Genomic DNA, 54,328 nt, shown 5'->3' with positions numbered 1-54,328 from the left:
GTTCCCGGCGGGGTGTGGGGGCGTGGCGCTGTCGCGGTCGGCGTGAGGGTGGAACCAGGCATCGGGCCTCCAGGTGTCGAAGCCGGGGTCTTGTCCGGCGGGAGTCCAAGGGTCGCCGAAAGGGCTCCGCGGTCAGTGGACCGAGCGCGGTTCTGTGGATAAGGGCCGCGTAGAGGTTGGCCTGTGGACAACTGGTTCTGCGGAGGGGTCGGTAGGTGGGAAGTGCCCGGCCTGTTTGATGAACGACGCCTGTGTTGAACGCGTCTCAGGCGACATGAGCGATTGCAGGCGTGCGCACCGAAACGTGGCGGTTTCCGGCGACATGAACGACGATGAGCTCCACAAACCCGGTCAGGTGAGCTCGGCGAGCCGTCGTTGAAGGAGACGTCGTTCGGCATAGTTGTGGGCAAGCGTGAGTGCGCGTTCGTACGCGGTGCGTGCTTCCAGGATGTGGCCGGCGCGCCGGAGAAGTTCGCCGCGCGCGGCGTGCAGGTAGTGGGAATTCTCGAGGGCGATTCGGTCGATGAGTGCCGGTCCTGCTTCGGGGCCATGGGTCTCGGCGATGGCGATGGCGCGGTTCAGTTCGACGACCGGGGAGTCGGTGAGCCGGGCGAGTTCGCCGTACAACGCGGCGATCTGTGGCCAGTCGGTGGGTTGCTCGGTGTGCAGCGACGCGATCGCCGCCTGAATCACGTACGGGCCGCGGCCGTTCAGTGTCAGCGCACGCGCGAGCAGACCGCGCCCCTCGTCGATCTGGGGCCGTCCCAGAGGGAGCGGTCCTGTTCGGCGAGGAGTACGAGGTCGTCACCCGAGAAGCGTGCCCTGCGGCGGGAGCCGTGCAACAACATGACCGCCAGCAGCCCATGCGCCTCCGGTTCGCCGGGCAGCAGCTCGACCAGCGCGCGACCGAGCCAGACGGCCTCACCGGCGAGGTCGCCGCGGCCGGCGTAACCCTCGTTGATGATCAGGTAGATGACCGCGAGTACGGTCGCCAGCCGCTCAGGCAACAGGTGGTCGGCGGGCACACGGAACGGAATGCCGGAAACCTTGATCTTCCGTTTCGCCCGTACCAGCCGCTGCGCCATCGCGTGGACCTGGCGGGTCTGTCTTACCAGCATTCGGCGCGAGTGGCGAAGGTCGCGGAGAACAGGACGAAGCTTCGTGGACAGAACGTGGTGAGCCAGGCATGGCGCACGTGGCGGCGGCTTGGACATGACGGGTGATGTACGTCATGGAAGGACGATGGTGGATGCCAAACCGGCTACCACCGGGATGATGCCGAGCAGGACGAACGCCGGCAGGAAGCACAACCCGAGCGGTGCCACGGCCTTGACGCCGACCTGCCTGGCCGAGGCGACAGATCCGGCCCTGGTGGCCTCCAGGGCGTCGTCGGCCAGGCGGGTCAGGACCTCCGCCACCGGCGCGCCGCTCTGAGCCGCCCGGCCCATCGCCCGGCAGAGCCCGCCCATCGCGGGGTCGCCTGCGAGGGCCGCCCAGGTGGTCTCCGGGTCGGCACCCAGGCGGAGCCTACTGCTCACCCAGCCGAGCCGCCGGCCGAGGGGGCCGCCGACCGTACGGCCGGCGATCTCTGTGGCGGCGCTCACCGGGCGGCCGGCGATCAGGCACGCGGTCATCAGGTCGGCGGCGAACGGCAGGTCGGCGGCCATCCGCTCGCGTTCCTGCCGTACCTGTTGCGGCTCTCTCCTGTGCAGGAACACCGCCACCGCGGTGGCCGTCAACAGCCCGGCGACGACTCCGATCGGTCCGACGCCGAACAGGAGGGTGGTCATCGGCCCCGCGCATGCCGCGGTGACAGCCGTCTTGCGGGTCATCCGTCTCGGACGGTTGCGGGAGGGGCCGAGCCAGGCCGGTGGCTCTTCGGTCTCGCCGGCGGCATGCGCGTGCCAGGCCAGTGGACCTTCGGCGTGGCCCCTTGGACGAGGATCGGCAGGGCGTAGCCGGGCCAGGCGTCCAGCCGGGGTGGTCGGAGACAGCCACAACCACGCCGCCAGGCCGGCGCACAGGGCGGACAACAGAGCGAACATCCGTGGAATCCGTTCGATCGTGCACAGGGCTCAGCCCTGGGCCTTGGTGGCCATGCGGTTGGTCCACCACAGGCCGCACGCGTCGAGGGCGATCCCCGCCACCAGGCACATCAGGCCCGGCAGGGTGCCGAGCAGGAAGGTGAGGGGGCGCATGCCGAGGGCCGCGGCCATGAGGAGGCCCAGGGCCGGGAGGGCGGCGAGCATCCTGGCCGTCATGCGAGGTCCGGCCAGTTGCGCGGCGACGTCCTGGCGGTGGGCCTGTGCCGCACGTAACGTGCTCGCCACCCGGTCGACCAGGGCTGACAAACCGGCGCCCACCGTGACGCCCACCTCCCAGCAGGCGGCCAGCCGGCGCAGGCCCTCGCCTCCTTGCGGCGGCGCCGCTGCGCTCAGTGCCGCGGGGACGTCGCCGCCGTCTCTCGCCGCGGCCACGACCGGGCGCAGAGCCTGCGGGTCTGGAAAGTCGACCGATGCCAGAGCCCTGGTCAGGGCCTCTCCCGGGGTGCGGCCGGCGGAAAGCTCGGCCGACAGGGCCTGGCACAACTCGATCGACGCGCTGTGCCAGGCGTCGGCGCGGCGGGCCGGGCGGGAACGGGCGAGCAGCCGGCCGAGCGTACGCCTCCGCGGCCCCGCCCTGCCCCCGGTCAGTCCGCTCAGGCGGGTCGTGGCGACGTCGGGGCCGGTCCACATCCACACGGCGCAGGCCGTGCACACCACGGTGGCGATCAGCGCGCTGCTCATGGCGCAGTCCTTCCGGTCAGGGCGTCGTGGCCGGGGCCGACATGCGTGCGGCCGTCGGCATCGAACGTCAGGGCGGGAACCGACTCGACGAGGCCGGCCGGGGTCCGGGTGAGCAGGCAGATCTCCGCGATGCGCCGGCGCCCGTCGGGGCGGTCGCGGGTCAAATGGACGACCGCGTCGAGCGCGGCGGCCAGCTGACTGTGCACAGCCTCCCTGCTCAGGCCCGCCGCGCACCCCAACGCCTCGATCCGGGGCGGCACGTCGGCCGCGGTGTTGGCGTGCAGGGTGCCGCAACCGCCTTCGTGCCCCGTGTTCAGGGCCGCCAGGAGATCCACGACCTCCGCTCCTCGTACTTCACCGACCACCAGACGGTCGGGGCGCATCCGCAGCGCCTGACGCACCAGGTCGCGCAGGCCCACGCCGCCCGCGCCCTCCAGGTTGGCCGGGCGGGTCTCCAGGCGGACCACGTGCGGGTGGACCGGACGCAGCTCGGCCGAATCCTCCACCAGCAGCAGGCGCTCCCCAGGGTCGGCCAAGGAGAGCAGGCCGCTGAGCAGGGTGGTTTTTCCTGTGCCGGTGCCACCCGTCACGAGGAAGGCGAGCCTGGCGGTCACCATGGCGGACAACACCGGGATGGCGGGTGGGGTGATGGTGCCGGCTGCGACGAGGTCGGACAGGGTGAACGTGCGCCGGGGCGGCAGGCGTAGGGAGATGCAGGTGCCGCCGGAGGCCACGGGCGGCAGGACCGCGTGGAGGCGTACGCCGCCCGTGAGCCGGGCGTCGACGTGGGGGCACGCGTCGTCGAGGCGCCTGCCGGCGGCGGCCGCGAGGCGCTGGGCCAGCCGTCGTACGGCGCCGTCGTCGGAGAAGGCGACCGAGGTGCGGCGCAGGCCCCCTCCCTCGTCGACCCACACCTCCCGTGGGCCGTTGACCAGGACGTCGGTCACCTCCGGGCGTGCCAGGAGCGGCTCCAGCGGGCCCGCGCCTATCAGGTCGGCGCAGAGGGCTCTGGCCACCGCGAGGATCTCCGCGTCGCCGTAGACGGACTTCTCCGCCCGGAGCGCCACCGCCACCTGGGCGGCGCTGGGCTCGGCCCCCGTGCGGGCCAGGCGTACGCGCACCGCCTCCACCAGCTCGGGCGAGACCGCGGACGTCATGCTGCCGGAACGAGATCGCGGAGCAGCGAGGAGCACAGGGCGCCGAGCACGGTGCGGGGCCCCAGCCTGGGCAGCTCACCCCGGTTGAGCGTGGCGGTGAGGCGCGGCTGGTCGGGCAGGGTGCCGGCGGCGGGGATGCCGAGCGAGCCGGTGGCGATGTCGTCGTCCAGAACTCCCGGGCGAAGGACCGCGCGCAGATCGGAGGTGTGCTTGCGGGCCTCGCCCAGCACCTGGCCCGCCGACAGGATGCCGCGCACGTCGGCCGTCGCCACGACCAGTGTGGTCTTCGCCCTGGTGAGGGCTTCGATCGCGGCGGGGTCGAGGTGGCGGGGAAGGTCGGCGACGATCAGGTCGAAGCCGCGCCTGCCCGCCTCCAGCACCGAGCGCATGGCCTGGGCCGGGATCGCCGCCACCTCGCCCCTCTGGAAGGAGAGGACCGCCAGGTCGCCGAACGACGGCAGCGCGGCCTGCAGCGCGCTGGAGCTGATGCGGCCCTCCCTGGCCACCAGCTCTCCCCAGCGTGCGCCCGGCGCCTCTTCGTGGCCGAGCAGCGCGTCGATGCCGCCGCCCAGCGGGTCGGCGTCGACCAGCAGTGTGCGGAGGTGGTCGCCCGAGGCGCGCAGGGCCAGGCAGGCCGACAACACGCTGGCGCCCGCTCCGCCGCGCCCGCCGAGCACGCAGATCAAAGCACCGGAACGGGGATCGGGCTCCATGGCGTCGGCCAGCCGCTCCACCAGGTGACGCTCGTCGCCCGGCAGGGTCATGACGGACTGGGCGCCCACGGCGACGCATTTGCGCCAGGTGTCGGGGGCGTCCGGATGTCGGGTCACGAGCAGGATCTGGTCTCGGGCCGGGGGTGAGGCCGCGGCCACCGCGTCCGCCTGGTCGGCGCCGACGACGATCAGCGGGGCGAGGTTCCAGTAAGGGCGGGCGTGGGCGGGGACATGGGCCACGTCGAGCTGGGCGCCTGCCGCGGCCGCGATGCGGACGAGGTCGTCGAGCAGAGCGTGGTCTTCGGTGATGACCAGGGGACGGTGCAATCTGGGCCTCCTGCGTGGGTTGGATGCCCACCTTGCTGGAGGCGGCGCGGGCGGCGGCCGGGCGAACGGGATTCTGTGGATGAGGGAGTCACAGGCCCGCAAGCCTGTGGACGGCCGAGGTCGCGGACCCGGGTGTCATGGCCAAAGGGCTGCCGACGGCGGACGTCCCAAGCCCCGGGGCTGTGGATGGCGAGCGCCGCAAGCCCCACGACTGTGGACGGCGGAGGTCGCAGGACCCCCAGGGGGACGTCGCAGCTTCCGGCCTGGGACGACGGCGGGGAGTACGTCGCACGTCTCGGCGGGGGGCGCAACGACACCTTGGCGCGGAGTGGTGGCAAGGCGACGGCGCGGACCCTGATTGAGGGCGTGGCGGTGTGACTGCCCCGACCCTGACGTGAAGGCGTGGCAGAGCGGCGGCGCGGGCCCCGGCCGGGCGTGGCGGAAAAGGGGCGACCCCCGCCGGGGGGGAGAGCGGGGGTCGCCTGATCGGTCCGGCTCCGGGGGGGTAGAGCCGGTCCCGTTTCAGAAGAAAGCTTTCATCACTTCGCCAGCACCTGGCAAGACGCTCGCAAACCCATCGCGTGCACGGTCTCCCCAGTTTCTGGCGATACCACCGTATGCTGCCCGATCGACTCGAGTTTCGTCGAGGAGCAATCCTGCATTTTCGCCAAGTTTCTTCGCTGCGACATAACGATCACATAAAGACAATCACTCTGCGTGATCATCACGACTCGGTAACCGGACCGGCGCGCGGCACCCGGGCCACGCCCATCGCCGGGTAAAGGTCTTGGCCGGAGGGGTTCCCATCAGGGCGCATCCGTCGTAGAAAGGGTGTACGGACCACTTGTCCGGGTGCATCAGCCGGGCACCCACGTGCGAGCAGCCGCGGGAGGCGCGTCGTGACGGGCTTGACCCGCTCCGACGGATACAGGTGCACGCTTGGTAACCCGGTGTGATGCACCGGCGGCGGCGTCTCTTGACGGAGACGCCGTCAGCTATGCCGGTGACCTCCCAACCACCGGCACGCGCAACCCTCAGCCCCTCCGCATGGCCTCGCAGATGGCCGTCGTCTCACGCGCCCCGAGGGTTACCGCGGAGGCACAGTGTTGTACCCACTGGCTCACGCCCTCCGGCGTGCCGCTCAGGTACGCCCGCAGCCCCTCGCCGTACGGCAGCTCCAGCCACCCCACCTCGACGGCCACCAAGGACTTGGGGTCGAGCCCGTACTCGACCAGCGTCAGCCGTTCGGCCGCACGTGCCACGACCCCGTCGGCCGTGCCGAAGGGCCGCAACACGGCCAGCTCCGCGTGGACCACGGCGGCCAGCACGATCGCCGGCGCGTCCGACGGCCGTTGCAGCAGGCCGAGCAGGGCCTCCATGCGGCGGGCCGTCTCCCCCGCGCCGGGCGCCTCGCCGAGGCCCAACGGGTCGGGGACGGTGTCGAACGTACGCGGCCGGCCGAGAGCGGCTTCGGACGCGAGTCCGGCGGCCGCCACGGTGTGCAGCCGCGCCAGCACCTGCCGGGGCGCCTGACGCCAGGTCGGGCCCATGCGCCCCAGCTCGGCGCAGGCGCGCAGCGCCCCTTGGACCGCGGGGTCGCGCACCTCGTCACGGCGCAGGGCGTCGAGGGACACGTCCACGCCTTCGAGAGCGGCCGACGCGCGCGCCCCGCGCAGCGACGACTCCGCGGACACGGCGGGGCTGGCCCGGCGCAGGACGCGGTGGCGGTAGAGCCGGTCGACGGCGTCGCGGGCCTCGTCGACCGCCTCGGAGACGCCGGGGAACCGCGCGATGACGGTCAAGGGGTCACTCACGGAACCCGACCCTACCTGCGGGTAACGCACCCGGCGCGGTGACCCAGCGTGCGCGCTGCCGGACGGCATGGCGACCGTACGGAGAGAAAACACGGCGCCAGGGGGCCCATAAACCCCCAAACCACCCCCACCGCAGCTCAGCAATCTCGTGAGCGCGTATTCTTCGGATTTCAGGATGACAACGTTTCAATAGCGTTTGTCATGCATGTTGATAAGGAGAAGTGTCCTCGGAGCCGGACGGTACAGACCTGTCTAGACCTCTTGTGTACGGAGGTCGCGAGCTGGTGAAGTGGGACACGACCTATCCAATCTGGCCATAGAAGGAGCACGAGGTGGCCCCGGAGACCCCTGGTAACGAAACCCAGGCGCTGTCCAACCTGCTGCAGGAGAACCGCCGGTTCGCCCCTCCGGCTGATCTGGCGGCGGCCGCGAACGTGACCGCCGCCGCATATGACGAGGCCGCCGCCGACCGCCTCGCCTTCTGGGAGGGCACAGCCGAGCGGCTGACCTGGGCCAAGAGGTGGGACAAGACGCTCGAATGGAACGCGCCGTTCGCCAAGTGGTTCGTCGGCGGCGAGCTCAACGTGGCCTACAACTGCGTCGACCGGCACGTCGAAGAGGGACGCGGCGACAGGATCGCCTACTACTGGGAGGGCGAGCCCGAGGGGGACACCCGCACCCTCACCTACAACGACCTGAAGGCCGAGGTCAGCAAGGCGGCCAACGCCCTGCACGAGCTCGGGGTGCGCAAGGGCGACCGGGTGGCCGTCTACATGCCGATGATCCCCGAGCTGCCGATCGCGATGCTGGCCTGCGCCCGCATCGGGGCCGTGCACTCGGTCGTGTTCGGCGGGTTCTCGGCCAGCGCGCTCAAGAGTCGCATCGACGACGCCGACGCCAAGCTGGTCATCACCGCCGACGGCGGCTACCGCCGCGGCAAGCCGAGCGCGCTCAAGCCGATCGTGGACGAGGCCGTCGCCCAGTGCCCGCAGGTCGAGAACGTCCTCGTCGTACGCCGCACCGGTCAGGACGTCGCCGTCACCGACAAGGACCTGTGGTGGCACGACGTGGTCGACCGCCAGAGCGACCGGCACACCGCCGAGCCCCACGGCGCCGAAGACCCGCTGTACATCCTCTACACCAGCGGCACCACGGGTAAGCCCAAGGGCATCCTGCACACCTCGGGCGGCTATCTGGCCCAGACCGCCTGGACACACCATGCGGTCTTCGACCTCAAGCCCGAGACCGACATCTACTGGTGCACGGCCGACATCGGTTGGGTGACCGGCCACAGCTACATCGTGTACGGCCCCCTCGCCAACGGCGCCACCAGCGTCATCTACGAGGGCACGCCCGACACCCCGCACCGCGGCCGGTTCTGGGAGATCGTGCAGAAGTACAAGGTCACGCTCCTCTACACGGCGCCCACGGCGATCAGGACGTTCATGAAGTGGGGCGACGACATCCCCGCCAAGTACGACATGTCCAGCCTGCGCATCCTGGGCTCCGTCGGTGAGCCGATCAACCCCGAGGCGTACGTCTGGTACCGCGAGAACATCGGCCACAGCCGCTGCCCCGTCGTCGACACGTGGTGGCAGACGGAGACCGGCGCCATCATGATCAGCCCGCTGCCCGGTGTGACCTCGGCCAAGCCGGGTGCCGCGATGCGCCCGCTGCCCGGCGTGGTCGCCGACGTGGTCGACGACCAGGGCAACAGCGTCCCCAACGGAGGCGGCGGCTTCCTCGTCGTACGCGAGCCGTGGCCGGCGATGCTGCGGACGATCTGGGGCGACGACCAGCGCTACATCGACACCTACTGGAGCCGTTTCGAGGGAATGTACTTCCCCGGCGACGGCGCCAAGAAGGACGAGGACGGCGACCTGTGGCTGCTCGGCCGCGTGGACGACGTCATGCTGGTCTCCGGCCACAACATCTCCACCACGGAGGTGGAGAGCGCCCTGGTCAGCCATCCGAAGGTGGCCGAGGCGGCCGTGGTGGGCGCGACCGACCCGGTGACCGGCCAGGCCATCGTGTCGTTCGTGATCCTGCGCGGCGCCGCGGAGGAGAACGCCGACATCGCGGCCGACCTGCGCAACCACGTGGCCAAGACGCTCGGCCCGATCGCCAAGCCGCGTCAGATCCTGGTCGTACCCGAGCTGCCCAAGACCCGGTCCGGCAAGATCATGCGCCGTCTCCTGCGCGACGTGGCCGAGAACCGCAGCATCGGCGACGTCACCACGCTGGCCGACAGCACGGTGATGAACCTGATCCAGGAGAAGCTCCCCTCCGCGAAGTCGGAGGACTGACGGAGTAACGGCAGGGGCGCATGTTTCCATCGCGGAAGCATGCGCCCCCTGCGTACGCCCAGGCGGCACAAGCGTTATCTTGGCTGATCGGGTAGTTCTGGGAGTGCAGGCGAGGCTCGCGCCCCAGCGCATCGCTGGACGATGTTGACACGGCCACCAGGCCTCGATAGGAGACGTTCATGCCGCAGACTCCCGAGGAAGAATCCCTGGGCTCGCTGATCGCCACGGCGAGCGATCACATCTCCAAGCTCGTCCGCTCGGAGATCCAGCTGGCCAAGGCGGAGTTCAGGTTCGACGCCAAGCGGGTCGGCACGGCGGGCGGCCTGTTCGCCGCCGCCGCCTTCATGGCTCACCTGTGCCTGATCCTCGCCTCGTTCACGATCGCGTACGTGCTGGCGCAGTGGTTGCCGCAGTGGGCGGCGTTCCTCATCGTGACCGTGTTCTACCTGCTGGTCGCGGGTCTGCTGGTGTTCCTCGGGATCCGTCGGCTCAAGGGGCTGGCCGGGATGCGGCGCACCACCAGGTCCATCAAGGGCCTGAAGGAGATCGCCACCCCGGAGGACCAGACGCTGCCCGCGCTCAAGACTGATCGCGAGCCGGTGACCCGTGATGGCGCCTGACGAGTCGATCGTACAGATCGAGGGGCCCTGGACGCACCGCTCGGTGCACGCGGGCGGCACCCGCTTCCACGTCGTGGAGGCGGGGCAGGGGCCTCTGGTGATGTTGCTGCACGGGTTCCCGCAGTTCTGGTGGACGTGGCGCAACCAACTGGAGGCGCTGCCCGCCGACGGATACCGGGCGGTCGCGGTCGATCTGCGCGGCTACGGCGGCAGCGACAAACCGCCGCGCGGCTACGACCTGCCGACGCTGGCGGCCGACGCGACGGGGCTGATCAGGGCGCTCGGCGAGACCGGGGCGATCGTCGTGGGGCACGACTGGGGCGGGCTGCTGGCCTGGACGATGGCCGTGCTGGAGCCGAAGTGCGTGCGCAGGCTCGTCACCGTGTCGGCCCCGCATCCGCTGCGGCTGCGCAGCGCCCTGGTGACCGACCCGTTCGGCCAGCTCAAGGCGAGCATCCAGGCACTCGGCTTCCAGCTCCCGCTGCTGCCCGAGCACCTGCTCACCCGCCGCGACGGGAGGCGTGTCGGCCGTTTCCTCGACCTTTGGTCGCGTCCCGGCTGGCCGGAGAAGGATACGGCGCGCACCTACCGGGAGGCGTTCCGCATCCCGACCGTGGCGCACTGCGCGCTGGAATATCACCGCTGGTTCGGCCGCTCCCAGCTCCGCCCCGACGGCCGGCGCTACGCCAGGGTCATGCGCACCGAGATCGAGGCGCCCACGTTGCAGGTGCACGGAGCGCTCGACCCGCGGGTGCTCCCGCGCACGGCGCAGGGTTCGAGCCGTCACGTGGCGGCCCCCTACCGGTGGCGGCTGCTCGAAGGAGCGGGGCACTTCCCCCACGAGGAGATTCCCGACGTGTTCAACCAGGAGCTGCTCGGCTGGCTGGCAGACCCGGAGCCCGACCGATGAGAGACCGCGACCCCGAGGGCCGGCCGCGCAGCGCAAGACCGCGCGACGCGTACGGCAGGCCGCTCCCCTACGGTTCGACCGGCATGCCGAGAGTGCCCGACGACTACGCGCCCACCACCGAGCAGGCTCTGGAGGACGGCCGCCGGTTCCTGCGCGACGGCCTGCCGTTCAACGCCCACGAGGTGTTCGAGGGCCGCTGGAAGTGCGCGCCGGAGGACGAACGCGACCTGTGGCAGGGGCTCGCGCAGATCTGCGTCGGGCTCACGCATCTGCAGCGCGGCAACGGGCGGGGCGCGGTGACGCTGCTCGGCCGCGGCGCCGCCAAGGCGCAGTCGTACGGCGGCGCCTATGACGCGGTCGGCAAGGCCGCCTCCAGCCTGAGCCAGGACAGCGACCCCGGCGAGGCCATCGCCCTGATCCTGGCCAGGCTGCCGGGCTGACCGGTCAGTCGCACTCCCGCGTGCTGGCGGGCACGGTGTCGTTGCGGCCCCTGGCGGCGTCGGGAGCGACCTCTTCGGCCGTCAGCACGTAGCCCGTCTCCTCCTCGTTGATCGCGGCGGCGAAGATCACGCCGTAGACGCGACCCTCGGGCGTGAGCAGCGGCCCGCCGGAGTTGCCCGGCAGCACCTGGCCGCGGATCGCGTAGACCTTGCGCGTGACCGTCCTCTCGCGGTAGATGTCGGGGCCCTCGGCGTCGAGCTGGCCGCCGATCCTGGCCGACACGGCGGTGAAGCCCTGGCCCTTGGGGAATCCGGCCACGATCGCGTCGTCGCCGCGCCCGCCGTCGCCGTCGAAGGCGAGCTGCGGCAGGTCGAGCCCGGGGACGTAGAGGATGGCGATGTCACGCCGCGGGTTGTAGCGCACGACCGTGGCCTTGTGCCGCCTGTTGGTCGAGTCGATGATCTGCAGGTCGCGCGTCACGCCGGCGACCACGTGGGCGTTGGTCATGATGCGACCGGGCGCGTAGACGAAGCCGGTGCCCTCGATGTGCTTGTTGCAGCTCTGCGCGTTGCCCTGCACCTTGACGATCGACCTGCGCGCCCTTTCGAGGCCTTCGGCGCCCTTCAGCACGCTCTGGTCGGGCGGCGGCACGTCGATGATCGTGCCTGCGCCGATGGCGTCGAAGACGGGCGGGAACTCCGAACGGTCGATGAACTTCTTGAACGGCGCCTGCCAGTTGCGCGCGGCCTGCGGGATGGCGTCGTCGACCGTGGTCAGCAGCGCGGAGTTCTTCACCTGGTCGACCAGCGGGGTGAACGCGGTGGAGACGATCAGCGACCCGATCAGCCAGGCGATGACCAGCACGGACAACGCGCTGGCGAACGTGCCGCCGACGGCGTCGGCCACCCTGGCGGGCTCCCACGTGACGTGGCTGCGCACGACGGCGCCGAGCGTCGACGAGGCGAACTGGCCGATGGTGGCGGCGAGGAAGACGATCACGATGGCGAGCAGCGCCTGAGGCGTGTCACCGTCGACGACGGCCTTGGAGATGGGGGGCGCGATGAAGACGCCGAGCACGGCCCCGCCCACGAACCCCACGAAGCTCATCGCTCCGATGATGAACCCCTGCCGGTATCCCGAGATGCCGAAGGCGATCACGAGGCCGATCAGTATGAGGTCAAGCAGATCACCGCGCACGCTTCAAAGGTAGCCAGCGAGACGGTCAAATGTGCACGTGTTCCGCCAGGACGGTGTCACCCTGCGGACTATCTTGGGCCCTATGCCGCCGGCCGAGGTAACAGTGCGCGATCTCATCGAGGCAGCCCTGCACGACACCGATCCGGACGGCCCCCTGCGCTGGCACGTGATCTCCATGCTGCGCCAGCGGAGCGACCTGGAGTCGTTCATCGAGGCCCGCCGGTTGTGCGCCGGCGACACGGTCGCCGAGCGGCTGCTGGGCGTGGACATCATGGGCATGCTGCAGCCGTTCGTGGACCGGACGCTGCCGGTGCTGCGCTATCTGGCCGCCAGCGAGGACGACGCGATGGTGCTCTATTCGGTGCTGATCGCCTTCGGCCACCTGGCCGACCCGCGCTCGCTGCCGTCCGTGATCGATTTGGCCGGCCATGGAGACGCCAGAGTGAGGTACGGGGCCGCGTACGCGCTGCAGCACGTGCTCGGCGATCCGCCGGACCACGCCGGCCTGGAGACGCTGCGCACGCTGACCACCGACAGCGACGCCGACGTGGCCGGCTGGGCCTCACTCGGCGTGGCCCTGCGTACGGCGCCCTGAAGGGAAGCTAGTCGCGCGCCGCCACCGGCAGGTCCTCCACCCGCGCGGTGTCCCACGGCCGGTCGAGCCCCGCCTCGCGCAGCACGGAGTCGAGCACCATCGCGGTGAACCCCCACACGAGCATCCCCCGCACCCGGAACGCCGGCCCGACCAGGCCACGCGGGTGGCGCAGCGTGACGCGGTTGCCGGGGTCGACCAGTTCGGCGATCGGCACCCGCTCGACGGACGCGACCTCGTCGGGTGAGGCGGCGTGCACCGCGGACGGCCGGTGCCACCAGGCGATCACGGGCGTGACCCGGTTGTCGCTGAAGCTCAGGTAGAGCTCGGGCATCGTGCCCAGCACGTGGATGCCGGCGGGGTCGACGCCGGTCTCCTCCTCGGCCTCGCGCAGCGCCGCCTCGACCGGCCCGGCGTCCTCGGGGTCGACGCCGCCGCCGGGGAACGCGGGCTGGCCCGGGTGCCTGCGCCCGTTGTCGCTGCGCTGGATGAGCAGCACGTCGGGCCCGAGCGGGCCTTCGCCGAACAACATGAGCACCGCCGCCTGCCGCCCGCCTTTCACGGGTGGCCGCAGGCTGCTGGGCACCCGGGTCCGCTGAGCCCGCGCCGCCAGTGTGTCGAGCCAGTCGGGCACTTGTGTCACACGGTCCTCCAACACGCCGGGGCCTCGATCACTTCCCCAGGGTCAGGAGAAGGGGCCGTTCCTGACCAGTTTCGCCGCCTCGGCGGCGGCCGTCGGGCCGGTGCCGTACGAGGGGCAGAGCGCGGCCAGCGGGCAGACTCCGCACGCGGGGCGCCGGGCGTGGCAGATGCGGCGGCCGTGCCAGATCACCCGGTGCGAGAAGATCGTCCATTCGCGCTTGGGCAGCAGCTCGCCCACGATGCGCTCGATCTTGACCGGGTCGGTCTCGTCGGTCCAGCCGAAGCGGCGCACCAGTCGCTGGAAGTGGGTGTCGACGGTGAGCCCCGGCACGCCGAACGCGTTGCCCAGCACCACGTTGGCCGTCTTGCGGCCCACGCCGGGAAGCTTGACGAGGTCTTCCAGCCGGCCGGGCACCTCGCCGCCGTGGCGCTCGCAGATCGCCTGGGCCATGCCGATGATGCTGTTGGTCTTGGCGCGGAAGAAGCCGGTCGAGCGGATGATCTCTTCCATCTCGGAACGGTCGGCGGCGGCGTAGTCCTCCACAGTCGGATACTTCGCGAACAGGACGGGGGTCACCATGTTGACCCGCTTGTCCGTGCACTGCGCGGACAGGATGGTCGCGACCAGCAGCTCCAGCGGGTTGGTGAAGTCGAGCTCGCAATGGGCGTCGGGATAGGTCTCCGCGAGGATGCGGTTCATCTTGCGCGCCCGCCGCACTCGTGCGAGCTGGGTCTCCGGCTTGCGCCCCGCCGCGTTCGTGGCCATGTCGCAAGAGTAGAAGCTCCGGGGAACGGTTGGACCCGCGACCGCGGCACGCGCCCAGTTGACGGCCTGCTGTCGAACCCCCACTGGCGCGTCGGGTAACTTTCCTCCCGGATTCCGGCAAACCCGATCAGCGCGGGCAAGCCCGGAACACCCCGGCATTCCCATAACCTGTGTGTGCCGCCCGAAGTGGGGTGCGTCACAATGGCAGCAGAGGAGGCAGTGTGAACACCGAAGATGTGCTGGGCAAGGCCCCCCTGTTCGCCGCGCTGGACCGCGAGAGCGCCGCGGCGCTGCGCACCAGCATCACCGAGGTCCAGTTGCCCAAAGGGCAGACGCTCTTCCACGAGAACGAGACGGGCGACCGGCTCTACGTCGTGCTGGACGGCAAGATCAAACTGTCCCGCACGTCCCCGGACGGCCGGGAGAACCTGCTCAGCGTGCTGGGTCCGAGCGAGATGTTCGGTGAGCTGTCGCTGTTCGACCCGAGGCCGCGCACCGCCACGGCGACCGCGCTGACCGAGGTCCGCCTGGCCGGGCTCGGCCACGACGACCTTCGGCCCTGGCTCACCGGCCGGCCCGAGGTCGCCCTGCACCTGCTGCGCGCGCTCGCCCAGCGGCTGCGCCGCACCAACGACGTGCTGGCCGACCTGGTGTTCACCGACGTGCCGGGACGGGTCGCCAAGCAGCTGCTCGATCTGGCCGAGCGGTTCGGCATCAAGACCGACGACGGCGTCAGGGTGCACCACGACCTGACCCAGGAAGAGCTGGCCCAGCTCGTCGGCGCCTCCCGCGAGACGGTCAACAAGGCGCTGGCCGACTTCGCGCAGCGCGGCTGGCTGCGCATCGAGGCCAAGGCCGTGGTCATCCTCGACCTCGACCGGCTCTACAACCGGTCGAGATAGTCCAGCTGGGCCAGCACCGACATCTCCGCCACCGGCCAGAGCGACCGGTCGACGTCCGCGTACACGATCTTGACGATCTGGCGTGCCGTGCGCGCGCCCTGCTCGCGCGCAGCCCTGATCTGGTCGAGGCGCTCGCGCCGGTGCGCGATATAGCCGTCGAGCGCGCCGATCGGATCGGGCAGCACCGGCCCGTGGCCGGGCAGCAGCGCCCGCGCCTCCAGGCTCTCCGCAGCCGCCCGCAGCCGGTCGAGGCTGCGGAGATAGTCGGCCAGTCCGCCGTCGCGGGCGACGATCGTGGTGCCCCTGCCGAGCACCGTGTCGCCGGTCAGCATCGCCCTGTCGGCCGGCAGCCAGAAACACAGCGAGTCGAACGAGTGGCCGGGCGTGCCGTACACATGGATCTCCAGCCCCGCCACGGTCACCACGTCGCCGTCGGCGAGGCCCTCGTCGCCCAGCCGGTGGCGCGGGTCGAGGGCGCGCACGGGCGCGTTCACCATCCGGGCGAAGCGCCTGGCTCCGCCGCTGTGGTCGAAATGGCCGTGGGTGAGCAGGATCTCGGTGACGCGGCGCTCGCCGAGATGGTGGCGTACGCGCTGAAGGTGTGACTCGTCCTCGGGCCCCGGGTCGACGACCACCACCTCATCGCCCACGCCGATCACCCACGTGTTGGTGCCGTCGAGCGTCATGGCGGAGGGGTTGGGGGCGAGCAGGTTCTCCGCATGGTCCGTACGGGATCCGTCGGGTGTGCCGATCGGGATGTGCAGGCCGCTCACGGAGCCACCACCAGGCGCATCTCGCCCTCGATCTCGACCGCCTCGGGCATGATGCGCACGATCTCCCTGGACGTCGCCAGGACGTCGCCCACGCTGCCGCAGGCCGACAGCTCGGTGAGCGTACGGTGCGTGGGCGGCATGAGGAAGATCTCCCCCCTGCGTGCCCGCTCGACCGCCTCGGCCGGGCGCTGCCACACGACCTGGTCGGCCTCCCCGCCCACGTCACGGGTGCGCTGGCCCTCGGGGAGCAGGGCGGCGAAGAAGCGTGTGTCGAAGCGTTTGTGCTCGATCTCCGGCGTGATCCAGTGCGCCCACGGTTTGAGCAGGTCGGAGCGGAGCACCAGGCCGCGCCTGGCGAGGAAGTCGGCGAAGGCCAGGCTCTTGTCGATCAGGGCGAGCCGATCGGCCTCCCAGTCGTCGCCGGTCGTGTCGGCGACCACGGAGCCGGGCCCCGGCCCCGCCAGCAGCACGCCCGACTCCTCGAACGTCTCGCGTACGGCCGCGCACACCAGCGCCCGCGCCAACCGCTCGCTCGCGTTGAACACCGCGCCCCACTCCGCCGGCGAGGGCCCGGCCCAGGCGACCGTCTGGTCGGCGTCGCGCTCGTCCACGGAGCCGCCGGGGAAGACGTACGCGCCCGCCGCGAAGGCCATCGTGGACTTGCGCCGGAGCAGATAGACCTCCGGGCCCTCACGCAGCAACACCACGGTGGCGGCGTCCCGCGCGGGCACCGGCTCGACCCGTCCGGCGAGGACGTCCCGCGCCCGCGCGGCGAGCTCGGCTGGAAGCGGAATTCCGGTCACCTGACCTCCTTAGAACATCACTCGGTCATGGTGACATATCCGGTTTCAGGCCACTTCGGCGATCAGCTCCACCTCCACGGGAGCGTCCAGCGGCAGCGCCGCCACGCCCACCGCGCTGCGGGCGTGCTTGCCCTGCTCCCCGAAGACCTCGGCGAGCAGGTCGCTCGCGCCGTTGGCCACCTGCGGCTGCGCGGTGAAGTCGGGCGCGCTGGCCACGAACACCACGGCCTTGACGATCCGCCGCACCCTGGACAGCTCGCCCAGCTCGGCCTTGAGCGCCGCGACGGCGTTGAGCGCGCAGACGCGGGCCTGCGCCTGCCCCTCCTCGACGCCGAGGTCGACGCCGAGCTTGCCGGTCTGGTGCAGCTTGCCCTCCACCATCGGCACCTGACCCGAGGTGTAGACCAGGTCGCCGGTCCGAACGGTCGCCACGTAGGAGGCCACGGGGGCGACGGGCGGCGGCAGCGTCAGGCCCAGCTCTTCGAGCTTCTGTTCAGGGGTCACTGCTTCTCCCGCTTGAAGTAGGCGACGAGCTGCTCGGGCGTGGCCCCCTGAAGGATCTGGACCAGCTCCCAGCCGTCGGCGCCGAAGTTGTCGAGGATCATCTTGGTGTTGTGGATCAACACCGGGGCCGTGAGATATTCCCATTTCTTCATGGCTGTCAGCGTCTCACAGGAACCATCGTCATCAGCTTCCACCGGCGCGGCGCCAGTGTGAGCAATCTCAAAGTGTGGTCGTCGGCTTTCGACAAGTGACCGTTCGGTAGCCTCGAATCGTGGACTCTCCGGACACGGACTGGGCCGGCGTGCGGCTGCACGTGGTCACCGGCAAGGGCGGCACCGGCAAAACGACCGTGGCCGCCTCGCTCGCCCTCGCACTCGCCTCCGGCGGCCGAAAGGTGCTGCTCGTGGAGGTGGAGGGCCGCCAGGGCATCGCGCAGATCTTCGATCTGCCGCCGCTGCCGTACGAAGAGCGCAAGATCGCGGTGGCGCCCTCGGGCGGCGACGTGTTCGCCCTCGCCATCGACCCCGAAGCGGCCATGCTCGAATACATGGAGATGTTCTACGGCATGCGCAGCGCGGGCCGGGCGCTGACCAAGATGGGCATCGTCGACTTCGCCACCACCGTGGCGCCGGGTTTCCGCGACGTGCTCGTCACGGGCAAGACCACCGAGGCCGTACGCCGGCGGGGCAGGAACGGCCGCCGCATCTACGACGCCGTCGTCCTGGACGCCCCGCCGACCGGCCGCATCGCACGCTTCCTCAACGTCACCCACGAGGTGGCGGGCCTGGCCAAGGTCGGGCCCATCAAGAACCACTCCGAGCTGGTCAACAACGTGGTGAAGTCACCCGAGACCGCCGTGCACTTCGTCACGCTGCTGGAGGAGATGCCGGTCCAGGAGACTCTCGACGGCATCGCCGAGCTGCGCGCCGCCGGCCTTCCCGCCGGCGGCATCTTCGTCAACATGGTCCGCGAGTCGCTGCTGCCCCAGGCCGCTCTTGACACGGCTGTCAAGGGCCGTTTCGACGCCGGGGAGCTCGTGCTCGGGCTCAAGGCCGCGGGCGTGGCCGACGGCGCCGAGGCCACGGCGATGGCCGAGGCGCTCGCCGAGGAGGTCGTCGAGCACGCCCACCGTACCGAGCTGGAGAGAGCCGAGCGCGAGACGCTGGCCGGGGCGGGCCTGAAGAGCTACGAGCTGCCGCTGCTGGCCGACGGCGTCGACCTGGCAGGCCTGTACGAGCTCGCGGAGACCATGCGCACCCAGGGAGCAGCGTGAAGAAGCCCGCCACCCTCGACGTCGACGCGATCCTCGACGACCAGGGCACCCGCATCATCGTCTGCTGCGGCGCCGGAGGCGTGGGCAAGACCACGACCGCGGCGGCGCTCGGGCTGCGAGCCGCCGAGCGCGGCAGGTGCGTGGTCGTGCTGACCGTCGACCCCGCGAGGCGCCTCGCCCAGTCGATGGGCCTGACCGAGCTCGACAACACGCCGCGCCTGGTCAGCTCCCCCGAGGGCGGCGGGCAGTTGTACGCCATGATGCTCGACATGAAGCGCACCTTCGACGAGATCATCGAGGCGCACGCCGACCCCGAGCGGGCCAGGCAGATCCTGTCGAACCCCTTCTACCAGTCTCTTTCGTCCAGCTTCTCCGGCACCCAGGAATACATGGCCATGGAGAAGCTGGGCCAGCTCCGCCGCTCCGACGAGTGGGACCTGATCATCGTCGACACGCCGCCCTCGCGGAACGCCCTCGACTTCCTCGACGCTCCCGAGCGGCTGGGGCGCTTTCTCGACGGCAGGTTCATCAGGCTGCTGACGGCCCCGGCCAAGGCCGGAGGGCGCAGCGCGTTCCGCCTGCTCAACGCCGGGTTCGGGTTGATGGCGGGCGCGATGACCAAGCTGCTCGGCGCCCAGGTGATCAAGGATCTGCAGACGTTCGTGTCCGCGCTCGACGCCGTGTTCGGCGGGTTCAGGCAGCGGGCCGAGATGACGTACCAGCTGCTGCAGGCCCCAGGCACGGCCTTCCTCGTGGTGGCCGCCCCCGAGCGTGACGCGATGCGCGAGGCGTCCTACTTCGTCGAGCGCCTGGCCGAGGAGCGCATGCCCCTGGCCGGCCTCGTCGTCAACCGCGTGCACGTGTCGCCCGCCCCAGCGCTCTCGGCCGCCCGCAGCGCGGCGGCCGCGGAGGATCTGGAGTCGAGGGGCGAGCACGAGCTGACCGCCGCCGTGCTGCGGCTGCACGCCGGGCGGATGCAGCTCACCGCCCGCGAAAGCCGCGAGCAGGAGCACTTCTCCTCGGCCCACCCCACGGTGCCCGTGGTGCAGGTCCGCGCCATGTCCGAGGATGTTCACGATCTCACAGGTCTGCGGCAGATCGGTGACCTGCTGGCGACCGCCTGACAAAGAGAAAGTACGGCCGGCGGACGGCGCCGGCCGTACTCGCTCGTGGGCCTGCTCAGCCCGCGATCAGCTCGTTGGTTCGTTCGTACTCTTCCTTGGCCGACTCGAGCAAGTCGCGCCACGAGTCGACGTCAGGACGCCGTCGAAGCAGTGCACGCCGTTCCCGTTCTGTCATGCCGCCCCACACCCCGAACTCGATGCGGTTGTCCAGCGCATCGGCGAGGCACTCCGTGCGGACCGGGCAACCCCGGCAGATGAGCTTCGCCCTGTTCTGCGCGGCGCCCTGCACGAACAGGGCATCCGGATCCGCACCCTTACAGGCGGCACGGGAGGTCCAATCCGTGATCCACATTTTCGACCCCACTCCCCTTAGGTGGTCAGTCGTCATTTGGGGCCGACGGGCGCGGGCGCCGAGCCTCCGTATTCAGTTGCCGCAGGGAGAACGTACGCAACGAGACGTTCGGGCCGACAGACCCCAGAGGACCAATTTCTCAGGGCAGTCTTGACCGGGAATGACTAGTCACCCCCATCAGTCAAGGCGAAATGGTGTCGCGATACCGGTTCGGTCACCGTTTCGACGTACGCTAGGTAGCGTGCAAGCTCGCGGCAAAGATCGCTCCAACCCCGTTCTCAACGTCCTGCGACTGATCATCGCCGGATCAGCGGCCGGGGTGCTCGCGGCCGCCGTGGCCCTGCCGGCGGTCGGCGGAGCCGGGATGTCCACGAAGAGCGCTGTCGAAGGGCTCAACCTCAAGCCCGAGAACCTCGATGAGCCTCCTCTGCCCGAGCGCACCGAGCTGCTCGATGCCAACGGCAAGAAGATCGCCCAGTTCTACTTCGAAAACCGCCAGTCCGTACCCCTCGACAAGGTCGCGCCGATCATGCGTACGGCGCTCATCTCGATCGAGGACTTCCGTTTCTACCAGCACGGACCGATCGATGTGGAAGGAACGACGAGAGCGCTGCTGAAGAATTTCACCAGCGGCGGCGTGACCCAGGGTGGCTCCTCCATCACCCAGCAGTACGTCAAGCAGGTGCTCGTCAACAAGGCGGAGACGCCGGAGGAATACCAGGCGGCGATCGCGCCCACCCTCTCGCGCAAGCTGACCGAGCTGCGCTACGCCATGGCGATCGAGAAGAAGTACACCAAGGACCAGATCCTCGAGAAATACCTGAACATCGCCTACTTCGGCGCGGGCGCCCACGGCGTCCAGGCCGCGGCCAAGCGCTTCTTCGACAAGCCCGCGTCCGAACTCGACCTCGCCGAGGCCGCCACGCTGGCCGGCGCCGTGCAGAATCCGGCGCGCACCGACCCCAACGTCGGCTCCGATTCCCGCAAGCGGCTGCTCGAACGGCGCAACGTGGTGCTCGACCGGATGGCCGCGATCGGCAAGATCACGCCGAAGGAGGCGGCCGAGGCCAAGAAGGAGAAGCTGGGCTACAAGGACGTCAAGATGTCCGGCGGCTGCGAGTCCAGCAAATATCCGTACTTCTGCCTCTACGTCCAGTACGAGATCCTCAACAACGAGGACTTCGGCAAGGACCAGGACGAGCGCCGCAAGCTGCTCCAGCGCGGCGGCATGCAGATCAAGACCACGCTCGATGCCAAGATGCAGGCCGCCGCCGAGAAGGCCATCAAGAAGTACGTCAGCTCCAAGGACAAGCCGGTGGCCTCGCAGGCCATGGTCGTGCCCGGCACCGGCGAGATCAAGGCCATGGCCGCCTCCCGCACGTTCGGCGGGAGCAAGAAGAAGAACGAGATGAGCTACAACATCGTGGCCGACGCGGCACACGGTGGCGGGCGCGGCTTCCAGCAGGGCTCGACGGCCAAGGTCTACACGCTGGCCGCCGCCCTGGAAGAGGGCATGAAGTACGGCGACGGCTTCCCCTCGCCCTCCGGCTACAAGGCCAGCGGCTACAGCTCGTTCAAGAACTGCGACGGCAAGAACGTCGGCGACCCGAGCCACACCGTGCGCAACTCCAGCGAGGGCGGCGGTGGCTTCAAGACCCTGCAGACCGGCACGTGGGGGTCGGTCAACACCTTCTTCGTCAAGCTCTCGCAGAAGGTGGGCCTCTGCAAGGTCGTCAAAATGGCCAAACGCCTCGGGGTCAAGCGGGCCGACGGCGGGAAACTGTCCGAGGTCGAGACGTTCACCCTGGGGGTCAACGAGGTCGACCCGGTGACGATCGCCAACTCGTACGCGGTGTTCGCGGCGCGCGGGAAATACTGCAAGCCACTGGCCATCACCGAGATCAAAGACCGCAGCGGCGTGGCGAAGCAGTACAAACCGAAGTGCAACCAGGCCCTCGACGAGGACGTCGCCGACGCGGTCAACGGCATCCTCGAAGGCGTCTTCACCAAGGGCACGATGAGTGGCGTGGGCGGCATCGGCAGGGACGCGGCCGGCAAGACCGGCACGACCGACAACTACATGTCGGCGTGGTTCGCCGGTTACACGCCCAACCTGGCCTCCGCGGTCAGCCTCGGCGACCCGCGCGGCACCTCGGCGCACAAACTGATCGGCATCACCATCGGGGGTACGTACTATTCGTACGTGTACGGGTCGTCCATCTCCGGGCGAATCTGGAAGGACTCCATGCTTTCGGCCCTGAAGGGGGTCGAGCCGCGGAACTTCTCGGCGGTCGACAAATCCCGATTTGTCGGGTGCACCGACAACTGCGCGCCCAAGCCCAAGAAGAAGCGCGACGACCGGCGAGGCGACAGAGGACCGTTCGACGACCTCTTCGACCGAGGCGGCGACGACTGGCCGGGCGGCGGCGACAGACCCGCCTGGGAAGGGCGCGGCGACGACGGGCGAGCCGGCGGGTTGCGCGGCAACGGCCGCGGCTGACCGGACCAGGCTCGTACGGACACACAGGCTTGCGGCGAGTGCGCGAGCTTGTGCGGGCTTGTGCGGGCTTGCGGCCGGTGCGCGGGGCTGGGCGGGCTTGCGGCCGGTGCGCGAGGCTGGGCGGGCGCGGCTCTCAGGTCGTCGCTGCGCCGGGCTGAGGCCTCCGCCCAGCCGAGGAGGAGGCCCCGGCCCCGACAACCGCGCCAAACGGCCACAGAGGGCGGCTCAAGGCTGCTGAAGGCGCCGTAGGCCGGGTTCTAACGGCCGAATCCCGCCCAGCACCGAAATCGGCCCTGAGCACCGGAATGCGGACCTCAGGAACCCCCACTCCTGACCTGCCAGACCTACAGGACTACCTGCCCGCCAGCTTCGCCCGCACCGCGGCCGCGACCCGCCCGCCCTCGGCCCGCCCGGCGACCTTCGGGTTGACGGCCTTCATGACCTGCCCCATCGCCTGCGGCCCCGACGCGCCGGTCTCGGCGATCGCGGCGTCGACCAGCGCCGCCAGCTCGTCGTCCGACAGCTGAGCAGGCAGATACTCCTCCAGCACCGCCTGCTCGTCGAGCTCCGCCTGCGCCTGCTCGGACCGCCCGGCGTTACGGAACGCCTCCGCCGCCTCCCGCCGCTTCTTGGCCTCCTTGGTCAACACCTTGACGATCTCGTCGTCGGTCAGCTCCCTGGACTCCTTGCCGGAGACCTCCTCGACGTTCACCGCCGCCAGGGCCATCCGAATCGTCCGGAGACGTACCTCGTTCCGGCCCTTCAGCGAAGCCGTCAGATCGGCCTTCAGCTTGTCTTTCAATGCGCTCATGCGCACCATCTTGCCGCCTGCGCGAACGCCCCGCGCCGGATGTCAGGCATCATGAATGGGTGAGGAAAGCCGTCGCAGTGCCACTGTCCATGCTCGGTCTCGGCCTGGCCGGACTGGGTTACGCCTCCGTGGTGGAGCGCAACTCGTTCCGCCTGCGCCGTTTCGACGTACCCGTGCTGGAGCGCGGCCAGCGTCCCGTGCGCATCCTCCACCTGTCCGATCTGCACCTGACGCCTCGGCGTTCGATGCTCATCAAGTGGGTGCGCTCGCTGGGCGCCCTGGAGCCCGACCTGGTCGTCAACACCGGCGACTCGATCGCGCACCCGGAAGCCGTGCCGGCCCTCCTGCACGCCCTCGAGCCCCTGCTGTCCCGCCCGGGCCTGTTCGTCTACGGCTCCAACGACCTCTACGCCCCCCAGCCGAAAAACCCGGCCCGCTACCTGTGGCGCACGTCCAGGAACGAACGCCGCCAGAGCGTCCCCAACCTGCCGTGGGAAGAGCTGGGCGCCGGCATGACGTCCGAGGGCTGGCTCGACATGAACAACACCACGGCCCGAGTCAAGGTGGGCGACCTCGACGTGGCCGTGGCGGGCATCCACGACTCCCACATCTCCCGCGACCGCTACGACCTCGTGGCCGGCCCCGCACCTGCCGACGCCGACCTGCGGCTGGGCGTCATGCACTCCCCCGAGCCGAACAACATGACCCGCTTCGCCGACGACGGCTACCAACTCCTGCTGGCCGGCCACACCCACGGAGGCCAGCTCTGCATCCCGTTCTACGGCGCCCTGGTCACCAACTGCGGCATCGACCGGGCCAGGGTGAAAGGGCTGAGTCGCCACGATTCCGCCTGGCTGCACGTGTCCGCCGGCCTCGGCACCTCGCCGTACGCACCGGCCCGGTTCGCCTGTTTCCCGGAGGCCAGCCTCCTGACGCTGGTGCCCCGACGATAAAGGCGGTCACAACCACCTTGGGAGTCCGCTAGACTTTTCCAAGCACGTGCACGACGGCGTGCGACCGGGGTGTAGCGCAGCTTGGCAGCGCGCTTCGTTCGGGACGAAGAGGTCGTGGGTTCAAATCCCGCCACCCCGACCCAGTTTGACCAGGTAGAGGGCTTGATCCGCTAAGCGGGTCGGGCCCTTTTCCGTATCTGGAAGTCGATGGGAGCCAATCGGGAAGCCATCTCACTCGGACTCAACCCGTCGGCTTGTCACCGAAGATTGTGTTCATGGTGTGCGCGGCGTCAGCAGGGATGCCGCCTACGTCGTCGGCCCGTTGGCCGCGCACGTGCGGGACGCCCCCACCCAGCTCGGCCTCTGACCAGATGCTTCGATGCGCGGCTAATTTGACAAATCTCTAAGTAGTACGCATGATGGACACTGCTTAGATAGACGTCTATTCAGAAGGTACGCGATGCGTGCTCTCTTCGCCCGTCTGCGCCGGACCGCCTCGCCCATCTCGGACGTCACCTTCGACGAGAGGTCCGCTCAGGTATGCGACACCGCCTGCCGCGCCGGTGCCGCCGTCGAGCGCGCCCGTACCTTCGGCCTGTCGCACCGCCAACCCGTCCCACCCCATGGAGAGCAGCATGAGTGACAGTTGCTGTGGCACCACCGCCATCGAGATCGAGCAGTTCGCCGGCGCCGCACAGACCGGCGCGCTGCCGCTCGTCGTGATCGGCGCCGGTCCGGTCGGCCTGGCCGCCGGCGCTCATCTGGCCGAGCGCGGCATCGACTTCCTGCTCCTGGAGGCCGGCGACCACGTCGCCGCGTCGGTCGCGCAGTGGGGACACGTCCGCGTGTTCAGCCCGTGGAAGTACAACATCGACGCCGCCGCCCGCCGCCTGCTGGAGGCCGACGGCTGGACCGCTCCGGACGGCGAGTGGCTGCCCACCGGCGCCGAGCTCATCGATGACTACCTCGCCCCGCTGGCCAAGCTGTTCGGCGACAAGGTACGCCTCGGTGCGAAGGTCACCGCGATCAGCCGCCTCGGCTACGACCGCGTGCGCACGGCAGGCCGCGACGAGGTGCCGTTCCTGATCCGCCTGGAGAGCGGCGAAGAGCTGCAGGCGCGGGCGATCGTCGACGCGTCCGGGACCTACACCAGTCCGAACGTGCTCGGGGCGAACGGCCTGCCCGCGCATGGCGAGGGCGCGGTGTTCGTCGACCACGCCCTGCCCGACGTGCTCGGCGCGGACCGTGACCACTACGCGGGCAAGCACACGCTGGTGGTCGGGGCAGGGCACTCGGCCGCCACCACCCTGCTGGCCCTGGCGGAACTGCCGGACACGCCGATCACCTGGGCGATCCGCGGTGGCAGCGCGAGCCGCACCTACGGCGGCGGGGACGCCGACGCGCTCCCGGCCCGCGGAGCGCTGGGCACGCGGCTCCGCGCCCACGTCGAACTCGGCCGCATCACCCTGCTGACCGGCTTCTTCACCCACCGCCTCAACGCCACCGAACAGGGCGTCGAGGTGGTCGGCCGCGACCCGTCCGGACACGAGCAGAGCGTCATCGTGGACCGCGTCGTCAGCGCGACCGGCTACCGCCCCGACCACGCCATCGCCACCGAACTCCGGCTCGACCTCGACCCGGTGCTCGGATCCACCCGCGCCCTGGCCCCGCTGATCGACCCCAACCAGCACTCCTGCGGCACCGTCCCCGCCCACGGCGTGGACGAGCTCGCGCACCCGGAGCCCGGCTACTACGCGGTCGGCGTCAAGAGCTACGGCCGGGCACCCACGTTCCTCATGGCCACCGGATACGAGCAGGTCCGCTCCGTGGTCGCCGCTCTGGCCGGGGACTGGGAGGCAGCCCGGGACGTGCAGCTCGACCTGCCGGAGACCGGCGTGTGCTCCTCCAACCTCGCAGAAGCCCAGGAGCGGCGTGTCGGCCTGGGCACCGGCATCAGCGGCGGCCTGCTGTCCGCCCCGCTCCCGCTCGCCACGGTCGGCGCTTCGGCCGAGCCCGGCGGCGGCTGCTGCGGCTGAAGGGAACCGAAGATGTCCGACGGATACCCCACCCGCCGCCCAGAAGGAGGCGCTGCGCCTCATCTGTGACCACGGCCGGCTGGAAACCGAGCAACTGGACCGCCATCTGCTCCAGGTCCGGCGGCCCGTCTTCTCCGTCGCCGACAAGGCGCTGGCTCCACTTGGCGCGGTCGCCCTCGCTCAGGCAGCAGGTTATGGCTGGATGATGGGCGCGGTGGCCGCAACCTGCGCGATCGCCGCGTTCGCGCTGGTGGCCTACCACCGCCTATAATTTCGACAGCATTCGAATCAGGAGGGGTTGTCATGACCGTCCCCACCGGCCAGTGCTGCGCCCCGATCGCCCGCGAACCGCTGGACGAGGACACCGCCGCCGAGCTCGCCGTCATGCTCAAGGCGGTCGCCGACCCGGTGCGGCTGCGCCTGCTGTCCATGATCGGCTCCCACGCCGGCGGCGAGGCGTGCGTGTGCGACCTGACCGGCACCTTCGACCTGACCGCGCCCACCATCTCCCACCACCTCAAGGTGCTGCGCAAGGCAGGGCTGATCGACGGCGAGCGGCGCGGCACCTGGGTCTACTACCGCATCATCCCCGAGGCGGTGAACAAGCTCGGCGCCCTGTTCGCTCCCCTCACCGGGTCCGTCTCCCAGCCTCCGGAGGGACGCACCGGGCTGGAACTGCTGCCCGCATGACGGTCGCTCCTCGGCCCGTCGACGTCGGCCGGGGTCGTCACGCGGGGTCGTCACCTACCTGGCCGGCCACGAACGCCGCACTAACTGCCGGTGCTGCGCCCCGGTGACCGTGCGCGCGGTGCGGCGCGGGGACGGCCCACTTCCTTGTCGATACCGTGCCGGGGCAACCGGCAGGCCAAGGACGCCTCACAGCGCCTGCACGTAGCAAGCGAGTCCTGACCGTTTCGAGGGTCGCATATCCTCACCGACGGGAGGCAGGATGGCATCTTCACCACACGCCGCCGAGGCGGACCGCACCGGCGGAACGGGGCGGCGTCACCACGGCAACCGGCACGGACGCAGCGAAGAGGCCCGGCTGGCGGTTCTCGAGGCGGCCGACGATCTGCTGGTCGAGAGGGGTTTCGCCGGGGTCACGATGGAGGCCATCGCCGCCAGGGCGGGTGTGGCCAAACAGACCATCTACCGTTGGTGGAAGACCAAGACGGATGTCCTGATGGACGCCTTCCTCCAGGATGCCACCGAGAGTTTGACACCCACCGATTCCGGCGATGTGGGCCGCGACCTGCGTGAATATCTGCGCCGATTGGCGTGGTTCCTGACTGAGGCCGACTCCGGGGCCGTGTTCAAAGCCTTGATCGGGCAGGCGCAGCACGATCCGGCGTTCGCCCAGGAGTTCCGGGCCAGGTGTCTCGACGTGCAACGCCGCCGCGACCGCCGGCCGCTGGAGAGTGCCGTGCGCAGAGGCCACCTGTCCGCCGACCTCGACCTGGCGGCCGAGGCGGACCAGCTCGTGGGCCCTCTCTACTACCGCGTGCTGGTGACCGGTGAACCCGTCGGCGACGCGTTCACCGACGGGCTCGTCGAGGCCTTCCTCGCCCGTCACGGCGTCGGAGAGCTCACAGGCGGCAGCTGATCTCCATCCCGTCTTCGACGGGGAAAGCCACACTGTGGTAGCCGTTCCCGGGATCGCGTACGTAGGCCAGGTACGGTCGCAGGCTGCTCAGGTCGATGTCGTCGGCCACCACGAGCGTGCCGGGCCGCAGGCTCGGTTCGAGCAGCCGCAGCACGGGCAGGCACAGGTCCTTCCAGCCGTCCAGCAGCAGGAAGTCCGGTGTGACGTCCAGGTCGCGAAGGGTTTCGCGGGCGTCCCCCTCCAGCACGCTGATCACGTCTTCGAGGCCGGTCTGCGCGAAGGTCCCGCGCGCCGCGGCGATCTTCTCCTTGCTCAGCTCAGTGGTGATGACGCGTCCGGCGCCGTTGTCCCGCACGGCCGCGCCCAGGTACAGCGTGGAGATGCCGAAGGACATGCCGAACTCGACCACCGTGGCCGGGCGGACGGCCCGGACCAGGTTGTAGAGCAGCCCACCTCCCGCGGCGGAGATCGGCATGTAGATCTGCGCCGCGGCGTCGGCGTGGTCCTGGGGTGACATCCCCGAGAACCCGTCGGGCATCATGCGGGCGGCGGTGGCCTCGTCCCGCTCGGCTTGCTCGAACATCCGGCCAAGGGCAGCCTCGACTCGGGGGTCGGTAAGGGTGAACGTATGTGTCATGGCGTTAGAGTAGACGAGTCGTTGCGTCTATTCTAGACATGCGCTCGACCTGCGTCCCCGACGAAATCGGCGGCGGTCCCGGACGGCGACCGCCGCGCTAGGCCGCTGCCCAGGCCGGCCGGTTCTCACTGGACGGCGCCGGGCCGGTCCACCTGCTCAGGTGTGATGACTCAGGCCGTCAACGATGACGCGCAGGAGGCGGTGGGCGCGGGTGTCCCACTCCGCGGGCTCCAGGCGGGCCAGGTAGCCGATGAGGAGGATGACGTCGCGGGGGTCGATGTCGGGGCGGATGGCGCCCTCGGCCTTGCCCGCGTCGAGGAGCGTGGACAGCGTCTCGCCGATCGGGCCCAGGCTGTGCGTGGACAGGTCCTGCCGCAGCCCCGCCTCGACGGCCGCGAACACCCCTTGCTTGATCTTCGCGTACTCGGCCACCCGGTCCAGCCAGCGAGCCAGGGCGGCCAGCGGCGCGTGCTGGGCGAGCAGGACCGGTGCGGCGGCCACGAGGTCGTCCACGTCCTTGCGGTAGACCTCAGAGAGCAAGGCCTCCCGGCTCGGGAAGTGGCGATAGAGGGTGCCTTGCCCGACGCCGGCCCGTCTGGCGATCTCATTGAGCCTCACCTCTTCCGCGTTCGCGACGACCTCTCGTGCGGCCTGGAGGATCCGCGCACGGTTCTCGGCGGCGTCGGCTCGGCGGCGGGGTGCGTTCATCGGTCCTCTGCATGACGAGATAGCTAAGCGGACACGTGTCCGGTACGGTGGGAGCGCTAACGGACACGTGTCCAGTTTATTGCGGAGGAGAACCCTTATGTCAGCCATCAAGGGCAAGGTCGTGGCCATCACCGGGGCGAGCAGCGGGATCGGCGAGGCCACCGCGTGCCTGCTCGCCGAGCGGGGCGCCGCCGTCGTGCTCGGCGCGCGGCGGACGGACCGGCTCGGCCTGATCGCCCGCCAGATCCGCGACCGCGGCGGGCACGCCATCGCCCGCGCCGTGGACGTCACCGCCCGCGAGGACCTCGAACGACTCGTCAGCCTGGCCGTGACAGAGTTCGGGCGGCTCGACGTGCTGGTGGGCAACGCCGGCATCAGCAAGATCGGTCCCGTGGCCGACCTCGACGTGGCCGGCTGGTCGGCGATGATCGACGTCAACCTGCGCGGCGTGCTGCACGGCATCGCCGCCGCGCTGCCGGTGTTCCGCGAGCAGGGGCAGGGCCACCTCGTGACCACGGTGTCGACCGCCGGGCTGAAGATCACACCCACCATGGCGGTCTACGCCGCGACCAAGAACGCCGTACGGACCCTCCTGGAAGGGTTGCGGCAGGAGTCGACCGACGGCGTGCTGCGGACGACGGCGGTCTCACCGGGCTACGTGCGCACGGAACTCGCCGACTCCATCGACAACCCGGAGGTACGCGAGGAGATCCGCCGCAACATGGACGAGTACGCCATCGCGCCGCAAGCCGTCGCCCGCGCTGTCGCCTTCGCCATCGAACAGCCGCCTGACGTGGAGATCGGCGAGATCGTCATCCGCCCGACAACCCAGAACTGAACCGATCGCCCGTCCAGGCCGGGCTCGCACCGTCGGAGGCGACGACGAACAACTCCGCCACAGGCCAGCGCGTGGTATGTCTCCACTGCCATGCGCGATGGTGACGCCGCCGATAGCTACGCCACTCACATCGTCGCTTGCTGGATCGATCCACCTCCACCCGTTCGCCGGGAAAGGCCGAACAAGCCGGCCGCGGCGACCGGCTGCCCCCGGCGCGGTCATGCGCCGGGTGTGGGGGTGCGCTCGTCCGGGACCGGGCCAGGGCGTTGACGCGTGGCTTTTCGCGCGAGGAGTGCTCGCCGCGCCGAGACGATCACGGCCAGGACGACGAGACCGAGGATGACCATCGTGACGGGCCGTCCGAGGACGTACCCGGGGTTTCCGTCGGAGAAGGCCAGGGTCTGGCGCAGTGAGACTTCGAGCGTGGGCTGGAGGACGACTGCCAGCACGAAGGGGGCCATGCTGAACCCGGCCCGGCGCAGCATGAATCCGAGCAGTCCCGCGACCAGCATCACCACGACGTCGAACATCGAGTTGTTCTCGGCGTACACGCCCACGACGCACAGGCCGATCACGAGCGGCATCAACGTCTGCGGCGGGATGGACAGCAGGCGGGTGAAGAGTCCCACCAGCGGAAGGTTGAGCACCAGCAGCATCAGGTTGGCGATGTACATCGCGGCGATGACGGTCCAGAACAGGTCGGGCTGGTCCTCGACGAACGTCGGTCCGGGGACGATGCCGTTGAGCAGCAGGGCTGCGAGTACGAGCGCCATGGTCGGCGCGAACGGGATCCCGAGCGCCAGCAACGGGACGAACGCCGCGCCGGCCGCCGCGTTGTTGGCCGCCTCAGGGCCGGACACCCCCTGGACGGCACCCTTGCCGAACTTATCAGGATTTTTGGAGATCTTCCGCTCGACGACGTAGGAGGCGAACGTCGACAGCACGGCGGCGGGACCGGGCACCAGCCCCAGCAGAAAGCCGATCACCGAGCCACGCACCGCCGCGGGAGCCGCCTGGCGGGACTCCTGCTTGCTGGGCAGGAGTTCCCTGAGCCGTGGGGCCTTGACGGGCTTCGGGCGCCAGCGCCGGCCGACCATCGTGAGCGCTTCCGCCACGCCGAAGGCCCCCATGACCAGGGCGATGAAGCTGAAGCCCTCAGCCAGGGTGGGGGATCCCATGGTGAACCTCAGGTCACCGCCGGCCGGGTCGATCCCGACCGTGCCGATCGCCAGGCCGGCGCAGATCATGACGATGGCTTTCGCGGCGGAGCCGTCGGCGAGCGCCGCCAGCAGCAGGAGTCCCGCGACGCACAGTGCCAGGTATTCGGGCGGACCGAGCTTGACCGCCATCCCGCTCAGCCACGGCGCCGACATCATGAGGCCGAAGATGGCGATGGTGCCCGCCAGGAACGACGAGAGCGCCGCGATGGTCAGTGCGGGCCCTGCTCTGCCCCGTTTTGTCATCTCGTGGCCGTCGAGCGCTGTGACCACCGACGACGCTTCACCGGGTACGTTGAGCAGGATCGAGGTCGTCGACCCACCGTACGTGGAGCCGAAATAGATCCCGGCGAAGAGGATCAACGATCCCGTCGGGCCCAACTGCGTGGTCATCCCGAGCAGGACCGACATCGCGCCGATCGGCCCGATGCCGGGCAGCACGCCGACCATCGTGCCGAGCACCACGCCGACCAGCGCGAGGATGACGTAGGTCGGATCGGCGAAGGCGGCGAAGCCCGCGCCGAGGTTGTCGATCGCGTCGCCCACGGGGCGTCCTTCCGTTCAGAACAGGCCGAGCATGCCGGCCGGCAGGGGGACCGCCAGCCAGCGCACGAAGACCAACCAGGTGGCCGCGCCGAAGGAGAAACCGAAGATCACGGCGCTGCTCCACCGGGAGACCCCCATGACCTTGGCCATCAGGACCAAGGAGATCGCCAACGTCGTGATCATGCCCACGGTGTCGCCCACCGCCGGCACCAGCAGGGCGGCGGCCAGCACGCCGGCGATCCGCCACCAGCGCACCTCACCGTCGCCCTCGCCTTCCGCCTCGGCTTTCTCGTCGTCCGCCGGTGGGGTGAGGCCGCCCGGCGTCCGTCGGCGGCTCTGCAGAAGGACCACGGCACTGGCGGCGACCAGCACCAGCGCGACGACGAAGGGAAAGAAGCCGGCCCCACTGTCCGCCATCGTTCCCAGACCCTCATCGAGGGCCAGCGCGCCGTACAGCAGGCCCAGCACCAGCAGCGACCCGCCGGCGATCACATCCGGCTCGGCGATCCCCCGCACAAGACCCGTTCCCCTCATTTCGGCGCGATCAGGTTCGCCGCCTCCGCGGTCTTCTTGGCCAGCCGCGCCTTGGCCGACTCACCGTCGGCCCCGCTGACGACCAACCCCAGCTTCTGCGCCGCCTCGGCGAACTTCTGACTCTTGACGGCCGAGCCGAACACCTCGCTCAGTTTCCGCTGGACGTCGCCGGGCAGTCCCTTCGGCGCGATCAACACGTTGTAGGCCTCCCACTCCAGGGCGACGTCCTGCTGGGTGAAGGTTTGGATCTCGGGGGCGAGTTCGATGGGCTCGGCGGAGGCGATCCCCAGTGCGCGAAGCTTACCGGCCTTCAACTGCGCCGTCCCGCCGGCCAGTTGCATGACGCCCACCTCGACGTTGCCGCCGAGCAGGGCCGTGACGGTCGCCTGGTCGCCGTCGAACTTGACGTGCTTGAACCGCGTGCCCGTCAACTGCTCGAACTTCCCGGCCGGGATGGCGTAGTTGAGGGGCCCCTCGGCGATCGTGATGGCCCCGGGGCGGGCCTTGGCGGCTGCGACCAGATCGCCGATGCTCTTGTACGGCGAGTCGCCGGGCACCACGAACAGCACCGGCGACGTGGTGACCTCGCTGATCACCGAAATCGCCGCCGGGTCGTAGGAGACCTCCTCCGTACGCGGGAGCAAGGTCAGCGGACCGTCCGGCACGAGGCCGATCGTGTGCCCGTCCGGTTTGGCGCTGAGCGTCGCCGTGGTGCCGACCGAGCCGGCGCCGCCCTCCCTGTTCACCACCTGGACGCGCCGGCCGAGCTTGCCCTCGTCGTTCACGACCTCGACCAGCGAACGGGATGTGGCGTCGATGGCGCTTCCGGCTGGATAGGGCACGATGAGCTGGATGTCCCGTTTCGGATAGCTGTCCCGGGACGCGGGCGCACCGCATGCCGCGGTGACGAGTACGACGGCCGCGACGAGCGCGGGCAGCGCGGCACGGCCGCGCCTGCCGGCCGGAAGAATACTCATGGGGCACCTCCTGGGAGGGACAGGGCAGGATGGGTTCCCGGTCCGATGGCGGCCGTGGCGACGATCGAGTCGTGCCAGCCGTCGTCGCCGAAGTCGTAGGCGTCTCGGTGGAGCCGTTTGAAGAACAGGTGCGCGCTGTGCTCCCAGGTGAAGCCGATCGCGCCATGGAACTGCACCATCGCGGCCGACATCCGGCGGGCCAGGTCGGCGGCGCGGCTCTTGACCACCGAGGTCATCAGCACGGCGTCGTCGCGCCCGGTGTCGTGGGCGTGGGCGGTGTACCACAAGGCACCGCTGATCGTCGTCCAGGCGACGTGGAGTTCGGCCAACTCGTGCTGGATCGCCTGAAAGCTGCCGATCGCCCGGCCGAACTGCCGGCGCCCGCGAAGGTGATCAAGAGTGATCCGCATCGCCGTGCCCGCGGCGCCGACGAGGTCCGCGCTCACGAGCACGGTCAACCGCTGGACGATGCGCTCGAAGACGCCGTCGTGGGCCCAGCTCAGCGGCTCGGCGGGCACCTGGGTCAGGGTCACCCGGGCCGCACGCATGGTCGGGTCGACGGGCTCGACGGCGCGGATCGACACCCCGGGATGTCCGGCCGCCACGACGAATACCGCGGGGCCACTCGCCGACGTGGCGGCGACCAGCAAGATGTCGGCTTCCTGCGCATGGCCGACGATTCCGGCGTCGCCGCTGAGCAGTCCGTCACGGGTGGCGGCGACGGCGATGCCGTCGCGGTCCCACGAGCCGCCCGGAGCGCGCAGGGCGGCCGCGCCGATGAGCTCGCCCGCGACCATCGGCGCGAGCCAGCGGCGCCGCTGCTCCGGGTCGATCGAGGTGGCGAGGATGTCGCCGGCGGCCATGGCCGTTCCGACGCCCGCCGGCGCGAGGCCGGCCCCCAGCGCCTCGGCGACCACGGCGAGGTCGAGCAGCCCGAGTCCGAGACCCCCGTCCGACGGCGCGGCCGTCACCCCGAGCCAGTTGAGGTCGGCCGCCGCACGTCGCAGGCCGGCGTCGAACCCGGCCGAAGGCGTGTCGGCGTACTCCGCCACGCGCGCCAGGCCCAGGTGGCGATCGAGCCAGCGCCGTACGGCGCCACCCATCGCCACCTGCTCCTCACTGAGCCCAAAGTCCATGTCACCGGTCCACTTACGCGAATGGCACACAGTCCACAGTGCATGTGTGAAGTACGTCAAAGACGTGAAACCAACCCGACCCATTGCATTTCACAATGAGTCGGTCATGGGTTTTGCTCTTTGACGCTCCGAGACGACGGTGCTCAGGATGGGCGTGCGCGCAGGGGCCGGATCGGACAAGGAGTGGTGCACGGCATGGATCTTCGATACTCGTCGGCGGCGGAGAGATTCCGGCGGGAGATCCGCCGATGGCTGGAGGAGTCCGTGCCGGCGAGGTGGCGCCGACCGAGTTTCTGGATCGACCGGGACGGGAGCGAGGAGTCCCTGGAGCTGCGGCGCCGTTGGGAGAAGGACCGGTTCGACCACGGCTTCGCCGGCGTCGACTGGCCCGTCGAGTTCGGCGGGCGCGGAGCCGACCACGAGATCCGGGCGGTGCACGACGAGGAGATGGCGCGGGCCCGGGCGCCGATCGGTCCCTTCCTCGGCCTGACCTACCTCGGCACGGCGCTGCTCGGCCCCACACTGCTGCGCTACGGCAGCGACGTGCAGAAACGGACGATCCTGCCGCGGATCCTGTCCGGCGAGGCGATCTGGTGCCAGGGGTTCTCCGAGCCGGAGAGCGGCAGCGACCTCGCCGGCCTCTCGACCACCGCTCGGCGTGACGGCGACGTCCTGGTGGTGTCCGGACAGAAGACCTGGACCTCGCTGGCGCGCCACGCCGATGCCATGTTCGCCCTCGTCCGCACCGATCCGAAGGCGGAACGACGTCGCGGCATCACCTTCCTGCTGATCGACCTGACGCTGCCAGGGGTGCACGTACGCCCGATCCGTCAGATGTCCGGCTCGCACGAGTTCGGGGAGGAGTTCTTCGACGAGGTACGCGTGCCCGTCGACGGCAACGTGGTCGGCCGGATCGACGACGGCTGGGCCGTGGCCCGCTACCTGCTCTCGGTCGAGCGGAACGCCTCGCCGATCAGCCAGTACGTGGAGTTCAGCCACGAGCTCGACGACGTGATCGCCGCGGCCCGGCACACCAGGAAAGACGGCCGTCCGGCCATCGAACACCCTCAGATCCGGACACGGATCGCGCGCTGCCGTGCCGACCTGGAGCTGCTCCGCGTCCGCGGCTACGACGCGATGACCCGCATGGCTCGGGGCCAGGACCTCGGCGCGGAGGCCTCGGTCACCAAGCTGCTGTGGTCGCGGACCAGATTGGCGATCGCCGACCTGGGCGCCGACGTCCTCGGCGCGGACGGCCGGCTCAGCCCCGACGGCGGGCATTTCGGCCATCTCCGCTGGCGCCACCTGCACGTACGCGGACAGCGGATCGCCGGCGGCACCGCGCAGATCCAGCGCACGATCATCGCCCGCGACCTGCTGGGCCTCCCCCGGTGAGCGGGACGGCGATCGGCTCGGGAACCGTGCTTTTCCAGCTGCGCGACGGGGTCGGCACGGTGACCCTCAACCGGCCGGAGCGCCGCAACGCGATCTCCTGGCACCTCGTGCAGGATCTGCTCGCCGCCATCGAGCGGGCCGGCTCCGAACCGGACCTGCGTGTCCTCGTCGTCACGGGCGCCGGTGACGACTTCTGCGTCGGCGCCGACCTCGCGCGGGTCGGGTCGGACAGCGCCCAGGACCAGGAGACGCGCACGCTGCGCGGACGTTCGGTGGCCGACGACCGCGAACGCCTGAGCCGGGCCTCGGCCATTGTGGAGACCCTCGTCCACTTCCCTTCGCCGACGATCGCCGCCGTCAACGGCGCCTGCGCCGGTGCGGGGCTCTGCCTCGCGCTGGCCGCCGACTTCCGGCTCGCGGCGCGGGAGGCGGTGTTCAACACGGCGTTCGTCAGCGCCGCAGTGTCCGGCGATCTGGGCAGCGCCTGGCTGCTGACCCGCGCGGTGGGCGGCGCCCGCGCGCGGGCGCTGCTGCTCGACCCGGCCAAGCTCACCGCCGCCGAAGCGGCCGACCTGGGACTCGTGACCGAGACCACGACCGATCTGGCGGCACGGACCGGCTCGCTGGCCGGCAGGCTCGCCGCGCAGGCGCCGAAGGCGATGCGCTACGCCAAGCAGAACCTGGCGGACGCCGGATCGGCCACGCTGCCCGAATACCTGCGGCGGGAGGTGCCTCGTATGGTCGAGTGTGCCCGCAGCGGCGATGCGCGGCGGGCCGCCCAAGCCTTCCTGGAAAAGCGCAGACCGGTGTTCACCGGAGAGTAGGAGCGGCATGATTCCCCCTCTTGAGGGAGTTCGCGTCGTCGAGTTCGGCCACTACATCGCCGCGCCCGCGGCGACCCAGATGCTGTCCGACCTCGGCGCCGAGGTCATCAAGGTCGAGCCGCCCGCCGGCGACCAGGCACGCGGCATCGGCGCGTACGGCGAGGGCATCGTCCTGGCCTACAACCGCGGCAAACGCTCGATCGTGCTCGACCTCAAGCAGGCCGGCGACAGGCAGACCGCCCTGGATCTGGTCGCCGGGGCGGACGTCCTCGTGCAGAACCTACGGGCGGACGCGCTGTCCCGCCTCGGTCTCGGTGCCGACGACCTGCGGCAGGTCAACCCCAGGCTCGTTCACGTCTCGATCCGTGGTTTCAGCTCCCGAGGCCCCTCGGCGAACCGGGCCGGCCTCGACATCGCCGCGCAGGCCGAGAGCGGGCTGATGGCGATCAACGGCGAGCTCGACGGTGATCCGCTCCGGGTCGGCTTCCCCATCGCCGACGTGGCCGCCAGCTACGCGGTCGTCCAGGTCGTCCTCGCCGCGCTCCTGCGCCGGGAGCGCACCGGCGAGGGCGGGGTCGCCGAGGTCTCGCTGCTGGACGCCGCGATCCACCTTCAGTCGGCGATGTGGGGCGAATGGCACGCCTCCGGCCAGGAGCCGCGGCGCAAGGGCAACGGCCAGGCGACCGTCGCTCCCGCCGCCGACCTGGTACGCACCGCCGACGGGACCATCGTGTTGTCCGCCTACACCGCCGATCGTTTCGCGCGGCTGTGCCGGCTCATCGACAGGAAGTGGATGCTCGACGACCCTCGCTTCGCCGACAATCCCGCCCGGGTCGCCAACCGGGAGGCGCTCCTGGCGGAGATCTCGCAGGCCCTCGGCGTCCTGCGGACCGAGGAGTGCCTCGCGATGCTGGCCGACCACGGCATCGTCGCGGCGGAGGTGCGCACCTACCACGACGTGGCCGAGGCTCCGGACGTGCGTGCCAGCGGAGTCCTGACCACGGGCGTCGGGCCGGACGGTGACCGTTACACCGTTCCCTCGCTGCCCTTCACCCTCGACGGTGTCACCGTCGAGGCGGACCAGGCGGTGCCCCACGCCGGGGCCGACTCGGGTGAGCCCGGCTGGCGCGGCGCTTGACCTGGTGAGCAGGGCGCACATTGGATCGCATCATGAACGTCCGCGAGCTCGAATGCTTCCTCGCCGTCGTCGACCAGGGCAGCATCACCCGGGCCGCCTCCGCGCTCTACCTGGCACAACCGTCCCTGTCACAGATCATCCGCCGCCTGGAGAGCGACCTCGGCGTGGAACTGTTCCGCCGGGTCGGGCGCGGACTGGTGCTCGCCCCGGCCGGTGAGGCACTCGTCGGGCCTGCCCGCCAGGTCGTCCGCGACCTGCATCATGCCCGCCAGGTCGCCGAGGGGTATCGGGGGCTCGAACGCGGACGGGTCGACCTGGCGATCTCCACCTCCCTCACGTCCAACTTCCTGGCCGCGTGGGTAGGTCACTTCCGCCGCCAGCATCCCGGGTTCACGGTCCGGCTCAAGCAGCACGACGGCGACACCGACGAGATCGTCCACCTGATCAGGTCGGGCGAGGCTGAGCTCGCCTATGCGGTCGCGCCCGTGTCCCGGCAGGGAATCGACTGCTTCCGCATCGGGGAGGGCGAGGTCGTGCTGGCGCTGCCGCCCAGTTGGCGCGCCGAGTTTCCCGACCCGATCCCGGCCACCATGCTCGACGGCCTGCCCATGATCGTCGACCGGGGATTCGGGCGTGCGTACCTCGACTCCATCGGCGTCGAACCCACCGTCGTCGTCGATGTCAGCGAACCCGCCGGACTGGTGCCGCTGATCGTCGCCGGCGCCGGAGCCGCTGTCCTGCCGATGCGCCAGGCCCTGGACGCTCGACGCAGAGGAGCGAGCCTGCGCATGATCGAACCGCTGGCCGTACGGGCGATCTACGCCATCACCTCGACCTCCCCCCTGTCGATACCGGCCCGCCGGTTCCTCGAACTCAGCAGGGAGAACCTCGACCGCTGGCGGCGGGCCGTGACCAGACGCACCGACCGGGGCATGTCGCTGCTGGAGGCGTCCATCGACGCCGACAACGTGATCGAAGCCGCCTATCAACGGCTGGAGGAGACCCCTGAGCAGCCGATGACGCCCTTCGCCTCCACACCGCTGCGGCCGCAGAACTCCTGACCCGTGCCCTCCGGGGCCGAGCATTGGGCGGGGTGGGGGCGATGGCATGTCGCCGGCCGTCGCCCCTTCTTACGGGTCTACAGCACCTTCTTGGCGCCCGGCAGGGCGCGCACCACGTACGCGGTCGCCCAGCACAGTGCCAGTCCGATGGCGGTGAGCAGCGCGGCCTTGGCGATCGCGGGCGCCTCCACGCCGCTCAGGGCGTAGCCCAGGGCGACCAGGACGGGCGGCTGGATGACGTAGACGGTGAAGGCGTGCGCCGACAGGAACCTGCGCAGCCGTCCCTGGCGGCTGAGGCGCTCGGCGAAACCGGCCCGGCCGGCCGTTGTCGACATGAAGAAGCCGCGAAGCGGTGATGGGCGTCGCTGCCTGCTGGTTGACGGGCTGGGTCATCGGTTCGCCGTCCCTTCTGGCGATGCGGCCCGAGCGGTGAGGAGCTTGGTGAGGTCGTCCGCGGACGCGGGGCGGCCGGGGGCGGCGAACATTCCGGCCGGGTCGAGGTAGGCGTGCTGGGCGGGTGTGCCCGGCGCGAATCGGCGGCTCTCGGCGAGCGGGCCCACGTCGTACGTGTCATAGCCGAGCGAGTCGATCAGGGTGGCGACCGCTTGCTTGGCGGCTGCGTCGTCGCCGGCGATCGGCAGGGTGGTGCGGTCCGGGGCGCCGGCCGGGCGTCCCAGGGTGGCCAGGTGCTTGAAGAAGATGTTGCTGAACGCCTTGACGACGCTTGAGCCGGTCAGGTGGGCCTGGAGCAGGAGATGGGCGGGGGTGTCACCGGCGTCGATCTCGGGGACGCTGCCCTGCCGGGCGGGGTCGTAGTTGAGGGTGTCGATGACGACCCGGCCCTGGAGGGCGTCCGCGGGGACCTGCCGGTAGGCCCTGATCGGGATGGACACCACGACGATGTCGCCGACGGTCGCGACCTCGGAAGGGGTCGCCGCACGGGCGCGCGGGCCGAGCCGTGCGACCAGACTCTGCAAGGTCTCCGGGCCGCGGCTGTTGCTGAGGACGACGTCGTGGCCGGCGTCGACCCCGAGGCGGGCGAGTGTGCTGCCGATGTTTCCGCTGCCGATGAAGCCGATGGTAGTCATGGTCTCCTGCCGGTTCGGGATACTGTCGGGAAGGTCCTCCACACAAGCGAAGGCATGCCTTGACTTTAACGCAGTCCCCCCTTCGCTTAGCAAGGTCGGTGTCGCAGAAAGAGGTATGTGAGTGGGTGCCACCGAGCCCGGCACGCGAGCCGAACCGGGTCTCACCGTGCGCCGGCCTGCGCGCGCCGACGCACGCCGCAACTTCGACGCCTTGCTCGACGCCGCCCGTGAGGCGTTCGGCGCCGAGGGCTCCGGCGCCTCGCTTGAGGGGATCGCCCGCCAGGCTGGGGTCAACATCGCGACGCTCTACCGCAACTTCCCCACCCGCCAGCACCTGTTCGAGGCCGTCTACCTGGATGAGGTGGAGTCCCTGGCCCGCATGGCAGCCGAGTTGGGCGACCTCGAACCGTGGGACGCCCTGGAAAGCTGGCTGCGCCAGTTCGTCAGCTACGCGACCACCAAGAAGGCCATCTACGACGCCGTCGCGCACCGCGAGGAAATGTTCGTGACCGGCCGCGACATGATCCACGCGGCCGGTCGGCCGCTGCTCGAGCGCGCCCAGGGCGCGGGCAAGGCCCGGGACGACGTGAGCTTCGACGACGTTCTGTTCCTGGTCAACGGTGTCAGCGGAGCGAACTTCGTCCAGGAGGCGCAGCGCGACCGGGTGCTCGCCATGGCCTTGGACGGCATCAAAGCCCAGAAGTGAGCGCGGCGAGCGAAATCCCTGCGCGGCCGCGGCTCCAGCCAGCCGGCGCATGTCGCGTGTCACGTGCCCGGGCCCGGGATCCGACGATCGCGGATCCGGCCGAGCGATGAGTTTCAGGTCGTGCGGAGGTCATACCCTGCGAGACCGCCGCGGACTGACACGCTCGTACCCGAAGGAGACGCATGGCCAAGCTCATCTACTCGATGGTCACCTCGCTCGACGGCTACGCCGAGGCAGCGGAGGGCGACCTCGGCACCGGGGCCGACGACCAGGAGGTGCACACCTTCATCAACGACCTCTTCCGCCCCGTCGGCACCTACCTCTACGGCCGACGCATGTACGAGACGATGGTCTACTGGGAGACCGCGCACACCGAGCCCGACCAGCCACCACACATCCTGCAGTACGCCCGCGACTGGCAGGCCGCGGAGAAGATCGTGTACTCCACGACACTGGAGTCGGTGTCCAGCGCGAAGACCAGGTTGGAGCGCACCTTCGACCCGGACGCGGTGCGCAGGCTCAAGGCCGAGGCCGATCACGACCTCACCGTCGACGGCCCGAATCTCGCGGCCCAGGCGATCGCGGCCGGCCTGGTGGACGAGTACCACCTGTTCATCACCACGAGCGTGGTCGGCGGTGGCAAGCGGTTCTTCCCCGACGGCGTGCGCCTCGATCTCGAACTGGTCGAGGAGCGTGCCTTCGACAGCGGACTCATCTACGCGCGCTACCGGACCCGCTGACGTCCGGTCGCGCGTACGAACCACTGGTGCCGGGTGTTACTTCGGCTCGTCCATGGGCCGAGGTGGCTGACTCGCCCCGCGGAGGGCCGCCCAGGCGTCCGCCACGGGACCGACGTGCCCGAGCTTCTCTGGGTTGTTCACCGTACTGATTGTCTGGACCTGCCCGTCGAGGACGTCGAGCGCCCAGGTGCTGAGGACCTGGCCGTCCCGGTCGCGGAAGACCGCGCCCGGCTGACCGTTGACCTGTTGCGACGCTACGATGCAGCCGCTCCTGACGGCCAACGGGACGAACGTCGCGAGCATCCGGGCCACGTTCTCGGCACCGACGATGACGGGCTGCCACTGAGGGGCCTTGCCGCCACTGTCGCCGATCACGGTGACGTCGGCCGCCAGCAGCTTGACCAGCTCGTCGACGTCACCTTTCCTGAAGGCTTCGAAGAAGCGTTCGGCGAGATCCTCGCGCTCCCTCCGACCGACCTCGAAACGGGCCCGGCCCGCGTCCATGTGACGTCGCGCCCGCGCCGCGAGCTGGTGGCACGCCGCCTCCGATCGGCCCACGGCGGCGGCGATGTCCGGGAAGCCGAAGGCGAACACTTCCCGAAGCACGAAGACCGCGCGTTCGAGCGGGGTGAGCCGTTCCAGCAGAAGCAGGGCGGCCATCGAGACCGAGTCGGCCAGCTCCGCCGAGCGCGCCGGGTCCTGGTAGGGATCGGTCAGCAACGGCTCGGGGAGCCACGGCCCGACGTACGCCTCCCGCCGGACGCGGGCCGAGCGCAGCACGTCGACCGAGATCCGGGTGACCACGGTCGACAGGAACGCCTTGGCCGACGCGGGCTGGACCGGGGATGCCCGGTACCGCAGCCAGGTCTCCTGGACCGCGTCCTCGGCCTCACCGACACTGCCCAGAATCCGGTAGGCGATCGCGAACAGCAGCGGCCGCAGCTCCTGGAACTCTTCGGTCTTGGTCAAGCCATCTCCTCCTTCAACCGCCGCCGCCCACAGGTCGCCTGGCCACCATCACCAGGGCAACGGGCCGTCCACGCTGAAGAACCCACCTGTCGGCCCATCCCCGCCGAGCGTGGCCAGGCGCACCAAGACCGTGGCGCCCTGTGCGGGGGTCAGGTGCCCGGTGTGGTTGTTGCTGTCGGTGTCGACATAGCCGGGGGCGGCGGCGTTGACGAGGATGCCATCCTTGCGCAGCTCATTGGCGTACTGCACGGTCAGGGCGCTCAGCGCGGACTTGGAGGGTGTGTACGCGGCCGACGGCAGCAGTGCCGCGAACGGCCCGTCCGGGTCGCTGGTCAGGGTCAGCGACGCCGCGTGACTGCTGACGTTGACGATGCGCGGTGCCGGTGACCGGCGCAGCAGTGGCAGCATGGCGTTGGTCACCGCGATCACCCCGAAGACGTTGGTCTCGAACACCGCCCGGACCATATCCAGGTCGACGGAGCTCGGGATCTGATCGTGGGCGTGTTCAGGCGAGACATTCCCGGAGCCGGTGATGCCGGCGTTGTTGATCAGCACGTCGAGGTGGCCGAAGCGCTCGCCGACCCACCTCGCGGCCGCCCGGACGGAGGCCTGGTCGGTGACGTCCAAGGTGACCGCGTGCACGTCGCCGCCTGACGCGCGCAGCGTCGCAGCGGCCTCCTCGCCGCGCCGCGGCTCCCTGACCCCGATGAGGACCGTCATGCCCAGCGCGGCAAGCTGATCGGCGGCCGCCCGGCCGATCCCCTTGTTCGCCCCGGTGACCAGCGCGATCTTCGGATGTAGGGTCTGCTCGCTCATGACCGGCTCCTCGCTACAGGTGGGGTGTTCTTCGCAGAACGTGGTGTCGATATCTGAGACGAGACAGCCCCGCCATCCCTGACATGCGGCGAAGAAAACATCGCGCGGACCGGCTGGTCACAGAAGCCGCCCTTCATCGGTGCCGACGCGCGGGTCCGGTCTGCGGCTTCCTTTCTCCTTCGTACGGCATCAGCCGAGTTCGAGGGTCACCTTCGTCCAGCCTGGTTCTCGGCGGTCGAAGGCCTGATAGGCGTCGATCACCGTGGGCAGGCTCTCCTGCTGGGTGAGGACCGTGGTGGGGTCGGCGCCACCCTTGGCGATCCTGCTAAGCAGGCCGGGGGCGTAGCGCCGGTGGTTGCAGTTGCCCGCCTTGATGGTCAGGTTGCGGTTCATGGCCGTGCCCAGCGGGAAGCTCTCGAAGCCAGGCGGGTAGACGCCGATGATGCCGATCGTGCCGGCCTTGTCCGCCATGTCCACCGCCCAGCGCAACGCCTGCGCGGGCGCGTCGCCCGGGACCCAGGCATCGTCCTGGCCGCCGGGCTGATGCTCACGCGCGGGGCTCTCCGCGTCCACGCCGACGGCGTCGATCACGCGGTCGGCCCCGATCCCGCCCGTCAGCTCCTTGACGGCCAGTACGGGATCCTCGGCGTTGAAGTCGATGGTCTCCGCGTTCTGCATCCGAGCCGTCTCCAGGCGGTCGGCGTTGCCGTCGACGATCAGCACCCGTCCGGCGCCCTGGATGCGGGCCGACAGCGCGGCCAGCTGTCCTACCGGTCCCGCTCCCAGCACCACGACCACGTCGCCAGGGCCCACCTCGGCGAGGCGAGCGCCGAACCAGCCTGTGGGGAAGATGTCGCTCACCATGATGGCCTGCTCGTCGCTGACGCCCGGAGGGATGGCGACCAGGCCGGTGTGGGCGTACGGGATGCGCGCACGCTCGGCCTGCAGCCCGTCGAACGGTCCGGTGGACTGCGGTCCGCCGAAGAACGACGTACCGGCTTGGGAGCCGTTGGGGTTGGCCACATCGCATTGGGCGTAGTAGCCGGCCCGGCAGTAAGAGCAGTGCCCGCACGCGATGGTCGAGCACACCACGACGCGGTCCCCCGGGTTGAAGTTGCGCACCTGGGGCCCGGTCTCCTCCACCACCCCCACCGCCTCGTGACCCAGAATGGTGCCGGGCACCATGCCGGGCATGGTGCCGCGGACGCAGTGCAGGTCAGTGCCGCACACGGCGCTGGTCGTGATCCGGACGATCGCGTCCTGCGGATCGCGGATCTGCGGATCCGGGACCTGTTCGACCGCTATCTTGCCGGTGTCGTGCCAGACGACTGCCTTCATGATCTGTTCCCTTGTCCGGGGTCGATGTCGTGGACTACGTCCCCCGTGCCCCCGAGGAAGGGAATGGAACGGATCGACAACGGATGGGGCCACTTTCGAGTGAGGCCCGCCGCCCCTTCAGCGATGTGTGCCGCTCGGTCCTGCCCTCACCTGTTTGGCCATGGCGTACCCGGGTATCTGGCGTCTCTCGATTCGGGAGGCGACCCCGCGATCGCGAAGAAGACGCTCGGGAGATCCGGCACGAGGAGGGCCATGAGCGACGGATACGACGAGGTGGCGATCATCACGGGAGCCGACTCCGGCATCGGCAAGGCCACCGCCGTGGCGCTGGCCGAGCAGGGGTTCGAGGTCGGCATCACCTACCACGGCGACCGTGAAGGCGCTGAGAGGACCGCGGACCTCGTACGTGGGCAGGGCCGGAAGGCGGCGGTGCGCAGGCACGACCTGACCGATCCTGAAAAGGCCGCGGGAGTCGTCGACGAGTTGGCCGACGAACTGGGCGGGCTCGGCGTGCTGGTCAACAACGCGGGCACGGGCACCAGTGAGCCGCTGCTCGAAATGGGCTACCAGCGCTGGCGGTCGGTGCTGGCGGTGGACCTGGACGGTGCCTTCCTGTGTGCCCAGAGAGCGGCCAAGCGCATGGTCGCATCGGGGAGGGGCGGCCGCATCGTCAACGTGACCAGTGTTCACGAGGAGTACCCGAAGGTGGGTGCGGGCCCGTACTGCGCGGCCAAGGGCGGGCTGCGCATGTTCAGCCGCGTCCTGGCGCTGGAGGTGGCCGAGCACGGCATCACCGTCAACACGGTGGCGCCGGGCGAGATCGCCACGCCGATGACGGGGCAGGAGGACATGCCGCCGCAGACGGGCAGCAGGCGGGGGTATCCCGTTCCCCGGCCGGGTGACGCCCGTGAGGTCGCCGCCGTCGTGGCCTTCCTCGTCTCTCCCGGCGCGTCGTACGTCACCGGAACGACCGTGTTCGTCGACGGTGGACTGGGCCTGATGGGCCCGCAGGCCGCCGGTGCCCTCGACTCGAACGACTGGCGCATCCGATGAACACGTGAAGCCCTCCCGAAGAGCACGCATGGAGCGCGTACTCCGGGAAGGGACAGAGCGGACCGGCCGTCGAGAGGGACGGCCGGCGCAAGCGACCGACCGTCCAAGGCGAGGAAAAGCAGATGGATCCGACACAGCAGGAGACCGGCGGCGTCACCGGAACCAAGGACAAGGACTACAACCTGATCTGGTTCGTCGAGCAGTGCCTGAGCAACGTGCTGCGACTGGAGAATTACATCGCCGACGCCGAACGTGCCGGGGATGGGGAGCTGACCGAGTTCTTCCGCCGGGCTCAGGCCGAAAGCCGTAAGGGAGCCGAGCAGGGCAAGGACTTCCTGCGCCGACGCCTGGCCGGATGACGCCGCGTACGGAGACCCATCAGGCGCGCTCCCGGCGGGTATCTCCGCCGTTCTGAGTGGTGCCGCCCAGGCAGGCGCACAGTCGGCGCGTGAACCGCGCGCTGAAAATGATCGCAAGAGGTATGAGAAGGGGCTGGGTCGTCGCTCTGGTGTTGCTGCTCGCCGAGGGCGGGCGGCACGGGAGTTCACAAGAACGGCGACCCCATGCCGGGTCCGGAACAGACGGCGCGGTACATCCCCCACCGACAGCAAGCACCGTGGCCATACGTACTTTCAGGAAACCATATGTTCATATAGTCTCAAGGTATGCATTCATCACCTGATCGGCCGCCCGAAGATCTGACCGCCCGCGCGCGGATCCGGGACGCCGCCTTGGCCGAGTTCGCCGAGCGCGGCTTCAAAGGCGCGACGATGAAGGCCGTCGCCGCCGCCGCGGGCGTCTCCGTCGGCCTGGTACAGCACCATTTCGGCTCCAAGGACGGGCTTCGCGAGGCGTGCGACCGGCATGTCCGCGACGTGATCCTGGGCGCCGCCGGCGAGGTCCAGGAAGCGGCCCACGTCAGCCCCGAGTTCCTGCGGGGGATGTACGACGCGAGCGAACTCAGCGTGCGTTATCTCGCTCGGGCCCTGGTCGAGGGCTCGCCGGTGGCGGCTGCGTTGTTCGACGAAGGCTCCGAGGTCGCCGAGCGGTTCTTCGCGGCGACCTGGCCCGATGAGTTCCCGCCCGGCGAAGCGAAGGTTCGTGAGCGGGCCGTCGTGATGGCGGCGATGCATCTGGGCACGATCGTGCTGCACGACCATCTGTCCCGGCGGCTCGGCGTCGATGTGCTGCAGCGCGCGAACTCCAGCCTGATCGGCACCGCCCTGGTCGATGTCTACGCCCACATGGGCGAGTGGATCACCGCTCAGCAGGGCGACCGGCTCCGTCAGGCCGTCACCGACCTTCACATGAAGGAGCGCCCCGATGCCTGATGTGGTCCGGATCCATCAGCTGATCAAGCACTTCGGCCGGGTCCGCGCGCTGGACGGCCTGGACATGACCGTGCGGGAAGGAGAGGTGCACGGGTTCCTCGGCCCGAACGGCGCCGGTAAGAGCACGACCCTCCGCATCCTGCTCGGCCTGCTGCGCAAGGATGCCGGCGAGGTACGGCTGCTGGGCGGCGATCCCTGGGCCGACGCCGTCGAGTTGCACCGGCGGCTCGCGTACGTCCCCGGCGACGTCACCCTGTGGCCGAGCCTGTCCGGCGGCGAGGTGATCGACCTGCTCGGCCGTCTGCGCGGAGGCACCGACGCCAAGCGGCGCGACGAGCTGATCGAGCGCTTCGCCCTGGATCCGCGCAAGAAGGCCCGGACCTACTCCAAGGGCAACCGGCAGAAGGTCGCACTGGTCGCCGCACTCGCCTCCCAGGTTGAATTACTGCTGCTGGACGAGCCGACCTCCGGTCTCGATCCGCTGATGGAAGCGGTCTTCCGCGAGGTCATCACCGAAGAGCGGCGCGCCGGCCGTACGGTCCTGCTCTCCAGCCACATCCTCGCCGAGGTCGAGGCACTCTGCGACCGGGTGAGCATCATCCGGGACGGCCGGATCGTCGAGGCCGGCACGCTCGCACAGTTGCGCCACCTCACCCGCATCTCGATCACGGCGGAGCTGGCCAGGGTTCCGGCTGACGGCCTGCCCCATGTCCACGACCTCAGCACGGACGGCGGCCGCGTACGTTTCCAGGCCGACAGCGACCACATCGGCGAGGTGCTGGCCCGGCTGACGCAGTACGGCGTGCGCGACATCACCGCCCAGCCCCCCACCCTCGAGGAACTGTTCATGAGGCACTACCGATGAACACCGCGGCACTGATCCGGCTGATCCTGCGCCGTGACCGCGTCTGGCAGCCGCTGTGGATCGTGTTGGTCACTCTCTTCGTCGCGACCACGGTGGCCACCATCCGCCAGTTGCTTCCGGCTCCCGAAGCACGCCTGCACTACGTCAACGAGGTCGCGGCCAACCCCGTGATCCTTCTGATGCAAGGGCCGGCGTACGGCGACAGCCTGGGTGCGGTCGCCGCTCAGCAGCGGGGCGCCGCCACCATGATCTTCGCTGCCCTGGCCAGTGTCATCCTGCTGGTCAAGCACACCCGCTCCGACGAGGAGCAAGGGAGGCGCGAGCTCGTCGGGTCGGCCGCCGTGGGGCGGCATGCGCCGCTGACCGCCGCTCTCACCGTGGTGCTGGGCGCGAACCTGGTGCTGGCCGCGCTGATCGCCATGGTCGGCGTGAGCGCCGGCCTTCCCCTGGCCGGGTCCCTCGCCTGGGGGCTGATGGCCGCGTCGGGCGGCTGGGCCGGGGCCGCGCTGGCCGCGGTGGCCGTGCAGATGACCCAGAGCGCTCGGCTGGCCGGAGCCTGGGCCTTCACCGTGTTCTTCGGGGCGTACCTGGTCCGCGGCGTCAGCGACGTGGGCGGCCCCGGCATGGAATGGCTGGGCTGGCTCATGCCGAGCGGCTGGATCCTGCGCGCCCACGCCTTCGGCGGCGAGCAGTGGTGGGTGTTCATGCTGGTCGCGGCGTTCGTCACGGCCTTGATCATGGTGGCCTACGTGCTGTCGGCCCGCCGGGACATCGCCGCCGGCCTCGTGCCGCCAAGGCCGGGCCCCGCCCATGCGCCGAACAGCCTGCGCGGGCCGCTCGGCCTGGCGTGGCGGATGCACCGGGGCATGGCGCTGGCGTGGATCGCGGGTGCCGCCTTCATCGGTGCGGCGATCGGGTTGGGCGGGCAAACCGCCATCGAAACGTTCGGCCGAAGCGGCGCGCTGGACTTCTGGGCCGAGCGGACGGGGACCGATGATCCCACGGAGATATTCTTCCGCCTCGTCGTGTACAAGCTGGCGATGTACTCCGTCTCCCTGTACGCGATCATGACGGTGCTGCGCCTGCGCGGCGATGAGGCCACGGAATTGCTCTTGGCCGGCCCCGTGAGCCGGGCCCGCTGGGTGGTCAGCCATCTTGTGTTCGCGGTGGGGGTGCCCGTCGCCGTTCTGGTGACCGCCGGCCTCGGGTTGAGCCTCGGCAGCGGGGACGTGGCCGGCGGCTTGGCCATCACCACGCTCCTTCTTCCCGCCATCTGGGTGATGGCCGGGATCGCCGTGGCGGCGTTCGGGCTGTTCCGGCGGGCCGGGGCGGTCGTGGGATGGACGGCTTTGGTGCTGGCCATCGCTGTGGAGGTCGGCTGGGAGGTCGGGCTTCTGAGCGACGCGTTCTTCATGGTCTCCCCGCTAGCGCACGTCCATTACTCGACCCTGGCCGACCCGGGACCGGGCACGCTGCTCGGGCTTACGCTCGTGGCCGCCGGCTTCACCGCGACGGGCTTGTACGGCCTGCGCCACCGCGATCTGACCGTGTGACTCCATGTACGGGTGCACGCATCCGTGCTAATTTGCCTGCTTATCAGCATCTAATGCGGAAAAGCAGATGAACAGACGCGACCACATCGAGCAGTTGCTCGCCGCGATGCAGCGCGACCTGCTGCCCTCGCTGTTGCACGTCCATGAAGAAGACGACCTGCGGCTGATCGACAACGTCATGTTGCACGTCCTTGACCGTGGCGAGGAGCCCACGGTCAAGGAGCTGGCCGCGTTGATCGGCCGTTCGGAATCGCGGACCAGCCGGATCGTCGATGGGCTGGTGCGGCGCGGGCTCGTGGAGCGGTACGAGGACGAGCGGGATCGCCGCGCTCGCAGGATCCGGGTGAGTGCGCAGGGCACCGCGTTGCTGCAACGGATTCGCCGGCTCAGGGTCGATGCGCAGATGTGGCTCTGGGAGCACTTCACCGAAGAGGAGGCGCAGATCGTGCTCCAGGCGCTGGAGCTTTTCGCCAAGGCTGCAAGAAAGGTACGGGATGAAGCTGATCAAGCTGTCGGAGATCGACGCCTCGATGATCGACCTGGTGGGCGGCAAGGCAGCCGGGCTCGGGGAGATGATCCAGGCCGGTGAGCGGGTCCCCGACGGCTTCTGCGTGACCGTCGAAGCCTATGGAGCGAGAGAGGTCCCGGAGGAGGAGCTGGTCGACGCCTACGAGCGACTCGGCGGCGGCAAGGTGGCGGTGCGCTCGAGCGCCACCGCCGAAGATCTCCCCGAGGCCAGTTTCGCCGGGCAGCAGGACACCTACCTCAACGTCGAGGGCGGAGAGGCGCTGATCGACGCGGTCCGCCGCTGCTGGGACTCCCTGCACACCGAGCGCGCCGTGGCCTACCGGGCCAACGCCGGCATCCAGGACGCTGCGATGGCCGTCGTGGTGCAGCGGATGGTCGACCCCGAGCGGGCCGGTGTGCTGTTCACGGCCAACCCGATCACCGGGCGTCGCACCCAGATGGTCGTCGACGCCGCACAAGGACTCGGCACCGCGATCGTCGACGGCACCGTGGTGCCCGACCACCACGAGTTCGACGACGACGCCGCCCAGGACGGCTGGCTGGAGGACCTGCGCACGGCAGGGCTGCGGTTGCGGGAGCACTTCGGCTCGCCGCAGGACATCGAGTGGGCCATCGATCGGGACGGCGCGCTGTGGTTACTGCAGTCCCGTCCGATCACGACGCTGTTCCCGGCGCCACCGGCGACCGACGATGCCCGGCTCTACCTGGAGTTCGGTCACATCCAGGGCATGTTGCGGCCGATGACCCCGATGGGGGTGTCGATGCTCAAGGCCGGCGCCGCCCCGTGGTTCGAAGCGGTCGGCGCGAAAGTCGATCGGCGTGATCCACTGCCCCGGATAGTCCCGATCGGCGGCAGGCTCTTCTTCGACCTGACCGACTTCCTGCGGAACAAGGCGATCCGCGAGCGGCTCGGAGTTTCACTGGAGGTGTACGGTCCGCGGGTACAGAGCGCCGTGCGGCGGACCATGCACGATCCGCGCTTCGCCCCGCGCCCCGGCCTGCCGTTCAACCTGCGCACGATCATCAAGGCGGTGGCGCTGATGGCGCCCAGGGCCGTCGCCGGGCTCGCAGCCGCCATGGCGAGGCCGGACGCCGCGCGGGCCAAGGCCTACCGCGGCATCCGGAAGGTCAGGCGGCTGACCGTCCCGCCCGGGAAGAACGCGACCGCCGCCGAACGGTTGCGCTGGGCGATGGAGGACTCGCACAAGCCGATCATGAACCTGGACATGCAGGGGATCGTCTGGCCGCTGGCTGCCGGCATCATCGCCGGCACGGCTCCGGCCTTCCTGCTTGAGGGCGTGGCCACCGAAGAAGAACTGGACACCGTCCTCGGCGGCATGCCGTATAACGTGACCACAGAGATGGACCTGGCCCTGTGGAAGCTCGCGGTGAAGGCGCGCGAGCACCGCGACCTGTTCGGGAACACCCCCTCGGAAGAACTCGCCGCCCGCTACCGGGAAGGCGACCTGCCCGACATCGGCATGGCCGCGTTCCTCGAGAAGTACGGTATGCGCGCCGCCGCCGAGATCGACGTCGGTATGCCACGGTGGGCGGAGGACCCGGCCCCGCTGTTCTCCACGATCGCCAACTACCTGCGCGTGGACGACCCCGGCCAGGCACCGGACCGGCGGTTCGAGCAGGCCGCGGCGAGAGCCGAGCGGATGCTCACCATGCTGGCGCGGCGCGCCCGACGCAGGCGGCCGATCCGCGGCAGGATCGCATCCTTCCTCATGCGCAGATCGCGCAAGCTCACCGGCCTGCGCGAGATCGGCAAGTTCGCCTGGCTGATCCCGCTGCGGGCGGCGCGGGAGCAACTGCTGCTCGTGGGCGAGGAGTTGTTCGAGCGACCGGACGACATCATGTTCCTGGACCTGGCCGAGGCACGCCAGGCCGTGGACGGCGCGGATCTCCGCCCCGTGATCGCGGCGCGGCGTGCCGAGTACGAGCGCGAACTGCGACGGCTCACCGTACCCGGAGCCCTGCTGTCCGACGGCACCGACGTGGAGGCGCTCGCGCCGCAGGGCCCCGTGGAGGACGGAGTGCTCACCGGCATGGCCGGGGCGGCGGGCCGGGCGACCGGCAGGGCGCGGGTGATCCGCGACCCGGCCGACGCACACATCGAGCCCGGCGAGATCCTCGTCGCGCCGACCACCGACCCCGGCTGGACGCCGCTCTTCCTGACCACGGCGGGCCTGGTCACCGAGACCGGCTCCCCGGTCGCGCACGGCCCGACCGTCGCCAGGGAATACGGCATCCCGGCCGTCATCTGCGTGCGCAACGCCACCCACGAGATCAGAACCGGGCAGCTCATCACCATCGACGGCGCCGCGGGCACCGTGCGCATAGAGGAGGGATGAGCCGAGGGCGGGCCACGGCGGCGGCGACGCCGTCTTCAGCGCCCCGGCGCCCGCGGGCTCATGACGGGGCGTCCTCCTGGGCTCGTCCCCGGAGCCGGCGCGCGATGCCGAACCAGGTGGGCACGTCACGCTCGTCGTCGAAGCCGCGGGCGACGACGATGTCGGTGGAGGAGTGCAGGACGATCGACAGGACGATGGTCACCGCGACGAACTGGAAGACGCTCTCGGCCGCCGCGATGCCGGAGGACAGGACGATCAATCCGTAGACGACGGAGGCGAACCCCTTGGGGCCGAACCAGGCCACCGCGGCCTGCTCACGTACGCTCAGTCCGGAGCCGAGGTACGACACCCAGATCGCCACGGGCCGGGCCAGCACCAGCGCCAGGATCGCGAACACCCAGCCCTGCCAGCCGACGGAGCCGAGCAGGGCAGGGGTGATGAGCGCGCCGAACACCAGCAACGCACCCAGCTTCAGCAGCTCGGCGATGAGCTCGCCGAAATGCTCGAACGACTCGCGCTGGCGCTCGCCGAAGGTGGCGACGGTGACTCCGGCGGCGAAGGCCGCGAGGAACAGGTTGCCGTGTGTGGCCTTGCCCACCGCCAGCACCAGCAGGCCGATGGCCAGGCCGTTGAGTGGCTCGTACTGGGTGGAGGCGGAGAACCAGCGGGTCTGCTCCAGTTTGATCGCCAGCCACGGGATGGCCACCCCGATCACGATGCCGAGGCCGAGTTCGAGACCGAGCTCGCCCAGGTGCAGGTCGTGCGAGCCGGCCGCGACGGCCAGGAACACCATCACGAACGGCAGCGCCAGGCCGTCATTGACGCCCGATTCCACGTTCAGCAGCTGCCGCAGCCGGGGTGGCACCTTCTCGTTGCCGACCAGCGCGGCGGCGAACACCGGGTCGGTCGGTGCAAGGATCGCGCCGATCAGCAGCGACTCGACCCACCCGAGACCGAGCAGGTAGTGGGCGGCCAGCGCGGTGATGGCCAGCGTGAGCGGCAGCCCCCATCCCAGAGCTCGACCGGGCAGACGCCACGCGCCGCGCAGATCCTTCCAGCCGACCCGCATGCCGTCGGTGAACAGCACGGCGAACAGCGCCAGCTCGGCCAGCGTGGCCACGAGATCGTCGCCGGGCTGCAGCGACACCACGCCCAGCGCGCCATCGCCGAGCAGGAACCCGGCCACCAGGAACAGCGCCGCCGTGGACAGGATGGTGCGGTTCGCCAGACTGGACAGCAGCACGGCCAGCATCAGCATGCCCGCGAACGCAAGTGACAGCGCACCCATCAGACGGCCTCTTCGGGATCGGCAATGAGAACTGCCGACCAGACTTCCCGGCGCACCTGCGGGAAACTTATCAAGCCGCGTCAACACCCCGCACTTCCGCACACAGTACGGTGTCCGCTCCCCTGCTCCGGTGAGCAGGTGCCCGATCGGCACGGTTCCCGGATCATTGATACGTTGATGGCAGGTGTGCCGGGAAGTCTGGTCGGCGATTCTCATTGCCGACCACGAAAGAGGCTCTTAGGTGCGCGCACGCGATTTGGCATGCGATTTTCCGACCGTCACCGTGGACACCCCCGTCTACGACGCCGCCCGGCTCCTCGCCGAGCAGGACCTGCCCGGCCTCATCGTGGTCGACGGCCGCGGGTTGCCCGTCACCATCCTGCCGGGCACGCAGGTGCTCCGGCTGGCCGTACCCGGCTACTGCCAGGACGATCCGGCGCTGGCGCGGGTCGTCGACGAAGCGCACGCGGACCGGTTCCTGCACGCGCTGGCCGGCCGGACCGTGCGTGAGGCGCTCCCGGCGCAGCCGCGCGAGCTGCCGATCACCGCTCCCGACGCCACGGTCCTGGAACTGGCCGCGCTGATGGCGCGCACGCACAGCCCACTGGTGGCCGTGGTGAGCGACGGTGCGTTGCTGGGCGCGGTCACGCTCCAGGCGCTGCTGGACCGGGCGGTGGCCGCGTGAGCGTCACCGCATGGCTGGCGGTGGCGGTTTTCCTGTGCGCCTACGCGCTGATCGCCACCGAGAAGATCCACCGGGTGGCGGCCGCGCTCGGCGGT

At 70.1% G+C, this 54,328-nt stretch carries 56 protein-coding genes and 1 tRNA gene; 29 read left to right on the top strand and 28 right to left on the bottom strand.

The window, feature by feature from the left end:
• Positions 1-351 precede the first annotated feature (351 nt).
• The 7 genes from GUY59_RS17935 to GUY59_RS17905 form a co-directional block, all read right to left on the bottom strand.
• On the bottom strand, positions 352-693 hold the full coding sequence (locus GUY59_RS17935) for a hypothetical protein (RefSeq protein WP_138208652.1): 342 nt from the start codon (positions 691-693) through the stop codon (positions 352-354).
• A gap of 23 nt (positions 694-716) precedes the next feature.
• Complete coding sequence (locus GUY59_RS17930; RefSeq protein ID WP_138208653.1) at positions 717-1,118, bottom strand: DUF6596 domain-containing protein; 402 nt, start codon at positions 1,116-1,118, stop codon at positions 717-719.
• 111 nt (positions 1,119-1,229) lie between these two features.
• Positions 1,230-2,045 (bottom strand): type II secretion system F family protein, encoded by an 816-nt coding sequence (locus GUY59_RS17925; protein ID WP_236667242.1) that lies wholly within the window; start codon positions 2,043-2,045, stop codon positions 1,230-1,232.
• 30 nt (positions 2,046-2,075) lie between these two features.
• Positions 2,076-2,786 (bottom strand): type II secretion system F family protein, encoded by a 711-nt coding sequence (locus tag GUY59_RS17920; RefSeq protein WP_138208654.1) that lies wholly within the window; start codon positions 2,784-2,786, stop codon positions 2,076-2,078.
• Positions 2,783-3,943: a TadA family conjugal transfer-associated ATPase gene (locus GUY59_RS17915; RefSeq protein ID WP_138208655.1), complete on the bottom strand. Its 1,161-nt coding sequence runs from the start codon at positions 3,941-3,943 to the stop codon at positions 2,783-2,785. Before GUY59_RS17915 ends, GUY59_RS17920 begins: the two co-directional genes overlap by 4 nt.
• Entirely contained in the window at positions 3,940-4,983 is a 1,044-nt protein-coding gene (gene ssd, locus GUY59_RS17910; RefSeq protein WP_161714588.1) for a septum site-determining protein Ssd, read from the bottom strand. Before ssd ends, GUY59_RS17915 begins: the two co-directional genes overlap by 4 nt.
• 1,034 nt (positions 4,984-6,017) lie before the next feature.
• Entirely contained in the window at positions 6,018-6,797 is a 780-nt protein-coding gene (locus GUY59_RS17905; protein ID WP_171055573.1) for an oxidoreductase, read from the bottom strand.
• Between the two features lie 332 nt (positions 6,798-7,129).
• On the opposite strand from GUY59_RS17905, the gene acs reads away from it, so the two are divergent.
• From acs to GUY59_RS17885, 4 genes are all read left to right on the top strand, one after another.
• Positions 7,130-9,103 carry an acetate--CoA ligase gene (gene acs / locus GUY59_RS17900; RefSeq protein WP_138206865.1) on the top strand — a complete coding sequence of 658 codons (1,974 nt, stop codon included), beginning with the start codon at positions 7,130-7,132 and terminating at the stop codon, positions 9,101-9,103.
• Positions 9,104-9,282: 179 nt separating this feature from the next.
• Positions 9,283-9,723 carry a phage holin family protein gene (locus GUY59_RS17895; protein WP_132335576.1) on the top strand — a complete coding sequence of 147 codons (441 nt, stop codon included), beginning with the start codon at positions 9,283-9,285 and terminating at the stop codon, positions 9,721-9,723.
• A complete protein-coding gene (locus GUY59_RS17890; RefSeq protein WP_138206867.1) occupies positions 9,713-10,633 on the top strand; it encodes an alpha/beta fold hydrolase in 921 nt (306 codons plus the stop codon). Before GUY59_RS17895 ends, GUY59_RS17890 begins: the two co-directional genes overlap by 11 nt.
• The gene (locus GUY59_RS17885) at positions 10,630-11,073 is read left to right on the top strand and encodes a DUF309 domain-containing protein (RefSeq protein ID WP_138206869.1); all 444 of its coding nucleotides are present in this window, start codon (positions 10,630-10,632) and stop codon (positions 11,071-11,073) included. The genes GUY59_RS17890 and GUY59_RS17885 overlap by 4 nt, the downstream gene beginning before the upstream one ends.
• Positions 11,074-11,077: 4 nt before the next feature.
• Here the strand turns inward: GUY59_RS17885 and GUY59_RS17880 are convergent, their stop codons facing one another.
• Positions 11,078-12,271 (bottom strand): MarP family serine protease, encoded by a 1,194-nt coding sequence (locus GUY59_RS17880; protein WP_138206871.1) that lies wholly within the window; start codon positions 12,269-12,271, stop codon positions 11,078-11,080.
• An 82-nt stretch (positions 12,272-12,353) separates the two neighbouring features.
• On the opposite strand from GUY59_RS17880, the gene GUY59_RS17875 reads away from it, so the two are divergent.
• Complete coding sequence (locus GUY59_RS17875) at positions 12,354-12,866, top strand: HEAT repeat domain-containing protein (protein ID WP_138206873.1); 513 nt, start codon at positions 12,354-12,356, stop codon at positions 12,864-12,866.
• Between the two features lie 7 nt (positions 12,867-12,873).
• Here GUY59_RS17875 and GUY59_RS17870 read toward each other — a convergent pair whose 3' ends face one another.
• Together GUY59_RS17870 and nth are read right to left on the bottom strand one after the other, a co-directional pair.
• Positions 12,874-13,506: an NUDIX hydrolase gene (locus GUY59_RS17870; protein WP_171055574.1), complete on the bottom strand. Its 633-nt coding sequence runs from the start codon at positions 13,504-13,506 to the stop codon at positions 12,874-12,876.
• A gap of 42 nt (positions 13,507-13,548) precedes the next feature.
• Positions 13,549-14,271 carry an endonuclease III gene (gene nth, locus GUY59_RS17865; protein ID WP_132335566.1) on the bottom strand — a complete coding sequence of 241 codons (723 nt, stop codon included), beginning with the start codon at positions 14,269-14,271 and terminating at the stop codon, positions 13,549-13,551.
• Positions 14,272-14,492: 221 nt separating this feature from the next.
• Here nth and GUY59_RS17860 point away from each other — a divergent pair, with 221 nt between their 5' ends.
• On the top strand, positions 14,493-15,173 hold the full coding sequence (locus tag GUY59_RS17860; RefSeq protein WP_132335564.1) for a Crp/Fnr family transcriptional regulator: 681 nt from the start codon (positions 14,493-14,495) through the stop codon (positions 15,171-15,173).
• On the opposite strand, the gene GUY59_RS17855 is transcribed toward GUY59_RS17860, so the two are convergent.
• Genes GUY59_RS17855 through GUY59_RS47510 form a run of 4 tightly spaced genes read right to left on the bottom strand, consistent with a single transcriptional unit; the run spans position 15,155 to position 17,405 of the window.
• Complete coding sequence (locus GUY59_RS17855) at positions 15,155-15,946, bottom strand: MBL fold metallo-hydrolase (protein WP_138206875.1); 792 nt, start codon at positions 15,944-15,946, stop codon at positions 15,155-15,157. The two genes, GUY59_RS17860 and GUY59_RS17855, sit on opposite strands and share 19 nt — an antisense overlap.
• Positions 15,943-16,740 (bottom strand): NUDIX hydrolase, encoded by a 798-nt coding sequence (locus GUY59_RS17850; protein WP_138206883.1) that lies wholly within the window; start codon positions 16,738-16,740, stop codon positions 15,943-15,945. The genes GUY59_RS17855 and GUY59_RS17850 overlap by 4 nt, the downstream gene beginning before the upstream one ends.
• A 54-nt stretch (positions 16,741-16,794) precedes the next feature.
• Positions 16,795-17,253 (bottom strand): RidA family protein, encoded by a 459-nt coding sequence (locus tag GUY59_RS17845; protein WP_138206877.1) that lies wholly within the window; start codon positions 17,251-17,253, stop codon positions 16,795-16,797.
• Positions 17,250-17,405, bottom strand: a complete 156-nt coding sequence (locus GUY59_RS47510; RefSeq protein ID WP_165959776.1) for a hypothetical protein — start codon at positions 17,403-17,405, stop codon at positions 17,250-17,252. The genes GUY59_RS17845 and GUY59_RS47510 overlap by 4 nt, the downstream gene beginning before the upstream one ends.
• Positions 17,406-17,524: 119 nt before the next feature.
• Between GUY59_RS47510 and GUY59_RS17840 the strand changes: the two genes are divergently transcribed.
• Positions 17,525-18,526 carry an ArsA-related P-loop ATPase gene (locus GUY59_RS17840; RefSeq protein ID WP_246064242.1) on the top strand — a complete coding sequence of 334 codons (1,002 nt, stop codon included), beginning with the start codon at positions 17,525-17,527 and terminating at the stop codon, positions 18,524-18,526.
• Positions 18,523-19,650, top strand: coding sequence for an ArsA family ATPase (locus tag GUY59_RS17835; RefSeq protein WP_132335558.1), 1,128 nt, complete (start codon positions 18,523-18,525; stop codon positions 19,648-19,650). The genes GUY59_RS17840 and GUY59_RS17835 overlap by 4 nt, the downstream gene beginning before the upstream one ends.
• Positions 19,651-19,705: 55 nt before the next feature.
• On the opposite strand, the gene GUY59_RS17830 is transcribed toward GUY59_RS17835, so the two are convergent.
• A complete protein-coding gene (locus GUY59_RS17830; RefSeq protein WP_090771382.1) occupies positions 19,706-20,002 on the bottom strand; it encodes a WhiB family transcriptional regulator in 297 nt (98 codons plus the stop codon).
• Positions 20,003-20,243: 241 nt separating this feature from the next.
• Between GUY59_RS17830 and GUY59_RS17825 the strand changes: the two genes are divergently transcribed.
• Positions 20,244-22,502, top strand: coding sequence for a transglycosylase domain-containing protein (locus GUY59_RS17825; RefSeq protein ID WP_138206879.1), 2,259 nt, complete (start codon positions 20,244-20,246; stop codon positions 22,500-22,502).
• Positions 22,503-22,854: 352 nt separating this feature from the next.
• Here the strand turns inward: GUY59_RS17825 and GUY59_RS17820 are convergent, their stop codons facing one another.
• Positions 22,855-23,313 (bottom strand): GatB/YqeY domain-containing protein, encoded by a 459-nt coding sequence (locus GUY59_RS17820; protein ID WP_161714587.1) that lies wholly within the window; start codon positions 23,311-23,313, stop codon positions 22,855-22,857.
• A gap of 89 nt (positions 23,314-23,402) precedes the next feature.
• Between GUY59_RS17820 and GUY59_RS17815 the strand changes: the two genes are divergently transcribed.
• From GUY59_RS17815 to GUY59_RS17795, 5 genes are all read left to right on the top strand, one after another.
• The gene (locus tag GUY59_RS17815) at positions 23,403-24,266 is read left to right on the top strand and encodes a metallophosphoesterase (RefSeq protein WP_138203722.1); all 864 of its coding nucleotides are present in this window, start codon (positions 23,403-23,405) and stop codon (positions 24,264-24,266) included.
• Positions 24,267-24,331: 65 nt separating this feature from the next.
• Positions 24,332-24,405: transfer RNA gene (locus tag GUY59_RS17810), tRNA-Pro, on the top strand.
• 496 nt (positions 24,406-24,901) lie between these two features.
• Positions 24,902-26,302 (top strand): FAD-dependent oxidoreductase, encoded by a 1,401-nt coding sequence (locus tag GUY59_RS17805; RefSeq protein WP_138203671.1) that lies wholly within the window; start codon positions 24,902-24,904, stop codon positions 26,300-26,302.
• Positions 26,303-26,605: 303 nt separating this feature from the next.
• Positions 26,606-26,992, top strand: a complete 387-nt coding sequence (locus tag GUY59_RS17800) for an ArsR/SmtB family transcription factor (RefSeq protein ID WP_138203673.1) — start codon at positions 26,606-26,608, stop codon at positions 26,990-26,992.
• A 259-nt stretch (positions 26,993-27,251) separates the two neighbouring features.
• Positions 27,252-27,905, top strand: coding sequence for a TetR/AcrR family transcriptional regulator (locus GUY59_RS17795; RefSeq protein ID WP_138203675.1), 654 nt, complete (start codon positions 27,252-27,254; stop codon positions 27,903-27,905).
• Here the strand turns inward: GUY59_RS17795 and GUY59_RS17790 are convergent.
• Positions 27,889-28,488: an O-methyltransferase gene (locus GUY59_RS17790; protein WP_201761002.1), complete on the bottom strand. Its 600-nt coding sequence runs from the start codon at positions 28,486-28,488 to the stop codon at positions 27,889-27,891. The genes GUY59_RS17795 and GUY59_RS17790 overlap by 17 nt on opposite strands.
• 210 nt (positions 28,489-28,698) lie before the next feature.
• Positions 28,699-29,250 (bottom strand): TetR/AcrR family transcriptional regulator, encoded by a 552-nt coding sequence (locus GUY59_RS17785; RefSeq protein ID WP_138203679.1) that lies wholly within the window; start codon positions 29,248-29,250, stop codon positions 28,699-28,701.
• Between the two features lie 97 nt (positions 29,251-29,347).
• Between GUY59_RS17785 and GUY59_RS17780 the strand changes: the two genes are divergently transcribed.
• The gene (locus GUY59_RS17780) at positions 29,348-30,088 is read left to right on the top strand and encodes an SDR family oxidoreductase (protein WP_138203681.1); all 741 of its coding nucleotides are present in this window, start codon (positions 29,348-29,350) and stop codon (positions 30,086-30,088) included.
• A gap of 218 nt (positions 30,089-30,306) precedes the next feature.
• Here the strand turns inward: GUY59_RS17780 and GUY59_RS17775 are convergent, their stop codons facing one another.
• Genes GUY59_RS17775 through GUY59_RS17760 form a run of 4 tightly spaced genes read right to left on the bottom strand, consistent with a single transcriptional unit; the run spans position 30,307 to position 34,498 of the window.
• A complete protein-coding gene (locus GUY59_RS17775) occupies positions 30,307-31,851 on the bottom strand; it encodes a tripartite tricarboxylate transporter permease (RefSeq protein ID WP_201761001.1) in 1,545 nt (514 codons plus the stop codon).
• Between the two features lie 15 nt (positions 31,852-31,866).
• On the bottom strand, positions 31,867-32,367 hold the full coding sequence (locus tag GUY59_RS17770; RefSeq protein ID WP_161714586.1) for a tripartite tricarboxylate transporter TctB family protein: 501 nt from the start codon (positions 32,365-32,367) through the stop codon (positions 31,867-31,869).
• 14 nt (positions 32,368-32,381) lie between these two features.
• Positions 32,382-33,362 (bottom strand): tripartite tricarboxylate transporter substrate binding protein, encoded by a 981-nt coding sequence (locus GUY59_RS17765; RefSeq protein WP_138203685.1) that lies wholly within the window; start codon positions 33,360-33,362, stop codon positions 32,382-32,384.
• The gene (locus tag GUY59_RS17760; protein ID WP_161714585.1) at positions 33,359-34,498 is read right to left on the bottom strand and encodes an acyl-CoA dehydrogenase family protein; all 1,140 of its coding nucleotides are present in this window, start codon (positions 34,496-34,498) and stop codon (positions 33,359-33,361) included. The genes GUY59_RS17765 and GUY59_RS17760 overlap by 4 nt, the downstream gene beginning before the upstream one ends.
• Positions 34,499-34,693: 195 nt before the next feature.
• Here GUY59_RS17760 and GUY59_RS17755 point away from each other — a divergent pair, with 195 nt between their 5' ends.
• From GUY59_RS17755 to GUY59_RS17740, 4 genes are read left to right on the top strand one after another with little or no spacing between them, the layout of a single operon-like run.
• Positions 34,694-35,893 carry an acyl-CoA dehydrogenase family protein gene (locus tag GUY59_RS17755; protein WP_138203689.1) on the top strand — a complete coding sequence of 400 codons (1,200 nt, stop codon included), beginning with the start codon at positions 34,694-34,696 and terminating at the stop codon, positions 35,891-35,893.
• Complete coding sequence (locus tag GUY59_RS17750; protein ID WP_201761000.1) at positions 35,890-36,717, top strand: enoyl-CoA hydratase/isomerase family protein; 828 nt, start codon at positions 35,890-35,892, stop codon at positions 36,715-36,717. The genes GUY59_RS17755 and GUY59_RS17750 overlap by 4 nt, the downstream gene beginning before the upstream one ends.
• 7 nt (positions 36,718-36,724) lie before the next feature.
• Positions 36,725-37,855 carry a CaiB/BaiF CoA transferase family protein gene (locus GUY59_RS17745; RefSeq protein WP_138203691.1) on the top strand — a complete coding sequence of 377 codons (1,131 nt, stop codon included), beginning with the start codon at positions 36,725-36,727 and terminating at the stop codon, positions 37,853-37,855.
• A 32-nt stretch (positions 37,856-37,887) separates the two neighbouring features.
• A complete protein-coding gene (locus GUY59_RS17740) occupies positions 37,888-38,916 on the top strand; it encodes a LysR family transcriptional regulator (RefSeq protein ID WP_132334867.1) in 1,029 nt (342 codons plus the stop codon).
• Between the two features lie 77 nt (positions 38,917-38,993).
• Here GUY59_RS17740 and GUY59_RS17735 read toward each other — a convergent pair whose 3' ends face one another.
• Entirely contained in the window at positions 38,994-39,251 is a 258-nt protein-coding gene (locus tag GUY59_RS17735) for a hypothetical protein (protein ID WP_138203693.1), read from the bottom strand.
• 54 nt (positions 39,252-39,305) lie between these two features.
• The gene (locus tag GUY59_RS17730) at positions 39,306-40,004 is read right to left on the bottom strand and encodes an NADPH-dependent F420 reductase (RefSeq protein WP_138203695.1); all 699 of its coding nucleotides are present in this window, start codon (positions 40,002-40,004) and stop codon (positions 39,306-39,308) included.
• A gap of 121 nt (positions 40,005-40,125) precedes the next feature.
• Between GUY59_RS17730 and GUY59_RS17725 the strand changes: the two genes are divergently transcribed.
• Both GUY59_RS17725 and GUY59_RS17720 read left to right on the top strand, forming a co-directional pair.
• Positions 40,126-40,710, top strand: a complete 585-nt coding sequence (locus GUY59_RS17725) for a TetR/AcrR family transcriptional regulator (protein WP_138203697.1) — start codon at positions 40,126-40,128, stop codon at positions 40,708-40,710.
• Between the two features lie 182 nt (positions 40,711-40,892).
• Positions 40,893-41,450 (top strand): dihydrofolate reductase family protein, encoded by a 558-nt coding sequence (locus GUY59_RS17720; RefSeq protein ID WP_138203699.1) that lies wholly within the window; start codon positions 40,893-40,895, stop codon positions 41,448-41,450.
• 36 nt (positions 41,451-41,486) lie between these two features.
• Here the strand turns inward: GUY59_RS17720 and GUY59_RS17715 are convergent, their stop codons facing one another.
• The 3 genes from GUY59_RS17715 to GUY59_RS17705 form a co-directional block, all read right to left on the bottom strand.
• Positions 41,487-42,419: an RNA polymerase sigma-70 factor gene (locus GUY59_RS17715; RefSeq protein WP_138203701.1), complete on the bottom strand. Its 933-nt coding sequence runs from the start codon at positions 42,417-42,419 to the stop codon at positions 41,487-41,489.
• A gap of 48 nt (positions 42,420-42,467) precedes the next feature.
• Positions 42,468-43,235: an SDR family oxidoreductase gene (locus tag GUY59_RS17710; RefSeq protein WP_138203703.1), complete on the bottom strand. Its 768-nt coding sequence runs from the start codon at positions 43,233-43,235 to the stop codon at positions 42,468-42,470.
• Positions 43,236-43,424: 189 nt separating this feature from the next.
• The gene (locus GUY59_RS17705) at positions 43,425-44,573 is read right to left on the bottom strand and encodes a zinc-dependent alcohol dehydrogenase (protein ID WP_138203705.1); all 1,149 of its coding nucleotides are present in this window, start codon (positions 44,571-44,573) and stop codon (positions 43,425-43,427) included.
• Positions 44,574-44,825: 252 nt separating this feature from the next.
• Between GUY59_RS17705 and GUY59_RS17700 the strand changes: the two genes are divergently transcribed.
• The 7 genes from GUY59_RS17700 (at position 44,826) to GUY59_RS17670 (ending at position 52,260) form a co-directional block, all read left to right on the top strand.
• Positions 44,826-45,626, top strand: a complete 801-nt coding sequence (locus tag GUY59_RS17700; protein ID WP_138203707.1) for an SDR family oxidoreductase — start codon at positions 44,826-44,828, stop codon at positions 45,624-45,626.
• Positions 45,627-45,748: 122 nt separating this feature from the next.
• On the top strand, positions 45,749-45,985 hold the full coding sequence (locus GUY59_RS17695; protein WP_138203709.1) for a hypothetical protein: 237 nt from the start codon (positions 45,749-45,751) through the stop codon (positions 45,983-45,985).
• A gap of 372 nt (positions 45,986-46,357) precedes the next feature.
• Entirely contained in the window at positions 46,358-46,957 is a 600-nt protein-coding gene (locus GUY59_RS50750) for a TetR family transcriptional regulator (protein ID WP_442938990.1), read from the top strand.
• Positions 46,950-47,822: an ABC transporter ATP-binding protein gene (locus GUY59_RS17685; protein WP_138203713.1), complete on the top strand. Its 873-nt coding sequence runs from the start codon at positions 46,950-46,952 to the stop codon at positions 47,820-47,822. Before GUY59_RS50750 ends, GUY59_RS17685 begins: the two co-directional genes overlap by 8 nt.
• Entirely contained in the window at positions 47,819-49,375 is a 1,557-nt protein-coding gene (locus GUY59_RS17680) for an ABC transporter permease (protein ID WP_138203715.1), read from the top strand. Before GUY59_RS17685 ends, GUY59_RS17680 begins: the two co-directional genes overlap by 4 nt.
• A 67-nt stretch (positions 49,376-49,442) precedes the next feature.
• Entirely contained in the window at positions 49,443-49,964 is a 522-nt protein-coding gene (locus GUY59_RS17675) for a MarR family winged helix-turn-helix transcriptional regulator (protein WP_138203717.1), read from the top strand.
• Entirely contained in the window at positions 49,870-52,260 is a 2,391-nt protein-coding gene (locus GUY59_RS17670; protein WP_138203719.1) for a PEP/pyruvate-binding domain-containing protein, read from the top strand. Before GUY59_RS17675 ends, GUY59_RS17670 begins: the two co-directional genes overlap by 95 nt.
• A gap of 58 nt (positions 52,261-52,318) precedes the next feature.
• Here the strand turns inward: GUY59_RS17670 and GUY59_RS17665 are convergent, their stop codons facing one another.
• Positions 52,319-53,548 carry a cation:proton antiporter gene (locus GUY59_RS17665; RefSeq protein WP_138203720.1) on the bottom strand — a complete coding sequence of 410 codons (1,230 nt, stop codon included), beginning with the start codon at positions 53,546-53,548 and terminating at the stop codon, positions 52,319-52,321.
• A 241-nt stretch (positions 53,549-53,789) separates the two neighbouring features.
• On the opposite strand from GUY59_RS17665, the gene GUY59_RS17660 reads away from it, so the two are divergent.
• Complete coding sequence (locus tag GUY59_RS17660; protein WP_132334841.1) at positions 53,790-54,233, top strand: CBS domain-containing protein; 444 nt, start codon at positions 53,790-53,792, stop codon at positions 54,231-54,233.
• Positions 54,234-54,328: the final 95 nt, after the last annotated feature.

This window comes from Nonomuraea sp. K271 (assembly GCF_009908215.1).
GTDB lineage: Bacteria > Actinomycetota > Actinomycetes > Streptosporangiales > Streptosporangiaceae > Nonomuraea > Nonomuraea longispora.
Note: the sequence above shows the minus strand (reverse complement) of the source record. Positions and strands in the feature narration are given on the sequence as shown.

Excerpts from the sequence above, each read along its gene's own strand:
- GUY59_RS17925 (WP_236667242.1), bottom strand. The coding sequence starts at position 2,045 with ATGTTCGCTCTGTTGTCCGCCCTGTGCGCCGGCCTGGCGGCGTGGTTG.
- GUY59_RS17820 (WP_161714587.1), bottom strand. The coding sequence starts at position 23,313 with ATGAGCGCATTGAAAGACAAGCTGAAGGCCGATCTGACGGCTTCGCTG.
- GUY59_RS17695 (WP_138203709.1), top strand. The coding sequence starts at position 45,749 with ATGGATCCGACACAGCAGGAGACCGGCGGCGTCACCGGAACCAAGGAC.
- GUY59_RS17705 (WP_138203705.1), bottom strand. The coding sequence starts at position 44,573 with ATGAAGGCAGTCGTCTGGCACGACACCGGCAAGATAGCGGTCGAACAG.
- GUY59_RS17755 (WP_138203689.1), top strand. The coding sequence starts at position 34,694 with ATGGATCTTCGATACTCGTCGGCGGCGGAGAGATTCCGGCGGGAGATC.
- GUY59_RS17685 (WP_138203713.1), top strand. The coding sequence starts at position 46,950 with ATGCCTGATGTGGTCCGGATCCATCAGCTGATCAAGCACTTCGGCCGG.
- GUY59_RS17790 (WP_201761002.1), bottom strand. The coding sequence starts at position 28,488 with ATGTTCGAGCAAGCCGAGCGGGACGAGGCCACCGCCGCCCGCATGATG.
- GUY59_RS17805 (WP_138203671.1), top strand. The coding sequence starts at position 24,902 with ATGAGTGACAGTTGCTGTGGCACCACCGCCATCGAGATCGAGCAGTTC.
- GUY59_RS17795 (WP_138203675.1), top strand. The coding sequence starts at position 27,252 with ATGGCATCTTCACCACACGCCGCCGAGGCGGACCGCACCGGCGGAACG.
- GUY59_RS17785 (WP_138203679.1), bottom strand. The coding sequence starts at position 29,250 with ATGAACGCACCCCGCCGCCGAGCCGACGCCGCCGAGAACCGTGCGCGG.
- GUY59_RS17735 (WP_138203693.1), bottom strand. The coding sequence starts at position 39,251 with ATGTCGACAACGGCCGGCCGGGCCGGTTTCGCCGAGCGCCTCAGCCGC.
- GUY59_RS17780 (WP_138203681.1), top strand. The coding sequence starts at position 29,348 with ATGTCAGCCATCAAGGGCAAGGTCGTGGCCATCACCGGGGCGAGCAGC.
- GUY59_RS17675 (WP_138203717.1), top strand. The coding sequence starts at position 49,443 with ATGAACAGACGCGACCACATCGAGCAGTTGCTCGCCGCGATGCAGCGC.
- GUY59_RS17830 (WP_090771382.1), bottom strand. The coding sequence starts at position 20,002 with ATGTGGATCACGGATTGGACCTCCCGTGCCGCCTGTAAGGGTGCGGAT.
- GUY59_RS17665 (WP_138203720.1), bottom strand. The coding sequence starts at position 53,548 with ATGGGTGCGCTGTCACTTGCGTTCGCGGGCATGCTGATGCTGGCCGTG.
- GUY59_RS47510 (WP_165959776.1), bottom strand. The coding sequence starts at position 17,405 with ATGAAGAAATGGGAATATCTCACGGCCCCGGTGTTGATCCACAACACC.
- GUY59_RS17760 (WP_161714585.1), bottom strand. The coding sequence starts at position 34,498 with ATGGACTTTGGGCTCAGTGAGGAGCAGGTGGCGATGGGTGGCGCCGTA.
- GUY59_RS17745 (WP_138203691.1), top strand. The coding sequence starts at position 36,725 with ATGATTCCCCCTCTTGAGGGAGTTCGCGTCGTCGAGTTCGGCCACTAC.
- GUY59_RS17885 (WP_138206869.1), top strand. The coding sequence starts at position 10,630 with ATGAGAGACCGCGACCCCGAGGGCCGGCCGCGCAGCGCAAGACCGCGC.
- GUY59_RS17765 (WP_138203685.1), bottom strand. The coding sequence starts at position 33,362 with ATGAGTATTCTTCCGGCCGGCAGGCGCGGCCGTGCCGCGCTGCCCGCG.
- GUY59_RS17680 (WP_138203715.1), top strand. The coding sequence starts at position 47,819 with ATGAACACCGCGGCACTGATCCGGCTGATCCTGCGCCGTGACCGCGTC.
- GUY59_RS17920 (WP_138208654.1), bottom strand. The coding sequence starts at position 2,786 with ATGAGCAGCGCGCTGATCGCCACCGTGGTGTGCACGGCCTGCGCCGTG.
- GUY59_RS17890 (WP_138206867.1), top strand. The coding sequence starts at position 9,713 with ATGGCGCCTGACGAGTCGATCGTACAGATCGAGGGGCCCTGGACGCAC.
- GUY59_RS17700 (WP_138203707.1), top strand. The coding sequence starts at position 44,826 with ATGAGCGACGGATACGACGAGGTGGCGATCATCACGGGAGCCGACTCC.
- GUY59_RS17895 (WP_132335576.1), top strand. The coding sequence starts at position 9,283 with ATGCCGCAGACTCCCGAGGAAGAATCCCTGGGCTCGCTGATCGCCACG.
- GUY59_RS17875 (WP_138206873.1), top strand. The coding sequence starts at position 12,354 with ATGCCGCCGGCCGAGGTAACAGTGCGCGATCTCATCGAGGCAGCCCTG.
- GUY59_RS17930 (WP_138208653.1), bottom strand. The coding sequence starts at position 1,118 with ATGCTGGTAAGACAGACCCGCCAGGTCCACGCGATGGCGCAGCGGCTG.
- GUY59_RS17670 (WP_138203719.1), top strand. The coding sequence starts at position 49,870 with ATGAAGCTGATCAAGCTGTCGGAGATCGACGCCTCGATGATCGACCTG.
- nth (WP_132335566.1), bottom strand. The coding sequence starts at position 14,271 with ATGGCCACGAACGCGGCGGGGCGCAAGCCGGAGACCCAGCTCGCACGA.
- GUY59_RS17800 (WP_138203673.1), top strand. The coding sequence starts at position 26,606 with ATGACCGTCCCCACCGGCCAGTGCTGCGCCCCGATCGCCCGCGAACCG.
- GUY59_RS17710 (WP_138203703.1), bottom strand. The coding sequence starts at position 43,235 with ATGAGCGAGCAGACCCTACATCCGAAGATCGCGCTGGTCACCGGGGCG.
- GUY59_RS17720 (WP_138203699.1), top strand. The coding sequence starts at position 40,893 with ATGGCCAAGCTCATCTACTCGATGGTCACCTCGCTCGACGGCTACGCC.
- GUY59_RS17915 (WP_138208655.1), bottom strand. The coding sequence starts at position 3,943 with ATGACGTCCGCGGTCTCGCCCGAGCTGGTGGAGGCGGTGCGCGTACGC.
- GUY59_RS17815 (WP_138203722.1), top strand. The coding sequence starts at position 23,403 with ATGCTCGGTCTCGGCCTGGCCGGACTGGGTTACGCCTCCGTGGTGGAG.
- GUY59_RS17740 (WP_132334867.1), top strand. The coding sequence starts at position 37,888 with ATGAACGTCCGCGAGCTCGAATGCTTCCTCGCCGTCGTCGACCAGGGC.
- GUY59_RS17730 (WP_138203695.1), bottom strand. The coding sequence starts at position 40,004 with ATGACTACCATCGGCTTCATCGGCAGCGGAAACATCGGCAGCACACTC.